Below are 55220 nucleotides of genomic sequence, written 5' to 3'. Positions count from 1 at the left end.
CTCGACAAGGTCTCCAAATCGCTCGGCGGCGACGGCAAAGGCAACGGGCCGATCGCCGATGTGATCAACGCCGGCGCCGACATCGCCGACGGCAACGGCGAGAAGATCAAATCGGCGCTCGGCGAGTTGTCCCGGGCCCTGCGACTCAGCTCCGACAACGGCGAGGCGACCGGTGATCAATTGACCACGATCATCACCAATCTCAGCTCACTGATGGACGCGGCGGCCCGCAACGACGCCAAGTTGCGTCAATTCGGCTCCACCACCCGGCAATTGGGTCAGATGCTCGCCGACGAGGACTTCGGCACCGGCAGCACCGGTCACAAGTTCAACGAGATCATCACGCAGGCGACCACGCTGCTGCAGGCCAACCGGGACAACCTCAAGCAAGCCGTCCTCAACGGCGACACGGCAGCGACGACGCTCGTCGAAAAGCAACGCGACCTGGCCGAGCTGCTCAACCTGCTGCCGTTGACGTTGGAGAACCTCTACAACGCCGTCGACACCAACAACGGGGCGGTCCGGCTGCACGCCCTGGTCGACAAGATCCTCGTCGACAGCCAAAGCACCAAGGAGCTGTGCAACATGATGCACCTTCGCCAGTTGGGTTGTGGCACCGGAACCTTGGCGGATTACGGCCCGGATTTCGGGCTGACGTATGTGCTGGACGGCCTTTCGATGATGGGGCAGTAGACGTGACGCGACGACTGGGGTCCCCGAGGGCGGCACTGGCCCTGCTGTGCAGTGCAATGGTGGTCTCGTCGGCGGCGGGCTGCGGCACCAATGGCCTGGGCAGCCTGCCGCTGCCGGCGCCCGGCATCGGCAGTGGGGGATATCGGATCACCGCGGTGTTCGCCAACGCGCTGAACCTGCCCGGGCACGCCAAGGTGAAGCTCGCCGGCGCCGACGTCGGTCAGCTAGAGTCGATGGTCGCCCGCAACTACACCGCGGTCACCGAACTGCGGATCATGGACGGTGTCCGGATCCCGGTGGGCAGCACCGCTGAATTGCGGTCGGCGACCCCGCTCGGCGACGTGTTCGTCGCGATCAAACCGCCGGCCCGGGTCGACCCGTCGGCCCCGCTGCTCAAGGGCGGCGACGTCATCGGGTTGGACGCCACCGCGTCGGCCGCCACCGTGGAGTCGGTTCTGAGCTCGGCAGCGCTGCTGGTGAACGGCGGTGCGGTGCAGAACTTCACCAACCTCGTCAACGGCGCCGGTAAGGCCACCGGCGACCAGGGCGAAGCGTTCGGGAAACTGATCAACCAGTCCAACGAACTGCTGGCGAAACTCAACGCCCGCTCCGGCGAGATCGAGACGGCGCTGCGTGAGACCAGCCGGCTCGCCGACCGGCTCGACGCCCGCAGCGAGGCGCTGACCGAGATGCTCAACGCGGCGGGCCCGGCCACCGACACACTGGTGGACAACACCAGTCAGCTCGCCGACCTCGTCGAGGAGCTCGGCGCAACCAGCCGACAGCTGGCCCGGTTTCCGTCGATCGCCGGGACCGACGACTCCGGGCACAGTTTCATCAAGGACGCCAACATAATCGCCGGCGCTTGGAACGATGTGGCGACCGACCCGAACACCAGCCTGCGCGCGCTGAACCGGCTGATGGCACCGTTGATCAAATCGACGGCCGGCACCGGTGTCGCGGTACACGCCAGCATCGACCGACTGGTGTGGGGCTCGATGCCCGACGCCGGGTTCAAGGGCGACCCGGCGTTCCACGGCCCGAAACGCTACGACTGGGCCAAACTGGCCGGCTCGATCAAGTACGCGCTCTGGCGGCTGCAAGAACGCGTGGTGGGTCGCGGCCCGGACTCCGACATGGGTCAGGCGCCGTGGACGGCCGTCGGGCCACCGATCCCCCCGACACCGGCCGAGGCTGAGGCCGCTGCCAACGACCCGGGCCTGATGGGGCAGGGGCCGACACCATGATCGATGCCGTCAGCCGTCGCATCGTCGCGCTGGTTCGCGCCGGTTACCGGCGAAAGAACCTGCTGTCGGGGCTCGCGCTGGCGATGACCCTGGTGGTGGCGACCGCCTACCTGTTGGTGGGGGCGCTGCGGGTCAATCCGACCCGCTCGACCTACCAGATCACGATCGCGCTGCCCGATTCCGGTGGGCTGCTCGCCAACCAGGACGTCTCGGTCCGCGGGGTTCCGGTGGGCCGGATCGAGTCGCTGCGGGTCAGCGGCACCGGTGTCGACGCGGTCGCCAACATCTCCTCGACGGTGAAGATTCCGGCCGCCAGCAAGGTGCGGGTGTCGGGTCTGTCGGCCGCCGGTGAGCAGTACATCGACTTCGAGCCCCCGTCCAGCGCCGGGCCCTTCCTCTCGGGCGGCAGCGTCGTCTCCCAGGACCGTGTGACGACCCCGATCCCGATGTCGCAGTTGCTCGCCGACGCCGATGGCATGCTGGCACAGACCGACCCGCGCAAACTCGACCTGATCAAGAAGGAACTCAGCCTGTCCGACGAGGGCCCCCAGAAGCTCACCGACATCGTCGACGGCGGCACCTTCTTGTTGTCCACCCTGGATTCGGTGCTGCCGGAGACGGTGAGCTTGCTGAAGTCGAGCCGGGTGGTGCTCACCATGCTCAGCGACGTCAACAACGGTATGGCCGTGACCTCGGCGAACCTCGACAAGGTGTTCAAGGGAATCAGCCCGATGATGGGCGGCTACCGCCGATTCGTCGACCAGGCGCCCGGCATGCTGTCGGCGGTCGACGGGCTCTTCGACGACAACTCCGACACCATGGTCGGCCTACTGGCCAATCTGGCCACCACGGCGCAACTGCTCTACGTCCGGGTTCCGGCGCTCAACGCGCTGTTCCCCGATTACCGCCGGTCGACGGTGGAGGCGCTCGACTCGGCGATCCACGAGGACGGGATGTGGGCGACGGTGGACATCTACCCGCGCTACACCTGCGATTACGGCACGCCGCGGCGCCCGCCGTCGGCGGCGGACTACCCCGAGCCGTTCTTGTACGGCTATTGCCGTGACACCGACCAGTCGGTCTTGGTGCGTGGTGCCCACAACGCGCCGCGCCCGCCGGGGGACGACACCGCCGGCCCGCCGCCGGGCGCCGACTTGGCCGCGACCACCGACCCGACCCCCAAGGGGCGCTACACCGTTCCCACCGAGTACGGCGGGCCGCCGATGTTGATCGAGCCGCCAGAATGACACCCGAGGAGACGCCGCGGTGAGCACCGCTGACGAACCGGCCGCCGAAGATACCCCCAAGCAGACGGAAACCGCCGAGGGCGAACCGGAATCGACGGTCACCGAGAAACCGGCCGCCGCGCCGCAGACGGCCGGCCCGCCACCGCCGAACCGGTGGGCGATCGCCGGCATCGCCGCCGTCTACCTGACGGTGTTCGGCCTGGCAGCGGGGCTGGGCTGGCAACTGTGGCAACAACACCGGGTCGCCGCCGCCGCCGCGGCCGGGCAGCGTGCCGCCGTGGACTACGCCCAGGTGTTGACCAGCATCGACTCCGGCAAGGTCGACGACGACTTCGCCACGGTACTCAACGGCGCGACCGGTGATTTCAAGGACACCTACACCAAGGCCAGCGTTGAGCTGCGCCAGCTGCTCATCGACAACAAGGCCTCGGCGCGCGGCACGGTGGTGGACTCGGCGGTCCAGTCGGAGTCCACCGACAAGGTGGTGGTGCTGGTGATGGTCGATCAGACGGTCAGCAACACCGCGCGCCCCGACCCGCGGGTCGATCGCAGCCGGATGAAGATGACGATGCAGAAGGTCGACGGCCGATGGCTGGCCGGCAAAGTCGAACTGCCCTAGGAGGGAAGCTATGTGGGCGACCCGGCTACTGACGGGCGTAGCGGCCGCGGCGTTGTTGGTGTCCGCGGCACCGCCGGCGAGCGCCTCGGCGCCGTCGTTCTGCAGCGGGCTGGGCGGCGCCTGGGACGGCCACTACTGCAGCACCGATGTGCGCTCCGAGCGACAGGCGACCCGCTACATCCGGATGGCGGTGCCCGGTGACCTGATCGACCACCCGGTCGCCGGGCCGCCGATCCGTGACTACCTGTCGAAGTTGTTCGGCAACTGGCGCGCCAAGGGCGCCTCGATGGTCGCCGACAGCTGGGGCAACGAGAATTTCGAGATCTTCCAGCACGGTGACGCGCTGAGCGTGGTCTTCCACGAGGACTACCACTCCGACGGGCCGTACATCAACAACGCCTACCGCACCTTCACCTTCGACATGGCTCGTGGACAACAACTGCAGTTGGCCGACATCACCAAACCGGGGGTGGATCCGTTCGCGACGATCCCGCAGCTCGGCGAGCCCTACATCGTGGCGGCATTGGACCGGGCGTTCTGGGAGCACCGCCCCGGTGACTATCCGTTCGTGCCCGAACGATTCACCCCCGACAAGGTGTTCTCCGGGGGTTACCGGTCATGGGCGTTGACCCCCGACGAGTTGATCCTGTACATGCCCGATTACCCGGTCAGCCACGACTCGCCGATCCAGTACAACCAGATGCAGTGGTACATGGACGGCGGCAACGTCCAAGCGCACATCCCGCTGTCGGCGCTCAGTTCGATCCTCCGCCCTGAATTCGGCGGTTCAGCGAGCCTCGACGGAGGAGAGGCGACACTGGGACCGCCGCATGAACCCGGCGGCGCCTGACGGGCTATCCTTCGCCGAGATTGAACTGATGCAGGCGAATCCGCGGAAAATGCTGCATGGTTGCAATCTCGCGGAGAGCGGGCCGGTGTCTCAGGCGTAGCGGAACAGCAGCATGCTCGCCGTGACCACCGCCGCGGCCAGCGCGATCACCGGCGCCACGACGGCGCGGGCCAGCGTGGCGCCGACGACGGCACCGCCGATCATCGTCAGCACCACTCCCAGCCGCAGCTTCTGGCGCTCGCCGGTGCCGTCGGCCAGCCGGCTGTCCACCCCGAGGCCCACGATCGTCGAGGTGAGGACGGTGGTGTAGAGCTCCTGGATGCCGAACTGGCGTGCGGTCGAGTTCTGTACGCCGAACGCCACCGCGAGGCCGCCGATCAAGAGCAGTCTGGTGGCGTCGGCGTATTGCAACACGCCGGCACCGGTCAGCGCGGCCAGCACGAGCAGTAACACCACCTCGATGCTCAACGCCGCGGTCACCCACACCCGGGGCCGGTGACCCAGGCTCCGCACCAGTCGGCCGCCGAAGATCGCCCCGAGCAAGAAGCCGCCGAACGCCAGCAACACCGCGGTCAGGTCGAATCCCGCACCCGGGACGAACACGAAGCCCAGAAAGATCGCGTTGCCGGTCATGTTCGCGACGAAGACACGCCCGAGCACCAGGACGCTGATCGCGTCGACCAGGCCGGTGGCGAAGGTCAGCAGCAGCAGGGCGGTCACGGTGCGCCGCGGTGAGATCGGCGACGTGACGAGCATGGGTCAGCTCTGGAATCGCGGCGTGAGGTCCAGCGAGGTGATGGTGGGCATTCTGGTGACCACCCATCGGTTCTGCTCGCGTTTCATGTAAAGCCGGTAGGCCAGGTATTTGATCGACGGAACGGCCCTGTTCAGTTCGCTGGTGGCCGAGGTGTTGGTGTACACGAGGACAGTGGCTTCCGGCCCGTCCAGGGATTCCACCGCGGCACCGACGATCTCGGTGGTGTCGGTGACCTTGGCCTGCTTGTTGCTCTCGGCGATCGCGGCGATGAACTTGCGGTACTGGGCTTCCAGGTCACCACTGAGATAGACCGCCGCCCGATCCGGCAGGGTGTCCATGTTCTCGGGCGTGTAGTTCCACAGTGTGTGGATCGCCCGGGCCGCGGTGCGGGCGATGTCGAGTTTGGTGGCCACCTCGGCGCGGTCGACGAGGTAGGGCTGGGCGGCGCCGGCCGCGAACGCCGCCGACGCGATGAAGAGCGCACTGGCCAGCGCGCCGGCCACCCGCAGGCTGATCCGCCTGCGGACACGGGGTTTCGTTGCGGCGGTTTCGCTTTCGTCGCCGTCCCGGGTTTCGTCGGTCTCGTCTCCGGGTTCGCCGTCACCGTCACCGTCGTCGTCGGTGGTGGTGGCCTCGATGTCCTCGGTCAGACCGTCGTCACCGTCGGAGGACGTCTCGGTCACAGCACCTGGTTCAGATTGCTGATCTTCCACTGGTCCCCTTCCTTCTGCGCCGTCAGCAGCCAGCGGGATGCGGCGCTGATGTCCTGCTTGCCGTCGGGTGATTTACCGCTGTTCTCGACGGCCACCAACACGTTGACGCTGCCATCGTCGTTCCACCGCTCGACCCCGGTCCCGACCACCGTTCCGGTGGTCGGCTCGCTACGCGCGACCGCGAGCAGGATCTGATTGGCCTTGTCCTGGCACTCCTGCTCGAATTCGCCGGTGGCGTGGGCCATCACGTCTGCGACGTAGTCGTTGGCGTTGAACGGATCCGGCGAGGAGAACATCGTCATGAAGGCCTCCACTTCGCCGAGGACCTCGACATCGCGCATCGCCGCCCGATGGTTGGAGGCATGCGAGACCAACACCAGGGTGCACACCGTGATCGCCGCGGCCGCCAGCAGCAGTGCGGCCGTCAGCACGGCGGTCAGCGCCCGGCCCGGCGGCACGTCCCGCTCGACGAACAGCGGCCGGTGATCGGCGCCGAGCTGCCGCCGCGGACTCATCTCTCCCCCTCGGCCGGCAGCGGCTTGCTGACGACGGTGAGGTCATCGACCCGCCAGTCCCCTGCGGCCTTGGCGAAGGTGACCCGCACGGTGGCGCTGATCAGGCGCTCCTTTCCGGCGGTGCCGCGCTGCCCCTGCAGGAACAGCAGCATCGCCCCCCGGCGCGGGGTCGCGTTGAGGACGGCGGCGTCGGCGACCCGGTAGTAGTTCGGAACCGGTGCGCCGTTGCGGATCGCATCTTGTTGCGGCACCAACTGTTCGCGATATTTCTCGGTCGCCAACGACTGGGCCCGGGCGAAGTCGTCCTGCAGGGTCTTCGGGTCGTACGACAACATGTCCGCGACGATCTTGGGTCCCTGCCGGGAGAGCTCGCCCCGCGCCACCTCCGCGGAGTGCTCACGCTGGAAGACCAGCAGGTAGCTGACCACTGCGGCGATGACGCTGAGCGCGGCGGCCGCCACGAACGCCGCGCCCGTCTTGGCCCGGATTCCCTCCGGCCGCGGGCGTGTCCCGGCCTGGCGGACCTCGGTGCCGGTCAGGATGTCGGCGAAGGTCCGCCCACGCTTGTCGCGCAGCGACCAGATCCAGCCCGCCAAGAACGGCACGGTATCGAGCAGGTGCGCCACCTCGCGCAGCAACAACCGCGCAACACCGACCGGTTCGGTCGTGCCGCCACCGCGCACCACCTCGATTCCGGAGTATGCGCGGCCCAGGCTCCACCCGGTGAGCACCGGCAGCAGCGTCCGGTTGACCGCGGTCGCCAGGATCGCCAGCCCGGCGATCGACATCGTGACCCACCACCACGGCCCGCCGGCCGGAAAGCCCAGTGCCACCAGCGCCATCGCCGCCGCCACCACCGCGCCCGGCAGCAGGTCGATCGCCAGCGCGGCCGCCCGTGCCCGCCACCGCGCCGGCTCGGGCGCCTGCGTTACCGCGTCGGTCACCGGGCCACCTGATCGAGTCTGCCGATCCGGTACTGGCCGTCTTCGCGGACCATCTGGGCCCGCAGCCGGTAGCCCACCTCTTTGCCCTGGGTCTCGACGTTGTCGACCTTGACCCGGAAAGCGACCAGGACGTCGACCGAGCCGTCCTCGTTGTTCCGCTCGACCGCGGCACCCATTTCGGTGAGCTCGGTGCGCACCTTGGCCGCCCGATATGCCTGAACGAAGATCTCCCCGTACAGGCCCGCCTGGGTCCGGAACTCGCCGGCGGCGCAGTCGAGGATCTGCTGCTGGGCCAAGGCCACGTCGGATCCGTCGGGCGCCTGGGTGGCCAGGACGCAGTGCTTCGCCGCCTCCACCGCTTCCGCGTTGTCGCGGGCCATGACCTGACTCGCGGCATGGTCGCGCAGACCCTGGTAGCCGGCGGCCACCAACCCCGCGGCCAGTACGACCAACAACGCACAGCTACCGAGCAGGTGTCGGCGCCCGAGGCGGGACGGCGCCGACCCGGCGTCCGCTGCGTCGGCCTGGATCGATTCCGTCGTCGCGTCGTCTGCTGCGCTGGGCTCGTCCGCAACAATTGCGGAATCTGTGGTAGCGGCGGTGTCTGCGGTCTGCTGCTCCCCGTCCGTGGTCACTGGAACGGTGCCAGCATCCCCTTCCATGCGTCGTCTCCTATGTTGGTCGAGTTCTCGACGGAGTATTCGACGCCGTCCGGCCCCACCGCCTGGCCACTCTGTGGATTGTAGATCGCAGCGGGCCCCCCGCCCGGCGTGTAGACGCAGGGGTTCGGTTGCTGCCCGTTGCACTGCACGCTACCGGTACCCGGCCGGGTCAGCGGGTCGTTCAGCGGCGGCGGCGTCGGGGGCACCATATCCGCCGGTAGCGGGTTGAGGCCGGTGTTGATCGACGGCGCCGGGATCACGTGGCCGGGTTCGACGGGCTGGTCACAGCGCGCCCCCAGTGCCGGGCAGTTGCGGATCTGGTTCGGGTCGCCGTACCAGGGGTTGGTGCCCAGCGGGATGTAGGGCTTGTCGCTGCGGCATTCCTTCGGCGTCGGGGCCCGCTTGCCCGGCACGTCGACACACGGGATGTTGCGGACGCCGCGCACGTTGTTCGACGGCGTGTCCTGCGGAATCCGGCAGGAGACGTCGGGGAGGTCGGCGGGACTGGTGTCGGCGAACGCCCGCCACTCCGATGCCGGCAGGTAGCCGGTCAGACACGGCGGCGGGTAGCCCAGGCTCAGGCCCGGAATCGGGATCGGGAAAACCGGGCCCGGGAAGGCCCCGAGTGCCACGTCTATTGATGCGCGCCCCGGGAACGTCGAGCTGACCGTCTGGACGATGGAACCGGCCTGCGGCAGGAACACCAACACCTGTTCGGTGTTGCGGTTGTAGCGCTTGGCCATCTCGGTCAGGATCGACATGTTCGCCATCATCTGCGGCAGGCTGTCCTTGGACTGGGTGAACACGCTGTGCACCTGCTCGACCAGCGGCGGCAGGTCGGTCAGGATGTGCTTCACCGTTTCGTCGCGGCTGGCGGCCTGAGCGCTCAGGACGTTGAGGTTGCGCGCCCATTGGTGGATCGCGTCGCCCGACTGGACCTGGCTCTCGATGATCGGCGCCGATTTCTCGATGATGTCGTCGACGTCGCCGAGGTTCTCCTTGAGGTCGGCGACGATCGCCTGCGTCGCGTCGACCAGTCGCTGCAGCGAGGGCCCCAAACCGCCGACAGCGGTCGCGGTCTCGTCGAGCACCTCGGTGATCTTGCCCGTCGGCAACGCGGCCAGGCCGCGGTTGGCGGCGTCCAGCGCCGGCCCGATCGCCGACGGCACGGTGCCCTTGGTGATCGTCTGGCCCCGTTTGAGGTACTGGTCCGGGTTATCCGTGGACACCAGATCCAGGTACTGCTCACCGATCGCCGACACCGAATGCACATTCGCGGTCGCGTCGACCGGGATCTTGTACTTGTCGGAGATCTGCATCGTGGCCTGCGCGCCCGTCTCGGTCGGCTCGACTCCGGTGACCCGGCCGATGATGGTTCCGCGGTAGGTGACGTTGGCGGTCTTGTACAGACCACCGGCCTCGGGCAGGTTCGCCTTGAGGGTGTACTGACCCAGGCCGGCAAGGCTCGGCAGGCGCAAGTAGTACACGCCCAGCACCGCCAGGGCGGCGACGGTCAGCACGCTGAAGATGATCAGCTGCCGTTTGATCTGCGCTGTCAGCAATTCCGGTCAGCCCTTTCCACATACGGACCGCCGGGCGCGCTGGCGGGGTTCGGCGTGTACCGGACGTCCGGGATCATCTTCTCGGGGTCGTGGCCGAAGGACTGCTCGAGCGCGCGCAGCATCCCCGAGAACCCGGTGCCGGTCAGGATCGCGTTGTCGATCGAGGCGAACGTCAGATCCACGACCAGCGAGGAGTTGATGAAGTCGCCGCGCACCGCCTTGAAGGCACCGTCGACGTGGTACGGCGCGGTGATCATGACCTGCAACAGGTCCGGTATGAACGGTGACGCCTTGCGGAGTTCCCGCGCGGGACACTGCATCGACGTCAGCACCTTGTTGAGGTCGCCCCGGGCCGGCGCGATCTGTTCGTTGGTCGCCCGGCCCATCTGGCCGAGCCCGTCGATGGCGTTGATGAAGATCGCCTGCTGGGCGTTGAAGTACTTGAACAGCGGCGGGAAGTCGGTCAGCACCCGGTCGATGGCGTCGTTGTGCTCGCTGAAGTAGCCGAGCAGCCGGTTGGTGGAGTCGATGGCGTGCGTGATGTCGTCACGCTGGTCGTTGAGGGAACCGATGAACGTGTCCAGTTTGTCCAGGAACGCCCGGATCTGTTCGGCCCGGCCACCCATGATCGCGTCGAACTCGGTGGTGATGGTCTCCAGGTCCGACAACCCGCCGCGGTGCAACAGCAGCGAGATACCGGCGAGGGTCCGCTCGATGGTCGGGAACGACGTCGAGTTGTTCAGCCCGATGGTGTCGCCGTCCTTGAGCTCGCCCACCGGGTCCGGCGGCGCCGCCAGCTCGATGTGCTGAGATCCCAGCAGGCTGGTCTGGCCGATCTTCGCGGTGGCGTTGCGCGGCAGGTGAACGTCCTTGTTGAGCTTGAGCTTCAGCGTGGCGACCCAGTTCTTCAACTCGATCTGGTCGACCGCGCCGACGAACACGTCGGCGACGAGCACCCGGCTGTTGCCGTTGAGCGCCAAGGTGTCCGGCACCTGCACATAGACGGTGTAGGAGCCGGGGCCGCTGCCGGGCCCGCCCGGCAGCGGAACGTTGGCGATACCCCGCCAATCCCGACACGAGGTCAGCGTCAACGCCACCATCAGCAGCACCAGGGCCTGCCAGGAGCGCCGGCTGACGGTCTTCATCGCTCTACTTCGTCTCATCAGCCTTCACCTCGCGGGGGAAGCGGTGCCACCGGGCCCGGGATCACATTCGGTCCGGGCGGGGGCGGTGCTATCGGAGCCACCCCGGGCGGCTGACCGATGAACGGCAGCGGACCGGGCGCCTCGTCGTAGGCGTTCGGCGGGCCGGGCGGGGTCTGATACTGGGACTCGATCGGCGCCGGGTCCGGGCCGCCCATCAACTGCGCCAGCGATTCGGGTGTCAACAGCCGGGCGGTGTCGTGACCGGGCTCCACACCCTGCATTCCGGGTGCGGTGATCCAGCCCGGCTGCGAGTTCTTGTGCGACAGCGGGGTGTCCGGTACCCAGATGCCGGGCACGGTGGTGTCCTTGTATCCCGGTGGCGGCTGCAGCCGCGGCTCGGAGTACGCGATCTGCTTGGGCGTGGTGTAGGCGCTGGTCCAGATGTTGATACCGAACGGCAGGTAGTTGAACTTGATGGCGTCGGCCACCGGCGCGAGGTACTCCGCGCACAGTTCGGCCGAGTCCTGGTAACCCAGCCGGCTGCCGGCCTGGATCGCGCTACAGATGAACTGCATCGGGTTGGCGAAGTTCGGCAGCACCGGGAAGCCGGTGACGGCGCCCTGCGCGGGGTGGTAGATCTCACCCGCGCCGGCCAACACGTTCGGCAGCACGTGCAGTGCGGTCTCCAGGCCTTCGAGCGGGTCCGGCTGGGTGAGGGCCGTCGACACCTCGGCCATGTTGTCGATGGTCTTGACCAGCGGTTCCTGGTTCTGGTTCAGGAACGCCCGGACGATCGTCATGGTGGCGTAGAACTGGTCGGAGGCCTTCGCGAGCTCCTGATCGGTGGTGGTCAGGTTGTTGCTGAACGTGGCCAGGTCCCGGTTGAGCTGAACGAACTGCTGGTCGTTGTGGTCGAGCGCCCGCACGAACAGCGCGAGGCTGCGCGTCACGGCGTAGAAGTCGCCGCGGCCCTTGTTCAGCGCGGTCAGCGCATCCGAGAGGCTGCTGAACGTCGTGTTGATCTGCTCGCCCTTGCCGGCCAGGCTGTCGGCGAAGGTCTCGATCGCCTCGCCGATCGGCCCCTTGGGCTGCTCCTTGGTCGGGCCCAGCTTGGTGATGATGTTGGTGACGTCGTTGCGCAGCGTGTCCCACTCGACCGGCACCTCGGTGCGTTCTTCGGGGATGACTGCCTTGTTGGCCAGCACCGGGCCGCCGCGGTAGGGCGGCTCCAGCTGAATGGTGCGTGATGCCACCAGGGTCGGGTTCAAGATGATCGCCTTGGCGTCGGCCGGCACCTTGTACTTGTTGTTGAAGTGCAGCGTGACCTTCATCTTGTCGCCGGCCGGTTCGATCTTGTCGATCGCGCCCACCCGCACACCCATGATCTGGACGGCGTCGCCGGCGTACAGCGCGTCGGTCGACGGGAAGTAGGCGACGACCGTGGTGCTGTTGAGCTTGCGGAACAGCTGCAGACCGCCGAAGCCGGCCACCAACGCCAGCACCAGCAGCGCCGAACCCACGATGATCGTGGCACGCGACATCTGGGGCAGACGCACGTTGCGAATGTCGAAAGCGGTACTCACGTCCGGCTACCTCCCTTCCAGCGAGCCGCCGCCGCCACCTGGCTGACTGTTTCCGCCTTCACCGGGAGCGATGAACGGCGCCGGCAGTTGGTCGCCCGGTCCCGGCGGTGCGGCCGGACCGGGTGCCCTGGGCGCCGGCGGGGGCGCCGCACCCGGGTTGGCCGGAGCCGGTCCGGGCATCGGGCCCAGCGGCTCGGAGCGCGCTCCCGGATTGGCGTCGGGCATCGGTACCGGGGTGCCCGGCACCACCGGCGGGGTCTCGCCGGGCCGGCCGGCGATCGGAATGCCCGGCGTCGACGGCAACCCGTCCGGGTTCGGCGGCGAGACCAGCACATCGGTCGGGCCCGGGTACGGTCCGCTCGGACCGAACGGTCCCGCGTTCGGGTCCAGGTTCGCGCAGGGCAACGGGTTGCCCGGGGTCGGGAACAGGCCGGCTGCCGGCGCGTAGGAGCACGGCGATCCCGGTGCCACGGCCGGTCCGGGGTGCTCCGGCGTGCCCTCGATCACCTGCGGTGCGGGCGGCGGTGCGCCGTTGGCGAACCGGGTCCCGTTGGGGTCGGGGTAGCGGAACTCCGGCAGGCCCGCGTTGCGCCAGAACTCCTCCGGCGAGATGCCGCGCTTCTTGAACGCGGCGTCGACCCACGGCTGCAGAATCCAGAACGGGATCACGTTGAGCGCCGAGACCTTGAAGTACGGTCCCGAGGCGATCGCGTCGTTGACGATCGTCAGGTAGCGGCCCAGGATCGTGAATATCTCGCGCAGGTTGTCCTGGCGGCGCACCAGCATGTCGGTGATGTTCTGGGCCTCGACGAACACGTGGCGCAGATCCAGGTTCGGGTTGTCCCTGACCAGGCCCTGCACCTGTTCGCCGAAGTAGGCGATGTTGCCCAGCAACGCCGAGATGGCCTGACTGCGCTGGTTGAACGCGCCCAGCAGGGTCTGGGTGTTGCGCAGCACCGCGTCGATCTGGCCGCTGCGGTCGCCCATCACCGCGGCGATCTTGTTGGCCTGGGCCAGCAGATGGGTGATCTCGTCGTCGCGCTTGCCGATGGTGTCGGAGAACTTGGCAACGCCGTCCAACGCCGCACTCAGATCGGGGGCGGTCTCGCTGACCGTCTCCGAGAGCACCTTCAGGGACCGCTTGACGGTGTCGATGTCCCAGCCGGCCGCGGCCTTGGTGACGTCGAAGACCGCGTCGTAGAGCTGATAGGGCGTGGTGCTCTGCCCCAGCGGCAGCACTCCCTGCGGCGACAACTTCTTTTCGCCCTTGGGGTCGATGGCCAATACCTTGCGGCCCAGGATGGTGTCGGTCTTCACCCCGATGAGGCTGTCCGTCCCGATCGGGTTGGCGCCGACGGAGAACCGGACCAGGACGTGATCGCCGTCGATGGACAGGTCCTGGACCTTGCCGACATCCACGCCCGAGATGCGGACCTTGTCCCCGGCGGTGAGCCCACCGGTGTCGGAGAGCTCGCCGAAGTAGCTCGGCTCGGCGAACAGCATCGGCACCGTGGTGAAGGTCTGCCCCACCAAGGTCACCAATGCGACCGTGATGATGCCGATCACGCCGATCCGTGCCCGGTTGGGCGGTTCCAGAGTCCTCACTGCGGTGTGCACCTCCCGGTCGGCTGCTGCCAGAGCCGGACGTTGCGAACCGGTCCGCCGGGCTGCAGGCCCGGAAGCTTGATAGTGGCGTCACAGATGTAGAAGTTGAAGAAGTCGCCGTAGACGCCAGTCCGCCCGATGAGCTTGAGCGCCTGCGGGATCCGCTCCAACAGTCCCTCGACGTCGGCCATGCGGTCCGGTGGCTCGGGGCCCGCGACCGGGAAGATGCTGTGCAGCTGCGGACGGTTGTCGGCCAGCAGGTCGGCCAGGTTGCCGGCGGCGTTGCCGAATTCGGCGGTGCCGAAGGCCAGACCGGTGCGGTGGTCGTTGAGGCCCTTGACCAGCTTGTCGAAGTTGTCGACGGTCTCGTCGAACGTCTGGCGGTGCCGAACCGCGGTGTCCAGCACGGTGTTGAGGTTCTTGACCACCTCGCCGATCGCGGCGTCCCGGTCGGCGATGTGCGCGGTCAGCTGCGCGGTCTGCTGCAGGATGTCGTTGATGGTGCCGCCCTGGCCCTGGAACACCGTGACGATCGACGAGGCGATGGTGTTGATCTTGTCCGGGTCGAGCGCCCGGAACACCGGTTTGAATCCACCGATCAGCGCATCGAGGTCAAGGGCCGGCTCGGTGCGGGAGGCCGGGATGAACCCGCCGGCGGGCAGGCGCTGGTCGGCGCCCTCGCCGTCGCCCCGCTTGAGCTCCAGGTACCGGTTGCCGATGAGGTCGTCGTAACGGATCTGCGCGGTGGTCGACTGGTACAGCGGCAGCGAGCGGTCGACGTCGAAGTCGACCACCACGCGGCGGCCGCCGTCGACCAGGTGCACGTTTTTGACCTTGCCGATCTCCACCCCGGAGGCACGGACGAACTGGCCCTGGCGCAGGCCGCTGGCGTTGGTGAACTCCGCGGAGTAGCGCGACGTCCGGTCGAACCGGATCTGCCCGAATACCACGACCAGCCCGATCGTGAAGAGCAGCAGCACCGATCCGACGACGCCGAGTTTGACTGCAGTCCTGGTGATGTTCATGGGTTGATCGTGTTATCCCCGACTTGGCGGCCCCAGACGTAATCGATTGCCCAGGGCGATCCGACCTCGAAATGGTTGTAGGGTGCTTGGCTGACTCCGGTGTCGGCCACCAGGTACGGCGCCGGCCAGAAATCGTGGGTGATCTCCTGCCAACAGCCGGGCGCCCCACCGGGTCCGCCGCGGGCGTTGTAGCGCGGCAGGTTGTCCGGGTAGATGTAGGGGTTGGCCGGGCTGACCAGCTCACTGACGGTGTCCAGCGCGTAACCGTCGCCACCGCCGAGGAAGTTGTACACCTTGGGCGCGCCCTCGGCGAGGTTGCGGATGGCGCAGAACAGTTCCGGGCTGTACTCGTCGAGCAGCGCCGACACCGGAACCAGGTCGGAGAACTGCGCCCGCAGGTACGGACCGAACCGGTCGGTGATGTCCGCGCCGAGGTTGCCCACGCCGGCCGCGGCCAGCAGCGCGGCGTCCAGTTGTTTCTGCTGGGTGGTGATCGTCTTCACCGTGGTGGGCGAGTGCTCCAGGAAGCCGACCAGGTCCGGCGCACCGGCGGCGTAGACGTCCCCGAGCGTCGCGAAGCCCTTGAGGTCGCGCCGGAAGTAGGGCATCCGCGCGTTGACGTCGTCGAGGATCGCGTTCCCGTTGACCAGGGATTCGCCGAACTTGTCCCCGAGGCCGGTCAATGCCTCCGCGGCGGCGTGCAGCGTGAGGTTCAGTTTGACCGGGTCGACGCTCTCGGAGAGCTTGGTCACCGTCTCGAACAGCGTGTTGAGTTCGGTGGTCACCGACGTCGCGATGATGTGCTTGGTGCTGATGCGCTCCGTCGTCGGGTTGTCCGGCGCGGTCAGCGACACGTACTTGTTGCCGAACAACGTGGTCGCCATGATGTTGGCCTCGACGTTGGACGGGATCAGCTTGATGTATTTCGGGTCCACGTCGAGGGTGAACTTGGCCGCCGGCTTCTCTTCGAACTCCGTCGGCGCGATGGCCGACACCCGTCCGATCTGCACGCCGTTGTAGGTCACCGGACCGCCCGGGTCCATCACCAGGCCGGCACGCGGCGCCACCATGGTCAGCGACGTCGTCTTGATGAACGCCCCGCGGAACTGGCCGTAGACCAATCCGGTGATGAGCAGCAGGACCGCCAGGGTCACCACACCCGCGACCCGGTAGGGCGGGGTCTGCGACTTGTTCTCTCTCCCGGTTGCCATCGTCATCACATCGTCAGGTTGAAGTTGGGGTCGACGCCGTAGAGCGCCAACGCGGCGAACAACACGACCGTCGGGACCGAGATCAGCGACAGTCGCATCGATCGGCCGACCGCCTCGCCGACACCGACCGGGCCACCACTGGCATTGAAGCCGTAGTAACAGTGGGTGATCATGACGATCACCGCGATCAGGATGGTCTCCATGAACGACCAGAACACGTCGTCGGCCCGTAGGAAGGTCCGGAAGTAGTGGTCGTAGGTTCCCGATGACTGTCCGAAGAACAGCGTGGTGACGATCTGCGGCGAGGCGAACGCCATGATCAGCGCCAGCGCGTACAGCGGGATGATCACCGTGAAGCCGGCCACCACGCGGGTGGACACCAGGTAGGAGATGGAGTTGATCCCCATCACCTCCAGCGCGTCGATCTCTTCGCTGATCCGCATCGCGCCGAGTTCGGCGGTGGCTCCGGCGCCCACGGTCGCGGCCAGGGCGATGCCGGCGTTGACCGGGCCGACCACGCGGACGTTGACCAGCGCCGCGGCGAAACCGGTGTAGGTCTCCACCCCGATATTGCCGAGCGAGGTGAACCCCTGGATCGCGATCAGCGAGCCACCGGCCAGCATCACGAAGCCGATGATCGCCACGGTGCCGCCGATGACGGCCATGGCGCCGGTGCCCATCCCCAGCTCGGCGATCAGCCGCAGCGACTCCCGGCGGTATCGACGCAGCGCCCACGGGATCTGCCGAATGGCGGTCAGGAAGAACCAGCCCATCTGGCCGCTCTTGTCGAGCGAACGCCCCGCCGCTCCGACGTAACGGTGATAGTTCGCGATCAGCCCGGGAAACCGGGCGCGCACCACTGCTGATGTCGACATCTCAGGTCCCCGTTCCGAACTTCACGCCGATGGTGGTCAGCACGACGTTCACCGCGAACAACGCGATCACGCACAGCACCACCGTCTCGTTCACGGCCGTCCCCAACCCTTTGGAACCACCGCGAACAGTAAGACCCCGATAACAACCAACCAAGCCTGCGATAAGTCCGAAGACGCTGGCCTTGACCGTGGAGATGATCACCTCGGGTAGCCCGGTCAGCAATGTCAGCGTCGACAGGTAGGCACCGCCGGAGACATTCTGCAGGTACACGCCGAACAGGAAACCGCCCGCCAGGCCGATGACGATGACCAGGGCGTTGAGCAGCAGGGCGACGACGGTCGCGGCGATCACCCGCGGCACCACCAGGCGATGGATCGGGTCGATACCGAGCACCTCCATCGCGTCGATCTCCTCGCGGATGGTGCGCGCGCCCAGGTCGGCGCAGATCGCGGTCGAACCCGCGCCGGCGACCACCAGCACGGTGACCAGCGGGCCCAGCTGGGTGACCGCTGCGATGCCGGCGCCGGCACCCGAGACGTCGGCGGCTCCGAACTGGGCCAACAGGATATTGAGGGTGAAGACCAGCAGCACCGTCAGCGGGATCGCGACGGCAACGGTCGGCACGAGGGCGACGCTGGTGATGAACCAGCCCTGCTGGAGGGTCTCGCGCCACTGGAACGGCGGCATGAACAGTGCCCGCGCGGTCAGCGCGCACATCCGGAAAAACCCGCCGACCATCACCAGCGGCGGCATCACCCGATCACGGGCGAAATCGACCAGGCGGGGACGCGCCGGAGCCGTCACAACACCCCCCTCACCGGAGCCTCCGCGTCACGACGCAGCAGGGGATCGCGTCGCACAGGCTCTCTCCATCCGTCCAAGTTCTCTCCGAGACCCGCGTCACCATAGCGCCCCAACGTGCCGTTGGCGACCATCGGACCATACCTGATGACTGCGTGAGAAGGAGATCGATTCGTTCCAACGTCGGCAGTTTCCTACCGGACAGTAATGTGCCGCCACCTCAAGCGTCGGCGTTCTGTGCGGTATCGGTTGCGGCGGTGACCGACTCGGATTCCCGGGCCGCGCCGTAGCGGCTCCGCAGTTCGGTCTTGAGCACCTTGCCTGCCGGGTTACGCGGCAGCGCGTCGACGATCTCCAACCCTTTGGGGTGCTTATAGCGCGCCAGTCGCTCGGTGAGGTAGCCGTCGAGGTCGGCCAGCAGCAGATCGGCCCGGTTGACGGCGGCGACCGCGATCGGCACCTCGCCCCACTGCTCGTGCGCGCGGCCGATCACGGCGACCTCGGCGATGTCGGGGTGACCGGCCAGGACGTTCTCCACTTCGGCGCAGTACACGTTCTCGCCGCCGGAGATGATCATGTCCTTCTTGCGGTCGACCACCCAGACGTAGCCCTCGGCGTCCATCCGGACCAGATCCCCGGAGTGGAACCATCCGCCCGCGAAGGCCTCGGCGGTGGCTTCGGGATTGTTCCAGTAACCGCTCATCAGGGTCGGTGCCCGGTAGACGATCTCACCGACCTCACCGACGGGGACGTCGTTCATGTCCTCGTCGACGACGCGGGCGGTGACGGTCGGGATCACGGTGCCGACCGACCCGAGCTTCCGCACGGCGTCCTCGCCGAGCAAGATGCACGTCACCGGCGACATCTCGGTCTGCCCGAATGCCGCCAGGATCTTGGTGCCGGGGAAGGTCTCGGCCATCTGTCGCAGCAGCGCATCCGAGGCCGGCGCCGCCCCCCATGACATGGTCCGCAACCGGATATCGCGCGGGTTGGCCTGCTGCTCGGCGCAGACGGCCTGCCATTGCGCGGGCACCAGGAAGATGCCGGTGACCTGCTCGGCGGCCAGCACGTCGAGCAGTTGGCCGGCGTCGAAGGCGCCGAGCGGGTTGATCACGGTCGGGATGCCCAGCCACATGCCGGGCAGCAGGTTGCCGACACCGGCGATGTGGAAGAACGGCACCCCGATGAAGGCCACGTCGTTCGTGCCGGTGCCCGCGGTGTGCAGTGCGGTCATGGTCTGGCCGACCAGGTTGGTGTGGGTGAGCACCGCGCCCTTGGGGTGGCCGGTGGTTCCCGAGGTGTACATGATCAGGGCCGGCGAGTCGTTTTCGACATCCACCGGTTGATGCGGTGTGCCGGTCTCGGCGATCAGGTCGTCGTAGGCGATCAGACCGGGTGCGCTCCGGCCGTCCTCGCCGGGCCCCTGCGGCGGTCCGGCCACGACTATGGCGTCCGGGGCGTCCAGCAGATCGGTCAACCCGCGCACACCGACCGCCACCGGCACCAGCGCCGTCTCGGTGATCAGCACCCGCGCCTCGCAGTCGGTGACCAGGAAGGCGAGCTCCGGCGGGGTTAGCCGGAAGTTCACCGGGACGGCGATCGCGCCCAGCATGTTGGCGGCCAGCACCGCCTCGACGAACTCGGTCCGGTTGAGCATCAGGATCATGACCCGGTCGCCGAAGCCGACGCCGCGGCGGCTCAGCGCGTCGGCCAGTGCGGTGACCCTTTTCCGCAACTGCGCCCACGTGGTGGTCTGGCCCAGGAACCGCAGCGCCGGGGCGTCCGGTTGCATCAGCGCATGCCGTTCCAGCTGGTTGACCCAGTTCGCCCGTCGGGCGCGGTAGGGCTGTTCGGCGGGATCGGTTGTTGGATGGGTCAATCGGCTCTCCCGCTTCGTGACGACGACGCTGCGTCGACCCGCTGCGTCCGACACCGGACCAGCGGCGCCGACCCGCTGCGATTGACGCTGAGACTAACCCGCAGCCAGTTGCTCGGCGCGGCGTTTGAGATTGTCGGCCAAGTAATCCAGGGCGTTGTTGAAGGCCTTCTTGAGCATCGGCTTGGGCACCGACATCTCCGTCTCGATGTCCATGTCGACGGTGAGCAACGTGGTGGGCCCGATCTCGACCACCGAGAACAACTGCTCCTGCTTGCTGAACAGGTCGCCCTGCTGGAGCACGGTCTGGATCTGCGTGCCACTCGGGTAGTACACGGCCTGGATGAAGGTGCCGTCGAAACCGGAGTACGACGCGTCCAGCCGTAGCTGGCTGGGCCGGCCGTCGTCGTAGCGGGCCAGCACCCAGATCCCTTTGACCTCGTCGTTCCACTGCGGGTACGCCTCGAAGTCGGCGACGATCCCCATGATCGTGGCGGCGTCGGCGGCGACTTCGACGGTCTTGCTCACGAGCGGCATCCGCCGAGCATAACCAGCCCCGAATAGCGTGCCGCTACACCTGCGCGGTGGCCAGCAGTGCGCGGATGCCATCGGGGATCGGCACCGGCCGTCGGCTGACGCGGTCGACGTAGACATGCACCCAGTGCCCCAGCGCGGCGAGCGGCCCGGGGCCTGCGTCATCGTCGACGCGGAACACCGCGAGCCGGTAGGTGACGCTGCTGCGCCCCAGCCGGGTGACCGCCAGCCCGACCGCGAGCCGGTCCGGGAAGCCCAGCTCGCTTAGGAAGCGGCAGCCCGACTCGGCCACCACACCGAGTTCCGGCATGGCGACCGGGTCGAGATCTGCCACGTTGGCCGCGATCCAGCCGTTGATCGCGGTGTCGAAGAATTGGTAGTACACCGCGTTGTTGAGGTGGCCGAACATGTCGTTGTCGGCCCAGCGGGTCAGCACCGGCCAATGCACCGGAAAGTCCCGGCTGGTCAACCCTTCCGGGGCGGGCGGTACCGCGGAACTCATGGTTGTATTTCAACATGGTTGCCATCCGCGGCGCGGTGCTGGAGCGGATCGGGGCGCCACGGCCCTACGCCCGGTCACGGCCGCTCGCGGTGTCCGGGCTGGACCTGGCTCCGCCCGGCCCCGGCGAACTGCTGGTCCGGGTGGAGGCCGCCGGGGTCTGTCACTCCGACCTGTCGGTGGTCGACGGCAACCGGGTGCGCCCGGTGCCGATGCTGCTCGGCCACGAAGCGGCCGGAATCGTCGAGGCGGTCGGCGCGGGCCCCGCCATCGGCGGCATCGCGGTCGGGCAGCGGGTGGTGCTGACGTTTCTGCCGCGCTGCGGGCAGTGCCCGGCGTGCGCCACCGGCGGGCTGACCCCGTGTGAGCCCGGCAGCGCGGCCAACGGCGCCGGCACCCTGCTCGGCGGCGACATCCGATTGCGCCGCGCCGGTCAGCCGGTCCACCACCACCTCGGGGTCTCCGGTTTCGCCACCCACGCGGTGGTCAGCGCGACCAGTGCCGTGCCGGTGCCTGACGATGTGCCGCCATCGGTGGCGGCGCTGCTGGGGTGCGCGGTGCTGACCGGCGGCGGCGCGGTGATCAACGTGGCCCGTCCGGCGGCCGGCCAGACCGTGGTGGTGGTCGGGCTCGGCGGCGTCGGCATGGCGGCGGTGCTGACCGTGCTGGCGCACGACGGTGTCGATGTGATCGCCATCGACCAGCTCCCGGAAAAGCTCGCCGCGGCCAGCGGGCTGGGGGTGCAGCGCACCTACACACCACAGCAGGCGCTCGACGCCGGCGTGCGGGCGCCGATGGTGATCGAGGCGGTCGGCCATCCTGCCGCCCTGCAGACCGCGATCGAACTGACCGCCCCGGGCGGACGCACCATCACCGTCGGCCTGCCCCCGCCGGATGCCCGGATCAGCGTGTCCCCGTTGGGCCTGGTCGCCGAGGGCCGGTCGCTGATCGGCAGCTATCTCGGCTCGACGGTGCCGGCCCGTGACATCCCGAGGTTCGTCGCACTGTGGCGCGCCGGCAAGCTCCCGGTGCAACAACTGGTGTCGTCTACCATCGCCCTCGACGACATCAACGAGGCGATGGACCGGTTGGCCGACGGCGGCGCGGTGCGCCAGGTCATCACGTTCGACTGACCCTGGGTCCAAAAGTGAAGTCGCGGGCCCGGAAGCGGCGGGTCATCGCCCAGAAGGCGCCGGCGCTACGCGGCCACTGGGTGACCACCCGGCCGTTGGCGGCCCGGAAATAGTTGCTGCATCGCGTCGTCCACACCGTGCCCTGCATCCATCGGTCGATCTTGGCGATGAAGGCGGCCAGCGCGGCGGGCCGCACCGCGACGTAGGTCTTGCCGGTGCGCCGCAGGTGCTTGAGCACCCGGACGACGTAGCGCGCCTGGGCTTCCAGCACGAAGATGACGCTGTTGGAGCCGACGTTGGTATTGGGTCCATACAGCATGAAGAAGTTGGGGAAACCGGGCATCGCCATGCCCAGGTAGGCGCGCGGCCCGTCGCGCCACGCCTGCTGCAGCGTCACGCCGTCCTCGCCGGTCACCTCGATCTGACCGAGATAGTCCGCGGCGGCATATCCGGTGGCGCAGACCACCACGTCCACCTCGCACTCGGTGCCGTCCTCGGTGACCAAAGAGTGCGACCGCAGCGCCTTGGCCGGGCTGGTCACCACCTCGACGTTGGGCCGGCCCAACGCGGGCAGGTAGTCCGAGGAGAAGACCAGCCGTTTGCAGCCCAGCGGGTGATCGGGGGTCAGCGCGGCTCGCAACCGCTGATCGGTGACGTTGGTCTCCAATAGTCGCCGCGCGGTGGCGGTGAACTCAGCCGTCTTGTCGCTGCCGTTCTCGATCACCGAGATGTTCGCCTCGCTGCGCAGCCACAGGCGCATTCGATACAGCCGCTTGGCCAACGGGATGCGGGTGAACACCCAGTGCTCCCGCGGGGTGTAGCTGCGATCGGGTTTGGGCAGGATCCAGGTCGGCGACCGCTGCACCGAATAGACCTTCGCGGCGACGTCGGCCAATTCCGGCACCAACTGTGCCGCGGTGGAACCGGTTCCGAGCACGGCGATCCGAGAGCCGGCGAGTCGCACCGAGTGATCCCAGCGCGCCGAGTGCATCACGGTGCCGGTGAACGGCTGCTCTTCGGTGAGATCGGGCAGCACCGGCTGGGTGAACAGGCCGACCGCCGAGACCACGATGTCGTAGCGGTGCTCGGTGCCGTCGGCGGTGGTCAGGCGCCACTGCCGACGGTCGGCCTCCCAGGCCGCGGAGCGGATCTCGGTCCGCAGCTTCAGGTGCGGCCCGAGACCGTGGTCGGCGGCGCAGCGTTCGAAGTAGGCCAGGATCTCCGGTTGCTTGGACCACTGCCGCGACCAGTGCGGGTTCAGCTCGAAGGAGTAGGAGTACAGGTGGGATTTGACGTCGCAGGCCAGGCCCGGATAGGTGTTGATCCGCCAGGTGCCGCCGACGCCGTCCTCACGGTCGAAGATGGTGAAATCGGTGAAACCCGCCCGCCGCAGCAGGATTCCCAGCGCCAGCCCGCCGGGTCCGGCGCCGATGATGCCGACCGACAGCGGCCGCGGTCTGCTCATCGGATCTGTAGGCATTGGCCGCCGTCCACCACGAGTTCGGCGCCGGTGATGAACGACGCCGCGTCGGAGACCAGGAACGCCACCGCGTCGGCCACCTCACCCGGCTCACCGAGTCGGCCGGTCGCCGAGACCGCGGCCAGCCGCTGCTGGGTGGTGTCGTCGAGCATCGGGGTGGCGATCGGTCCGGGGAAGACCGCGTTGACCCGGATTCCGGCCGTTGCGAGTTCGGCGGCCGCGGTCTGGGTGAGCCCACGCAGCGCCCACTTCGACGCTCCGTAGGCGCTGTGTTGTGGGAAGGGCCGGATCGCGCCGGTGCTGCAGGTGTTCACCACGGCGGCGCCGTCGGCCCGGCGCAGCTGCTCCAGCGCCGCCTGGATTCCGAGAAAGGGACCGAGACAGTTCACCCGCCAGGCGTTTTCGAAGCCGTCCTGCGTTTCGTCGGCGATCGCCGCCCGGTGCAGTACGCCCGCGTTGTTGATCAGTGCGGTCAGCGACCCGAACCGCTGCACGGTGGTCGCCACCGCGACGTCCCACTGCGACCGGGAGGTCACGTCCAGCGGAATGCCGATCACCGCGTCGTTACCCAGCGCGGTGACCACCGCGTCCAGCCCGGCTCCGTCGATGTCACAGGCGGCGACGGCGAACCCGTCGGCGCGCAGTCGTTCCACGATCGCCCGGCCCTGCCCGCGGGCGGCGCCGGTGACCAGGGCAACGGGTGCTCGTTTCATCAGTGGCTGCCCCTGGCCTCGTTGAGGTGCTCGAGCGCTCCGCACCGTAACGCCTGGGATTCGGCTGCCAGGGTGATCATCTGATAGCCCAGCGCGGCCAGCCGACGTCCCGCCACACCGGATCCGCCGTGAACGGCGGCGATCACACCGGCGGCCGACGCCGCGTGCTGAATCTGTGTCATCGCTTCCCGCATGCCGGGGTCGGTGGTGGCCCGGGCCACGTCCACGCCCAGCGAGATCGCCAGGTCGGCGGGCCCGACGTAGATGCCGGCCAGCCCGGGTACCGCGCAGATCCGCTCCACGTCGGCCAGCGCGGCGGCGGTTTCGATCATCGCGAATACGTCCGCCCGAGACACCAGGGCAGTCAGGTCACGTCCCAGTCCCGACCGCAGCGGACCGAAGCTGCGGACGCCGGTCGGTGGATACTGCGCGGCAGCCACCGCGGCCGCCGCCTGCTCGGCGGTCTCGATCATCGCGATGATGACCGCGTCGGCGCCGGCATCGAGCACCCGGCCGATCGGCGCGGCGTCCGCGTTCGGCAACCGCACCGCGGTGGCGATCGGCAAGTGCTCGGTGTGCCGCAGCATGCCTGCGATCTCCGCATCATCGAGGTAGCTGTGCTGGGCGTCGAACCCCACATAGTCGTAGCCCGCCCGGGCGAATTCCTCCGGGCCCAGCACCGTCGGCCCGGTGATCCAGCCGCCCCACAGCGGTGCCCGGTGGTCCAGCGCGGTGCGCAGCGCCGAGGTCATGCGACGATCGCGATCTTGACCCGGTCCGGCACCGGCCGGATCGCCAACTCGAAGGCGGCCTGCGCGTCATCGCAGCCGAACACATGGGTGAGGTAGTTCTTCAGCAGCTCGGGATGCTCGGCAGCGAACTTGCCTGCAGCCTCCAGCATCCGCCCGCGGTCGCGCGTCACGCCGGAGATCAACGTCAGGTTGTTGCGCAGCATGGTGCGCATGTTGATCGGGTAACTGTCGTCGTCAGGCACACCAAAGTAGAAAACGGTGCCGCCGGGCGCGACGGCCTCGATGGCGTGGCTCAAGGTGGCGACCTGGTGGCCGACCGCCTCGATCACGATCTCCGGCCGGTCCGCGGGGTCCAGATGGTGCACCCAGCGGTCACTGGTGGCCTGCACGGCGGTGTCGACGCCGAAGCCGGCGGCGACCGCTCGCCGGTCGACCGGGTCCACACCGGTGACCCGCCGGGCGCCGGCCGCCTTGGCGACCGCGCTGAACAGCAGGCCGATCGACCCCTGGCCGAGCACCGCCACATGGCGGCCGGCCAGCTCGGTGCGCTGCGCAACGGCTTCAATGGCGTAGAGCACGCACGCCAACGGCTGCAGGCCCACCGCTTCGGCCGGCGTCAGCGTCGGGTCGAAACCGGCGAGTCCGTCGCCGTCACTGATCACCCGCTGCATCAGGCCGTCGAAGCCGGAGGCCCACCCGACGACACGGTCGCCGGGGCGGTGCCGCGGGTGCCGGCTGGCGAGGACGTCCCCGACGATCTCGTGGATCGGGAAGCCGTTCTTCTCCGCCGCGCTGGCGCCGCTGTCACCGGGCAGCCTGCCCTGCGCGCCGCGGAAGGCGGGCAGGTCGCTGCCGCACACCCCGGCGGCGACGAAGGACAGCAGCACCTGTCCGTCGCCGAGCTGTTGCTCGGTGAGGTCGGGGACCTCGATACGCTCGAATTCGTACGGCGCGACCAGCCGGTGGACCCACATGCGTCAGACCTCCACCGGAATGGTGTTCCAGCCCCACTGGAAACTCGACGGCAGCCTGGTCGCACCGTCCTCGACGATGCGGAACTCCGGCACCCGGCGCAGCCACTCCTGCACCAGGACGGTCACCTCGAGGCGGGCCAGGTGGTAGCCGATGCAGAAGTGCTGTCCGCGGCCGAACGCCAGCGAGCGTTTGATGGGCCGGTCCCACCGGAATTCGTCGGGATCGGGGTATTGTCGCTCGTCGCGGCTGGCCGAGGCCAGCAGCGTGATGATGCGCTGCCCCGGCGCGATGGTGGTGTCGTGCACGGTGAACGGCTTCCGGGCGGTCCTCGCGAACCATTGCGCCGGCGCGCAATAGCGGATCATCTCCTCGCGGGCGAGCTCCACCGCCGCCGGGTCGGCGCGCACGGCGGCGAGCTGGTCGGGCCGGCGGACCAGCTCCCACAGCCCGTGCGCGACGATCTTGGGCACCGTCTCGGTACCGCCGATGAAGATGCACAGCAGTTGGGTCGCCGCTTCGACGTCGTCAAGTGCGCGCCCGTCCGGCAGCCGGTAGGCCAGCATGCCGTCGACGATCGGCAGCCCGCCCGCACCCTGCTCGGCACGCCGGCGCTGCACGGCCGGGATCAGGTACTCCAGGTAGTTGGGTCGGGCCGCAGCCGTATCCACCCCGGCGCCGGCCTGCGCGAGGCTGCCGGCGTTCACCGCCGCGAGCACCTCGCCGGCCAGCTCGAGCGGGACGCCCAGCAGCTCGCAGACCACTTGGGCCACCACGATTCCGCCGTAGTCACAGGTCAGGTCGAACCGGCCCTGCGGCAGCAGCTCGTCGAGCCGCTGATTGGCCAGCACGCGGATCCGCTCGGTCCAGTCGGCTACCGACCTGGGCCGAAACGCCGGTGACTGCAGCCGGCGGATGTCGTCGTAGATCGGCTTGTCGAAGACGGCGTGAAACGGCAGCGGGTGCAGCGGCGGATCGGGGACGGGTCCGCTGTTGTGCTGTGCCAGCACGCTGGCTGCCGGCAGCGTTCCCTCGGAGGCGACGAAGGTACCGTCACTGACCGCCAGCACATCCCAGATGTCGTCGAATCGCGAGAGCGCGAACAGATCCCACTTGGGCACGTAGTACACCGGGTGGTGATCGCGCAGCACGCGATAGTACGGCAGTGGGTCGGCCATCACGGCCGGGTCGAACGGGTCGTACGAGAAGGCCCGGTCCGCAACCGCTGTCACTCGGCACCTCGCTGGAGCGGGGCGGGCGGCAGCGCCTGCAGGATGGAGTCCTCCCAGCCGTCCCGCAGCGCCGGCGCCACACTCATCCAGGTCACGATCTCGGCCGGTGGCTGACCCTTCCAGGACGGGTAGTGCTGCGCGAAGCAGTCCCAGTCGCCGTCGAGCGCCCAGTAGTGGATGACCTCGTTGAAGCGGAAGGTGGTGGTGAACGAACCGAGCCAGCGTTTTCCGGTACGTTCCGACCACGGCACGTACAGGCGCTCCAACTCCCGGATGTAGTCGTCCTGGCGGCCGGGTTTGGTCTGCATGATCTCCTGGATCACCAACGTCGCGTCGAAGCCGGCGTCGCCGAGTTGCGCCAAGGTCTTGTTCTGCGGGGCGGGATACATGATGCGGCCCTCCCCGGCGGCCCCGATGCCGGCGAGATAGGCCGACCACTCGGCAGCGGGCTTCGCGTGGCTGCCGCCGCGGGCCTGCGCCCGTCCGATGCGGGCGTAGTCGGCGAACGCGTCGATCTCCCAGATGATGGTGACCTGCGGCCAGTGGCCGTTGTAGCGGCTGGTCTCCCACAGCGCGAACAACCGGGCGCCCAGTTCGGTCATCATCGGCTGGTAGATGCCGGTGAACTTCCCGGTGAACTCGCCGGTCGTGCCCCGGCCGAGGTCGATCGTCTCATGCAGATACAGCAGCGTGTGGTCGTAGTACTTACGCATCAGTCGACCGACACCAGATCGGAATCGACCGGCAGGCAACGCTTCTGATCGCTGCGGAACATCTCGGTGGAGTCCACTCGGAGGTCGGCCCGAGTGTCGGCGGCCAACAGGGCTTGCCTCTTGAAGGCCCGTCCCGCCACGGTGAGCACATGGCGCACCGCGTCGAGTCGCTGGTTGACGGCCACCGGCCAGCTTTCGCCCCACAGCACGACCTCGGTCACGCTGCGCCGCAGCGCGGACTGCACCCGCTGACGGATCCGGGGATCCCTGGCGAACGCATCGGTGACGACGGCGAGGCCCTGCCTGGCCGTCTCGCCGCTGGTTGCCGACAGCTCGGTCTCCAGGTCGGCTGTCCGCACCCCGAGAATCTGCAGCGGGCGCAGGTCCTGCTGCGCCGGCACCATCACGTTGACGTCCCATCCGGTCGCCACCCGGTGATACAGCCAGCCGCCGGCGGCCTGCACCAGCGCGGTGACGTCGAGCGCAATGACATCCAGGTGGTAGCGCAGTTGCGGATCCTCGAACGGCAAGTCCAGCCTCGCAGCGGTGCTTGTCATCGCATCATCCCAGCTCGTCGTGAGGATCTCAGGCGACGCCACCGGCCGGGCAGGGCTTGTCCGAGGAGGTGGCGCAACTCTGGAAGATATTACAGTTGAGGCATAAATTGTAAAGTCACGATCTGAACATGGGGAGGGGTGACACGACGTGAGCCTGGTCGCCGGACACGGCCCGCTCAGCACCGAGCGCGCCGGTTGGTTCTCGCCCGAGATCGCCACCAGCCTGGTCTATGTCGAGCCGCACCCGCGCCGGGTACAGGCGGTCAGTGCCGATCACCCGGTGCTCGACACCGAACGCGCCCTGCTGGTGCATCGCCAGGGCCAGCCGCTGTCCTACGCCTTCCCGGTTGACGTCGTCGGCGATCTGCCGCATCGGCCGGTGCCGGAAGCCCCGGGGTTCGTGCAGGTCCCGTGGGATGCCGTGGACACCTGGTTCGAGGAGGGCCGCGAACTGGTGCACTACCCGCCCAACCCCTATCACCGGATCGATTGCCGACCGACGCGGCGGACGCTGCGCGTCGGGGTCGCCGGCGCGGCCCTGGTGGACACCGACGACACGGTGATCGTGTTCGAGACCGCCCTGCAGCCGCGGCTCTACGTCGCCCCCGGCCGCGTGCGCACCGACCTGCTGCAGCCGTCGGAGACCTCGACCTACTGCAACTACAAGGGTTACGCGACGTATTGGTCGGCGGTGGTCGGCGACACGGTCATCGCGGACGTGGCCTGGAGCTACCCGGACCCGCCGCCCGAAAGCCTGCCCATCGCAGGGTTTTTCAGCTTCGACATGGAACGTGTCGGCGGGTTCGCCGACCTGCCGGAACCCGCGGCCGCGCCGGAGCGCTAGATCCGGGCCTGCTCGGCGATCTTGTTGTCGCTGGTGCGCAGCGGTCGGATCAGCCCGTCCTGGGCGAAGGAGGCGATGAGATCCCCCTCCTCGGTGTGCACGGTGCCGCGGACGTAAGACATACCCGCACCCACCTGGGTGCTCTCATGGCCATAGAGCAGCCAGCCGTCCCACCGCACCGGTTCGTGGAAGCTCACCGTGACCGTCATCGGCGCGGTGGACACGGTCAGATGCGACTGGCTGGTGCCGATCCCGGCGTGGGCGCGCATCGTCGTCGAAATGCCCAGATGGCCGGTGAAATAGGCGATCAGCGCCTTGGCGAGGTCGTCGCGGGCGGGGATGGGGTCATAGTGCAGCCAGGCGTGGATCTCCGGCGGTCCCACCTCGTCCGGACTGTTGACGTCGACGACATCGACGAGGCGCACTTGCCGGCCGGTCATCGGCATTGCGCAGGGATTGGCCTGCGCGGGCGACGCGACGTCCGGGCGGGGCAGGTGGTGGCGGATGACGTCGGCCGACGGGACGTCGGCGAGCACCGTCATGGTCGCGCAGCGCTTGCCGTTCTGCAGCACCGAGACGACCGCGGTGGCCGTGGAACGGCCCTCGTTGACCACATCGATAGCGTATTCGACCGGCGGGCCCACCAGCACAGCCCGGGCGAACACCGCGTGCGCCGAACGGATCGACTTGTCGCCGAAGCGTTTTGCCACCCCGACGATGGCCTGGGCCAGCAACTGGGTGCCTTCGACCACCTGCCGCTCATCGTCGGCGGCCAAGCCGGTCGCGCCGGTGAACCGGTCCGGGCCGTCGGCGTTCACCTCGAACAGCTCGAGCAGCCCGGTGACCGACCAGGGCGTGGCCGGCGAGGAGATCTCGGTGGACTCAGTAGACTGCGCCATTCCGCGAGCGTGACATTTCAGTCACGTTTTGTAAAGTGGGCGGGGTTGCGCCCATGAACGCAGGCCAGGAGGACGACCCTGTTGAGCATCGCCGAAACGAGCCTCGACCCCGACACCCCGGCAGCCGGTCTGACGCCCACCCGGCTGGCCGGCGGCTTCTGCTTCGGCGAGGGCCCCCGCTGGTTCGAGGGCCTGCTGTGGTTCTCCGACATGCTCGGCGAAGCGCTGCACACCGTCGACCTGCACGGCTCGATGACCACGGTGGCCCTGCCCGGCCACACCCCGAGCGGCCTGGGTTTCCGGCCGGACGGCTCCCTGCTGATCGCATCCGCCCACGACCGTCAGGTGCTGTGCTACGACGGCGACGCGATCACCACCATCGCCGACCTGAGCGAACACGCGCCGGCCGACCTCGGCGACATGGTGATCGACACCGCCGGGCGCTGCTACATCGGCTCGCAGGCCTACTCCGGCGGAGTCATCGTGCGGGTTGATCCCGACGCCGGGGTGCACACCGTCGCCACCGACCTCGACTTTCCCAACGGGATGGTGATCACCCCCGACGGCGGCACGCTGATCGTCGCCGAGTCCATCGGCCGGCGCCTCACCGCGTTCAGCGTCGGCGCCGACGGCGGACTCGGTGACCGCCGGGTCTTTGCCGACGGCCTCGACGGTCCGCCCGACGGCATCACCCTCGACGCGGCCGGTGGGGTGTGGACGTCGATGACGCTGGCCCACCAGTTCGAGCGCATCACGCGGGGCGGCACCGTCACCCAGCGCATCGACATCGGCGAGCGGGCCGCGATCGCCTGCACGCTGGGCGGGCCGAAGCGCCGCACCCTGTTCCTGCTGTCCAGCACCGACGCCTACCCCAAGCGACTGATCGGGACCCGCGAGTCCCGTCTGGACACGGTGACCGTGGAGATCCCCGGCGCCGGGCTGCCCTGAAAGGGAACCCCAGTGGACGACCCCGATTCGTACTACGAACTGCTCGACGCGGACGACCCCCGGGGCGAGAAATTCGCCGCCACCGACCTGGTGCGCGGCACCTGGTCGGCTCAGATTCAGCACGCCGCACCGGTTTCGGCGCTGCTGGTGCGGGCGCTGGAGCGCCAGGCGGCCCGCGACGACACCCGCCTGAGCCGGGTCGCCGTCGACCTGCTCGGTCCGGTGCCCGCCGAGGGTGCGCTGTGGGTCCGCGCCCGGGTCGAGCGGGCCGGCAAGCAGATCGAACTCGTCAGCGCCGAGATGCTGGCCCCGGGCCCCGACCAGCATCCGCGTGCGGTCGCCCGCGCCACCGGATGGCGGTTGCAGACGCTGGACACCACCGAGGTGGCGAACGCGTCGGCTCCCCCGCTGCGACCGGTCGATGCGGCGCGCTGCACGGATATGCAGGCGAACTGGGACCGCAACTACGTGCACAGCCTGGACTGGCGGTGGCTGACCAAGCCGCTGGCTCCCGGCGCCGGCGAGTCCTGGATCCGCCCGATCGTGGACCTGGTGGCCGGCGAGCCGATGACGCCGCTGCAGCGGCTGTTCGCGGTGGCCGACGACGCCAACGGGGTCGGCACGAAACTCGACATCAGGAAGTGGACTTTCCTGAACACCGACCTGGTGGTGCACCTGCATCGGATCCCCGACGGCGAGTGGATCGGGATCCGCGCCGAGACCAACTACGGCCCGGACGGCATCGGAACCACCGTCGGGACGCTCTTCGACGAGCAGGGTGCGGTGGCGGGCATCCAGCAATCGGTGCTGGTGCGGCGGCGTTGATCAGGCCGGTAGCGCCGGCGTGAGCAGCTCGACAAGGCGCAACCGCGGCCCGGTGATCATCGACGCGACCAGCCGCCCGGCGTCCTCAGCGCACGTGACGCCGCCCGCAGGTGCCGATCGGACGGTCGAGGCCCGCACCTGGGTGCCGACGAACTCCGCATCCAAGGCCGCCGCCCAGGCGTCGAACTCCCTCCGGCGAGCGGCATCGGCCCGCCCCACCAACTCCGGGCTGACCAACACCACATCGCCGGGCCCGTTGGCGATCATCGCCGGAATCACCTGCGTGGCAAGGATTTGCGCCCCCACCCAGGTTCGCTCGGCCGACAACCCGAAATCGGTGATGAGCACGTCCGGTGTGCCGATGAGGTACTCCGCGGTGGCCAGAAAGCGGTCGATCGTCCGCGGGTCGGCGAAATCCAGCCGGGCGGCGAACGCGCTCCTTCCGCTCTGCCGTAGCTGCGCCGCGAACCGTTCGGCGCAGTCGGGTTGTCGGCTTCCGATCAGCACCAGGTGACCGTGCGCCGCCAGCTGCGCCGCGGCGGCCTGCGCGATCCCGGAGGCCTCGGTGGTGATCATGACGGCTCGCGGCGGGTGCGCGCGGTCCTCGGACGTGACTTGTGGTGCTTCGATCACGATAATTGCCCTACCGACCCGTCCAGTGGTCCCGCGACCGTGAGGAACGATGGCCAAGCACCGAACCAGCGTGACACTGGCGCTATTTTTTGTAAAGTCTCCGATATGACCCGGAGCACGGTGGACGGCCCCGATAGCTCGACACGGCAGCGGATTCTCGCCGCGACCGCCGAGGTGCTCGGCCGCAACGGGCTGACCAAGCTCAGTCTGTCCGAGGTCGCCTCGCAGGCCGGGGTGTCACGCCCGACGCTGTACCGGTGGTTCGCCTCGAAGGAGGAGTTGGTCTCGGCGTTCTCCCGCTACGAGCGGCATATCTTCGACAGCGGACTCCATGCCGCCACCGAGGGCCTCAAGGGGGCGGAAAAGCTCGACGCCGCACTGCGTTTCATCGTCGACTACCAGCACTCGTCGACCGGCGTGCGGATGATCGACATCGAACCCAAGCACGTACTCGGCGACTTCTCCCGGATCATCGTCCCGATGCGCGAAGGGCTGCAACGGATGCTGTCCGGCCCGGACGCGGCGGTGAAGGCCGCGGCAGCGATCCGGATCGCCATCTCGCACTACATCATCCGCAGCGATGACTCCGACCAGTTTCTCGCCCAACTTCGCCAGGCGGTGGGCATCCGCCACCGCGATTAGCCGAACCGCCCGGATCAGTCGAACAGCACCGCGGCGTTGAGGTAACCGGTCGGATCGAAGGCGGCCTTGACCGTCCGCATCGCGGCGATATCGTCCGGCCCGCGAGACATCGGCAGGTAAGCGCGCTTGCGACTACCCACCCCGTGCTCGGAACTGACATTGCCGCCGCAGTCGGCGATGAGCGCCATCATCGCCGCGTACAGCCCGGGTTCGGCCGCTGCCGAGCAGCGCAGCACGTTCAAGTGCAGGTTGCCCTCGCCGATATGGCCGAACAGCACCGGCAGCGCGTCCGGTGCCTGCGTGCGGATCGCCGCGCCGGCCGCGGCAGCGAAACCGGCGACGGCGGCCAACGGCAGCGAGACGTCGAACTTCAACGGCGGGCCGAAGACGCCCAGCACGTCGGCGACCGCCTCGCGCACCCGCCAGAGCCGCTGCCGGGTGGCGGTGTCGACACCGACCGCCGGCTCGTCGCTGCACGACACCTGCTGCAGCAGTCCGAACAGCCGATCGGTTTGGTCGGTGTCACCGGCCAGCTCCACCAGCAGCAGCCAGTCGCCGCGCACCGGTGCGGCGACCCCGAGCCGCTCCCCGGTAAGCGCGGCGACACGGGCGTCGATCAACTCCAGCGTGGCGATGCCGTCGAGATCGCGGAACACCCGGGCGGCGCCGATCAGGGCGTCGAGGTCGGCGAAGCCACAGATCGCGGTGACCCGATGCGCCGGCGCCGGCCGCAGCCGCAGCTCCAGGCCGGTGATGACGCCGAGGGTGCCCTCAGCGCCGACGAACAGCGCCGGCAGGTTGTAGCCGGTGTTGTCGGCGCGCACCGCACTGTGCCGGCTCAGCAGCGATCCGTCGGGCAGCGCGACCGCCATGCCGAGCACCTGCTCGCCCATGTTGCCGTAGTGCACGGTGCACAGTCCGCCGGCGTTGGTTGAGGCCATCCCGCCGACGGTCGCGGTGTCCCGGGCGGTCAGGTCGACACCGAACACCAGGCCGGCCGTTGCGGCGGCGCGTTGCACCGCCGCGAGGGTGACGCCGGCGCCCACCCTGATCCGGCGTTCGACGGTGTCGATCTCGCCGACGGTGTTCAGCCGCTCAGTGGACAGCAACACATCGTCATGTTCGGGGACGGTGCCGGCCACCAGCGAGGTGCGCCCGCCCTGGACGGTGACGTATGCACCGCCGTCCCGGCAGGCCCGCAGCACCGCAGCGACCTCCTTGGCGGAACCCGGCCGCACCAGCGCGCCGGCCCGGCCCCGGTAGCGGCCGGTGTAGTCGACACTGTGACCGGCCAGCACGTCCGGATCGTCGGTGACGTGGGCACTACCCACCACGTCGGCCAGGCTCCGCAGCAGGCTCGCAGACACCGCCCCGGTCTACCACACGCCGCGCTACCTTTTCCCACATGGCTACCCGCGAAGACATCTCCTTCCGATCCGGCACCGACCGGATCAGCGCCTGGCTCTACCGGCCCGACGACACCGGTCCGGACGGCGCACCGTTGCTGGTCATGGCACACGGGCTGGGCGCGGTGCGCACGATGCGCCTGGACGCCTACGCCGAGCGGTTCGCCGCGGCCGGCTACGCCTGCCTGGTGTTCGACTACCGCAACTTCGGGGAGAGCGGCGGCGCGCCGCGCCAGCTGCTCGATGTGAAGATGCAGTTGGCGGACTGGGCCGCCGCGGTCGACTTCGCCCACACCCTGGCCGGAGTCGACCCGGCCCGGATCGGGTTGTGGGGCACCTCGTTCGCCGGCGGCCACGTGATCGCAACCGCGGCACGACTTCCGGTCGCGGCGGTGGTGGCGCAGTGCCCGTTCACCGACGGGATCGCCTCGGCGCGCACCATCCCCCCGGTGACGGTCGCCCGGGTCAGCCTGTTGGCGATGCGTGATCTGGCCGCGGCCCGGCTCGGCAACCCGCCGGTGATGGTGGCCACGGCCGGCCGGCCCGGCGAGGTCGCGCTGATGAGCACGCCCGATGCCTACCCGGGCTACCTGAAGCTCGTCCCGGAGGGCCAGAACATCCGCAACGAGGTCGCGGCGCGGATCGGGATGAAGATCCTCGGCTACCGCCCGGGCCGGGCGGCGGCCAAGGTGCGCTGCCCGATTCTGTTCTGCGTCTGCGACACCGACTCGGTCGCCCCGGCGGGACCGACGCTGCGCTACGCGGCGAAGGCGCCCCGCGGCACCGTCAAGAGATATCCCGAGGGACATTTCGACATCTACGTCGGCGAGGCCTTCGAGCGGGTGGTCGCCGACCAGCTGGAGTTTCTGGACCGCAACCTCAAGACCGCGGGAGCCTGAGCCGCCCGCCCCGAACGGGCGCGGCGCGCGCCTGTGGACTCGTGTATTATCGAACATATGTTCGATGTATCGTTGGCGCAGCTGGAAGAGCTGGGTGCTGCCGATGACGGCGCCCTGATCGCGACGATCGCCGGCTGGGCGCGGGTGGAAGCAGCCGCCGCCGCCCACCGGCTGGCCGCCATCAGCGAGTTGGTGGCCCGGCGCATCAGGGGCGATGGGTTCGACCGGTCCCGATGGACCTGCGACAACTGGGACGCCGCCGCCGCCGAGGTGGCCGCCGCCGAACACATCAGCCACCGCATGGCCTCCTCGCAGATGTACCTGGCCGGCGCCCTGCGGCACCGCATCCCGCAGGTGGCCGCCCTGCTACGCTCCGGCCGGATCAGCGCCCGGCTGGCCTCGGCGATCGCCTGGCACACCACCTTGATCACCGACCCCGGCGTACTGACACTCGTCGACGGTGAGCTGGCTGACATAGCCACCACCCTGGGACCGCTGTCGGTCACCAAGGCCGCCGAAGCCATCGACGCCCTGATCGAACGTCACGATCCCGCCGCGGTACGCCGCCTGCGCGACCAGGCCCGCGGCCGCGAACTGGTCATCGACACGACTCACACCGAAGCCGGAACTACCGGGCTGTGGGGCCGGCTGTTCGCCGTGGATGCCGCCGCCCTGGATCAACGACTGATGCAACTGGCACACAGCGTCTGCGACGACGACCCTCGCACCCTGGCCCAGCGCCGGGCCGACGCGCTCGGCGCCCTGGCCGCCGGCGCCGAAACCCTGGCGTGTGCCTGCGGCCACCCCGACTGTCCCGCCGCCACCGGCACCGACGCCCGCGCCGCCAACGTCGTCGTCCACGTGCTCGCCGAACCCGCCACCGCCGACGCCGCCCCCGACCCGCAACTGTCCGGCGAACCCGAGCCCGCACCATCCCGGCCGAGCCCGGCGCCGGCTCAATCCCGCCCGCCCTCGGCACGCATCGTCGGCGGTGGCAGCGTGCCCTCGGGCCTGCTGGCGCAACTCATCGCCAGCGGCGCCACCGTGACGAAGCTACGGCCCCCGGCCGAGCTGACCACCGAAACCGGCTACCGGCCTTCATCCGCCCTGGCCGCATTCGTCCGCGCCCGCGACATGACTTGCCGATTCCCTGGCTGCGACCGGCCCGCGACCGCCTGCGACATCGACCACGCCGTCCCCCACCCCTGGGGGCCGACCCACCCGGGCAACCTGCGCTGTCTATGCCGAAAGCACCACTTGCTCAAGACTTTCTGGATTGGGCCCGGCGGCTGGAGCGACCGTCAGCACCCCGACGGCAGCATCGACTGGACCTCCCCGACGGGCCACACCTACACCACCCGGCCGGCCAGCCGCCTGCTGTTCCCCGGCCTCAGCCTGCCCACCGCCACACCACCGGCCACCACACCACCGGTCGGCCACCAGCGCGACCTCATGATGCCCACCAGAAGAACCACCCGCGCCCAAGACCGCCTCCGATGCATCAACACCGAGCGCGCCCTCAACCTGGCCCAACGCGAGAGGCCTCCCCCGTAGCGGGGGCCTGCTACACGCCCAGCGGTGACTCGACGCGGACCGTCTCATCGCGGATCAGCCCGCGCAGCAGGGCGGTGCTGAACTCCGCGGCGATCTCCTTGGCGCTGCGCCTACCGCTGGGCCGCAACCAGCGGTAGGCCCCCAGCGTCATGCCGATGTAGCCGAGCGCCAGCACGTGCGAATCGCACTGGTAGAACTCGCCGCTGGCGATACCCCGGTCAATCAGGCCGTGCACGTGCTCGTAGACCTGGGCTTCCTTCTCCCGGACCTCGGCGACCTGTTCGTCGGTGAACCACTCGGTGATGTAGGGCTGCTCCTGGAAGTAGACCGCCGCCCCCTCCGGGTTGACGGCGATCTGGTCGAGTAGCCGCACCGTGTACTGGTATAGCGCCTCGCGCGCGGTCCAGGTCGGGTCGTCGTGCACGGCGGCCAGCGTCCGTTCGGCGGCCTGCTGGTAGATGTCGTAGAGGATCAGCGACTTGCTTGCGTAATAGTGGTAGACGGTCGCCTTGTTCAGGCCGACCACATCGGCGACGTCGTCCATGCGGGTGCCGTGGTAGCCGCGGGCGGCGAACAACTTGGTGGCGACCGCGAGCAGCTCTTCGCGGCGGGAGGGCCCCTGGGCGGAGCTCCCCTTGTCGTTGGGCATGTGCACTCGCTATCCGGCCGCCGGCATCATCCGGTCAATCAACTGGTTGGAAGGATTCTATGCAGTCCGGCATCGCACCGTTGACGGGCCGACTAAACTGGGGCAATCCAAGCTGAGGGGTTGATGACATGGGTCCTGGTTACGGTTACGATCCGAATCCGGATTACGACATGAGCGATGAGGCCGAGTTCTTCTTCAAGTACCTGACCTGGGGCCTGCGCGGCGTCGACGACGGCGGCGGCTACCCGCCACAGAACTACCCGCCGATCTAGTCCCGGCGAGCAAGCGTCACGGCCCCCGATCCATCACCGGATCGGGGGCTTTTTGCGGGGTGTCGCCCCCGCTTGCGGGGGACTGCCGCGACGGAGTCGTCCGCCCGGTGTCCTATCGTGGCGAGGTGACCTCCCAGCCGGACCTGCCCGGGGCGTGGAATTTTCGCGACGTATCAGAGACGACCGGCGCGCTGCGCCCGGGCCGGCTGTTCCGGTCCAGCGAACTGAGTCGCCTCGACGACCGTGGCCGCGAGCAGCTGCTGCGTATCGGGGTGGCCGACGTCGCCGACCTGCGGTCCCCGCGGGAGGTGACGCGGCGCGGGCCGGGTCTGGTGCCCGACGGTGTCGACATCCATCTGCTGCCCTTCCCCGATCTGGCCGCCGACCAGGCGCCCGAGAGCTCATCGCCGCACGAGGACGCGTTCCGCAAGATGATGGCCGAGAAGCCCGATGCGGACACCGCCGCCGACGTCGCGGCCCGCTACATGCTTGAGGAGTACCAGCGCTTCCCCACCCTGGGCGGCTCCCGCCGGGCGGTGCAGCGGGTGGTGTCGCTGCTGGCGGCGGGCCGGCCGGTGCTGGCGCACTGCTTCGCCGGCAAGGACCGCACCGGGTTCGTCGTTGCGGTGGTGCTGCAGGCGGCCGGCGTCGACCGGGATGCGGTGGTGGCGGACTACCTGCGCAGTAACACCGCGGTGCCGGTATTGCGGGACCGGATCATGGACATGATCCGGTCCCGGCCCGAGGATGAGATCACCCCCGAGGTGCTGACCTTCACCGAGGCCCGGCTCTCCGACGAGGTGCTCGGCGTGCGCGCGGACTACCTCGAGGCCGCCCACCGTTCGATCGAGCAGAACTTCGGCTCGCTGGACGCGTTCCTGCACGCCTCCGGGGTCACCGATGCCGACCGGGACGGGCTGCGCGCCGCACTGGTCGACTGACACCGTCCGGCCGCGACGCCCCCGGCCGAGGCCACCGCGCTACTGCAGCGAGAAGCTGGCCGCCTTGGCCGCCGACATGTCGGCGATCGTCGACCACTGCGCCGCGACGTCATCGACCGACGGCGGGTTTTCGAAGTTGGCGCCGGCGTTCTCGAACAGCGCCGCCCGCTGCACCTTGCCGCCACCGGCGATGAACACCGAGCCCGTCTCGGCGAGCTCTTCGGTGCACAGGTAGGCGACCACCGGTGCGACGTACTCGGGCTTGAGTTTCTCCAGCACCTCCGGCGGCAGGATGTCCTCGGTCATGCGGGTGGCGGCGATCGGGGCGATCGCGTTGGCCTTGATGTTGTACTTGGCGCCCTCGATGGCCAGCGTGTTGATCATGCCGACCAGGCCGAGCTTGGCGGCCCCGTAGTTGGCCTGCCCGAAGTTGCCGAACAGTCCGCTGGTGGAGGTGGCCACCACCACCCGGCCGTAGCCCTGCTCGCGGAAGTGCGTCCAGGCGGCGCGCACCACGTTGTACCCGCCGTAGAGGTGCACCTGCAGCACGGCGTTCCAGTTGTCGAAGGTCATCTTGTGGAAGGTGCCGTCCCGCAGGATGCCGGCATTGCTGACCACGCCGTCGACCTTGCCGAACTCGTCGATCGCGGTCTTGATGATGTTGGCCGCGCCATCGCTGTCGGCGACGCTGTCGTAGTTGGCGACGGCCCGGCCACCGGCCTCTTTGATCTCGGTGACCACCTGATCGGCCATGTTGTGGCCGGCTCCGGTGCCGTCGCGGGCACCGCCGAGATCGTTGACCACCACCGCGGCACCCTCGCGGGCCAGGGTCAGGGCGTATTCACGGCCAAGTCCGCCACCGGCTCCGGTGACGACGACAACACGATCCTGCACTCCGGGCATGAGCTTCCTTCCTCGATTCGATCGTCACGATAAAACAGCCCTAGAAAAGCCTTCGCGCCAACTTCCAGGCCTTCTCTGTATACGGCGGGTAGATCATCGCGCTGACATCGGGTCGGGTTGGCTTGGTCAGCACCGTCTTGCGGTGGCTGAACTCCTCGAAACCCCACCGGCCGTGGTAGGCCCCCATTCCGGACGGGCCGACGCCGCCGAAGGGCAGCTTGGCGGTGGACACCTGGAACACCAGGTGGTTGACCAGCATGCCGCCCGCGGGCACCCGGCTGATCACCTTCTCGCGCACCGCGCGGGTCTTGGTGAACAGGTAGGCGGCCAGCGGCTTGGGCCGGGCGTTGACGAACGCGATGGCATCCTCGATGGAGGCGACGGTGATCACCGGCAGGATGGGGCCGAAGATCTCGTTGGTCATCAACGCCTCGGCGGGATCGGGGTCGACGACGACGGTCGGTTCGATCCGCAGTGTGGCGGCATCCGTGCCGCCGCCGAGCGCCACGGTGCCGCGAGTGTCGGCCAAATACTTTGTGAGACGGTTGTATTGGCGTTCGTTGACGATCTTCATGCCGTGCGGTTCTTGCGCGCGGAAGTCGGTGATGGCCTCGCCGATCCTGGCGACGAGTTCGTCGCGGATCGTGGCGTCGGCCAGCACGTAGTCGGGGGCGACGCAGGTCTGGCCGGAGTTCAGCAGTTTGGTCCAGGCGATCCGCTTGGCCGCGACGTCGATGTCGGCGTCGGCGGCCACGATGCACGGGCTCTTGCCGCCCAGTTCCAGCGTCACTGGTGTCAGGTGTTCGGCCGCCCCGGCCATGATCTTGCGGCCGATCTCGGTCCCGCCGGTGAACATCACCCGGTCGAAGCCCTGCGCGATCAACGCCTGACTGACCGCGCCGTCGCCCTCGACCACCACGATCGCGTCGTTGTCCAGGTAACGCGGCACTAACTCGGCCATCAGCCGCGACGATGCGGCGGAGATCTCGGATGGCTTGAGCACCACGGTGTTTCCCGCCGCGATCGCGCCCACCAGCGGTCCCAGCGTCAGATAGAACGGGAAGTTCCAGGCGCCGATGATCAGCACCGTGCCGTAGGGTTCGTACTCCACCCAGCCGCGGCCGGGCAGCTGGGCCAGCTCGAGCAGCCGATGCCTGCGCCGCATCCACTTCTTGACGTGCTTGGTCGCATACCGGGCCTCGGCAGCGGTCCCGGCGATATCGGCCAACCACGCCTCGAACGGCTTGCGGTCGAGGTCGGCCGCCAGCGCCTCGGCGATCTGCGCCTCGTTCTCGTTCATCATCTGCTCGAGGCGGCGCAGCTGGGTGCGCCGCCAGCGCACATCGCGCGTCCGTCCGGTCGCGAAGGTGCCGCGCAGCAGGGCGACGACATCGCCGACATCGGTAGTGGTGGTCATGGTCCCTTCCTACCGCTGCGCGGCCCGTCATGCCGCGCGATCGGCGCAAGAGGGGCAGCCGGTCAACGGGTCAGTCGCGCACCGCGGTGACGAACTCCGAGAACGCGTCGGTGTCGTCGCCCATCGGCACGTTCACCCAGCGTCCCAGCCGGCGCATCTCGGCGGTGGAGTGCTGCGCGGTGGCCCGCCAACCATGCCCGTTGAGCCATTCCGGCACCGCCGCGCGGTCCTCGTCGTGGTAGATCAGATCCTGGATGTCCACCGTCTGCTCCAGGCCGATCTGTTCGGCGACCTTCTTGAAGCGTTCCGACATCTCCTGGCGCCGCTGGTCGGCGTGGTTGGCCGCGGTCTCGACCGCGATCCGGCTCCCGGGGGCGCTGAGCGCCGTGATCTGCTCGAACAACCGGTCCTGGGCGTCGGCAGGCAGATACATCAACAGGCCCTCGGCCAGCCACGCCGTCGGGGCCGCCGGGTCGAAACCGGCGGCGGTCAATGCGGCCGGCCAGTCCTGCCGGAGATCGATGGCCACCGCACGGTGCTGCACCGGCGCCCTCACGTCGTGGGCCGCCAGCGTCGTCTCCTTGTAGCCCAGCACCTTCGGCTGGTCGATCTCGTAGACCGTGGTCGCGGCCGGCCAGTCGAGCCGGTAGGCGCGCGAGTCCAGCCCGGAGGCCAGGATCACCACCTGGCGGATCCCGGCGCCGACCGCCTCGGCGAAGTAGGCGTCGAAGAAGTGGGTCCGGACGGCCTGGTAGCTGCGCATGTGGTGATACACCGCGGCGATCTCGGGATCGACGGACTCCAGCTTGTCGGTCAGCGACTCGTTGAGCAGCGTCTCCCACACCCCGGTGCCGGCGTTGGCGACCAGGAGTTTGGCGTAGGGATCGGAGATCAGCGGATCGGAACTGTCGGTCTCGACCGCGCGGGCAGCGGCCACCATCACCGCCGTGGAGCCGACGCTGGTGGCGATGTCCCAGGTGTCGTCATGGGTGCGCAGTGTGCTCATCGGTTACCTCGCTAGCTTGCCGTCGGTATCGCAAGCCATGCTACCGAAAAAAGTTAGGCGAGCTATTCACTGCCGTCATCGGCCGGTGGGGCGGGCTGATGCAGCTGCCAGAGCCGGTTCGCCAACAGCGCCTGCACGCTGGCGATCACCGCGGCCGACTCGTCGTGGTCGCCGAGCGCGGCGATGTAGAACCCGATCCCCCACAGCACGGCCAACAACGTCTCGGTCAGATCGCCGACCGAGGTCGCGGTGACCAGCTCGCCCCGATCGATGGCATCGGTGAGCGCGTCGGTGAGGAACCGCCGGGTCGGCCCCTGCAGATCCCCGACCAGTGCCCGCAGTTCCGGGTCCCGCTGGGCGTCCAGCACCGCGGTGACCGCGAACGCCGCGGCCGTGCGGTCCGCCTCCCCGAGCTGGGCGAACGCGTAGATGACCGACGACAGCCGTGCGATCAGGCCGTTCTCGGCGCGCGCCCGTTCGACGGCGTTGTCGAGAATCGATTCGTTGCGGTTGAGCACCGCCTGGTAGAGCAGTTGCTTGTTCGAGAAGTAGTGGTTGATCGCCGGCCGCGTCAGATGCGCGCGGGCGGCGATGGCCTGAAACGTCGTCGCGTGGTAGCCGAACTCGCCGAACACGCCGCTGGCAGCGACAACGATGCGTTCCCGGGTCAGGCTGGACCGTGCGCCGCGGGGACGCCCGAGCCGGTGGAACGCAACTTCCTGCATGAGATGAATTCTGGCACCGCCACCGTGACCCGTCGGTAAATTCCGCATTACGATCATTCACTTCTGCATCCCCGGATGCGTCCCGCCAGCGCCTCCGGCGAACTAAAGTCAACTTATGGCCGCGGTGCTCTCCCGACAGGCGTACTTCGAGACGGGTCTCGAAGTACTGTCGGAATTGGGCTACGGCGGCCTCAAGCTGGCCGAAGTCTGCAACCGCCTCGGGGTGACGACGGGCTCGTTCTACCACTACTTCACCAGCTGGCCGGTCTACACCCGCGACCTGGTTCAGCACTGGCTGGACGACCGCACCGTCCAGCACGTGGAGTTCGCGCGGGCCCTGCCCGACCCACGCGAGCGTCTCGACAGCCTGATCCAGATCGGCTTGTCGCTGCCGCACGGCGCGGAGGCCGCGATCCGCTCCTGGAGTTCGGCGGATCCGCAGGTGCGTGCCGTGCAGACCCAGGTGGATCGGCAGCGCTTCGACATCATGTATGAGTCGGCGCTGGAGGTCCTGCACGACGAACGTCAGGCGCACTTGTTCGCCAGCTGGGGGATGTACATGCTGATCGGTTACGAGCAGGCGCTACTGCCCCGCGACAGTGCCGCGATCGCCTGGATCGCCGCCCAGTTGCTCGACGCACTGGACTCGGGACGATTCGCCAGCGCCGCGGCCGCCGAAACCCCCGGGCAGCCCTTCACAGCGAACTGATGCGCTGCACCGGCAGCCGTGGCCCGCGCCGCGGTTCGACGGCCAGCCCGCTCTCGATCAGCAATCGCACCACCCGGTGGCGGTGCGGTCGCATCGGCGCCAGCAGGTCGATCATGGTGTCGTCGTCGATCGGACGGCCGAGTAGCGTCCAGCCGATCATCTTCGCGATGTGATAGTCGCCGACCGACAGCGCATCGGCGTCGCCGAAGGCACGCTGGGCGGTCTCGGCCGCGGTCCACACCCCGACACCGGGCAGCGACATCAGGGCCACCTGAGCCGCCGCGGCGGGCCTGCCCACCAGCCGCTCCAGCGATGCCGCCCGCTGCGCGCAGCCGACCACGGTGCGGGCTCGGCCGCCGTCGACATTGGCGCGGTGAAACTTCCACGACGGGATGCTCCGCCACACCTCGGCCGGCGGGGGCACCCGCATCCGCGGCGGCGCCGGTCCGGGTGCCGGGCCGCCGAACTCGGTGACCAGCACCCGCCAGGCCCGAAACGCATCGGCGCCGGGCACCCGCTGTTCGAGTATCGCCGGGATGAGCGCTTCAAGCACCCGTCCGGTGCGGCCCAGCCGAAGGTGCGGCAGCCGACGGTGTGCGGCGGCCACCGTCGGCTCGGTCGGCGCGAAGTCCGATGCGTCGTCGTCGGCGCCCAGCAGTCCCGGCAGTCCGTCGAGGAACTCCGCGGCGCCGTCGCCCCACGCTGTGCAGTCCACCGACTCGGGTGCCGCCCGGGTGATCCGCGCCGACACCGGGCCACTGGCGAGCAGGCTCGTCCGCCAGATGGCGCCGTCGATGATCTGCAAGCAGGGGTCGCCGGGGCCCCGGCGCAGCGGGGACAGCGTCAGCGCGGGACTCGCGGGCCCGGGAAAGGTGACGGTACGGCGAAGCGAACTGTAGATGACGTCATCATAGGGACGCCGTTTCCACGTTGACCGCTTCGCGTCGCCACGCCACGATGAAGACGTGGCCACCCCGTTCGACGATCCGCAGGCGGAATTGGCGTGGATGTTCCTGCAGGGCATCTGTGGCGATGACGACCTGGACGAGATCTTCACCCTGGTCAGCGACGACTTCAGCTACTGGAGCATCCTGACCCGCCAGGCGATCGACGCGAGCGCCCTGCGCCAGCAGGTGGAGGAGCGCCGCCACGGCCTGCAGATCACGCTGCATCTGACCCGCTGCATCAACGAGGGCGAGACCGTGGTGATCGAGGCGCACGGCGACTGTGTCACCGCCGACGGCGGCCACTACGACAGCCCGCTGGTGTTCATCGTCGACTGCCACGACGGCCAGATCGTGTCGGTGCGCGAGTACACCGAGACCCGGTTCGCCGGGGAGGTGCTGGGAATCTAGGCCGATCTAGTCCTGGCCGACGCTGATGTCGGCCTTGTCCGGATAGAAGGCGACATGCCCGGCGATCGCGGCGACCGCCGGAAACGGTTGTTCGTAGGTCCAGATCGCATCGGCGACGGTCTGGCCGGCCGCGGTGGTCACGGTGTAGTAGGCCGCGTCGCCCTTGAACGGGCAGTAGCTGGACGTCGTGGTGCGGCTCAACAGCTCACCATTGACGTCGGCCAGCGGAATGTACTGCACCGCAGGGCGGGTCGATTCCTGCAGCGTCAACGCGTCGTCGGTGTCGGCGACGACTTCGCCGCCGATACGCACCGTGACGTGCCGGCCGGTCGGGGTCACGGTGATCGGGTACTCGGCGGTCGGGATGTGGACAGGTCGGCTGCCCGAGTCGTGCTGGGTCATGCGGCGGTCCCTCGCTTCTTGGCATCACGCAGTTTCATCCAGAAACGCGCAGCCTCGCGGATCGATTCCTCCACCGGCCGGGGCTGCCAGCCCAGCTCGCGCACCGCCTTGGAGTGGTCGACCTCGGACTCCGCGCGCATCATCCGGACCGATTTCAGTGACAACTCGGCGTCCTTGCCGCCCAGCCGGGCCTTCAGCGCGCCCAGCGCCCCCAGGGCATAGAGCATCGGCACCGAGATCGACCGCGCCGGCGGCGGCACCCCGGCCTCGTCGGCCGCGATCGCGATGATCTCGGCGTTGGTGATCATGCGCTCGGAGATCAGGTACCGCTCCCCGTTGCGGCCGTGCTCGGCGGCCAGGATCAGCGCCCGCGCGGCGTCGTCGACCCCGACGGCCTCCAGCCGGATGCCGTCCATCACGAACGGCAGCTTGCCGTAGACGGCGCCGGCGATGAACGCGCCGTGCGGGGTGCGGCCCCAGTCGCCGTCGCCGTAGGTGCTCGACACGCACATCGCCACCGCCGGCAGCCCGGCGTCGGCCGCGTAACGCAGCACCAGGTCTTCGGCCTGCACCCGGGACTGCACGTAGGGGGTCAGCCGGCGGCGGTCGATCTGGTCGGTCTCGGTGGCGAGGTGCCCGCGCCGGCGGCCGACGGTGACATAGCTGCTGGTGAACACGAACCGGCGCAGGCCGGCCGCGATCGGCTCCTCGACCGCCACGTCGAGGACGTTGCGCAGTCCTTCGACGTTGGTGCGGAACAGCGGGGCCGGATCGCGCAGCCAGGCGCGGGTGTCGACGACGCAGTAGTAGATGTCGTCGCAGCCGGTCATCGCCTCGCGCAGCGTGGCGGTGTCGAACACATCGCCGTGGTACCGGGTGACGTCGAGGTCGTCGATTCCGATGGTGTTGGCGCTCGGGCGCACCATGACCCGGACGTCTTCCCCGGCATCGACGAGTTGGCGGGTGACGTGCGAGCCGAGGAAGCCGTTGGCGCCGATGACCAGCTTGGGGTGGGCCTTCACGCATTCCCTCCGAATTGCTTCATCCAGGCCGCCGCCTCGTCGTCCAGGGTGCCGAGCTCTTGGGCCTTGCGGCACCACTTCATGGTCGCGGCGACGAAGCGCAGCGGGTTGTAGATGTCCTCCTGACGGCGCCACAGGCCGTCGCCGGCGTAGGTGATGATCGAGATGTTGGTGGCGCTGATGATGGTGCCGTCGCCGGGATCACGCATCGGGTTATCCAGTTCGCAGATGATCCGCCCGCCGGCCTCGTCGATGACCGACCACAGCGCCGGGAACTCGGTCATGTAGCTGCCCGGGAACGTCGACATCGTCTGGCGGATCCAGGGCCGCACCTCGTCGCGGCCGTGCATGGTGCCCATCGCGTGCTCGACGTACTCGACGTCGGGGGTGTAGTGGCTCACCCAGGCGTCCCAGTCCTTGGTCTCGGCGGCGCGGGCGACGGTCTGCTCGAAGATCTCGAACGCGGCCGCGAGCTCGGCGCGGCTGAACTGCGGATTCGTCATGCGAAGAACTAGAACACGTTCTATCGGAGTTGTCGAGAGCGGGCGGATTCGAATCTGGGTTTATATTCGGATCGGTGTTACGGTGACGTCGTCGACCCACCGGTCAGAAGGAGATCGCCGTGACGTCCAGCAAACCGGCCGTCGGGCTGCATCACGCGGCCTACGCCTGCGCCGACTTGGAGGCGACGCACCGCTTCTACCAAGACCTGCTGGGGTTTCCGCTGGTCCACACCGAGGTCGAGCAACTGCAGGACGGCTTCTTCCGGCACGTGTTCTACGACCTCGGCGACGGCTCGTGCATCGCGTTCTTCGACCTGCATGGCGTCGGTGAGAAACCCGACTGGTCGAGTTCGTTGTCGCGCCCGAACGGCTTGCCGGTGTGGGTGAATCACGTGGCGTTCCGGGCCACCGAGGAGAAGCAGAACGAAGTCCGCGCCCGGATGGACGCCGCCGGCATCAAAGCGCTGATGGACGTCGACCACGGCTGGTGCCACTCGTTGTACTACCTGGACCCCAACGGCATCATGGTCGAGTTATGCCGGGACACACCGGGTTTCGAGCGCGACCCGGAGCAGGCGCATGCGCTGCTGACCAGCACCGAACGGGCGGCCGACCCCAAGGTGGTCACGTCCCGCTCGAACACCACCCGGCTCGGTTGAACCGGCTCGCATGGGTCTCGACTCGCTGACGACGCTCGCCGTCGCCCACGATGGGCCGGTGGCCCGGGTACTCATCGACCACGGCGAGCTCAATCTGATGGACGCCGCGATGATGGGCGACCTGTGGCGGCTGGTGAACTGGTTGCGCAGCGCGGCCGGCAGCGACGTGCGGGTGGTGGTGCTGCAAAGCGCCAACCCCGATTTCTTCATCGCTCACGTCGACCTGGCGCTGCTGCAGGCCTCGGCCGACGATCCCGAGGCCGCGGTCGGCTCGTTCCAGGACCTGGTCGGCGCGTTTCGGGCGCTCGACCAGGTCACCGTCGGGGTGGTCGCCGGGCGGGTGGCCGGCGGCGGAATGGAACTGCTGGTCAACCTGGATCTGCGGTTCGCGGTCACCGGCCGGGCGGTGTTCAACCAGATCGAGACCGGGATCGGGGTCATCCCCGCCGGCTCGGGCCCGCAACACCTGCACCGGCTGCTGGGGCGGGGCCGGGCGTTGGAGGTGATGCTGGCCCATGACGACCTCGACGCCGAACTCGCCGAACGCTACGGGCTGGTCAACCGGGCGCTGGATGCGGGCGGCGCCGCGGCGTTCGTCGACCGGCTGGTGGGGCGCATCGCCACGGTGCCGCTGGCCGACATCGCCGCCATCAAGGCCACCCTGGCCGCTCCGGACATCCACACCGGTCTGGCGGTGGAGCGTTCGGCGTTCGCCGAGGTGCTCGGCCGGGGCGAGGCACTGCCCAAGATGCAGCGCTTCCTGGCCGCCGGCGGCCAGACCCCGGCCGGTGAACACCGGCTGGCCGAGCTGGTGGCCGGCCTCGACGCGACGGAACCGGCGTGACGGCCCGGGGCGCGGCGCCCGCCGACAGCCGTCCCACCGTCCGGGGCCGCGACACCCAAGCGCGGCTGGAACAGGCCGCCCGCGAGGTGATCGCCCGCAAGGGTTTCTTCAAGACGACCATCACCGACATCACCTCGGCCGCCAAGCGCTCGCCGGCGTCGTTCTACCACTACTTCGAATCCAAGGAAGACCTGCTGGCATCGCTGGCCGAGGACTTCCGGGCCTCGGCCAAAAGCCGTGCGGTGCAGGCGTTGCACCCCGGCCAGGATCTGCGGGAGATCATCGCGGAATCGGTGCGCGCCCACTGGGAGACCTACCGCGAACACCTCGGCGTCATGGTCGGGGTGTTCCAGCTGGCGATGATCAACGACGAGTTCGCCCAGCGCTGGCGCGACATGTGCGCCGACGCGATCGACTGGGTGGCGCAGACGGTGCGGATGGCCCAGCGCAAGGGCTACGGGACCGACGCGGACCCGGAGCTGGTCGGCTCGGCCATCGTCGCCATGCTCAACCACTTCACCTATGTCTGGCTGGTGGCCGGCGGTGACGTGGCGGGCCGCGAACTCGACGACGAAGCGGCGATCAAAACGCTCACCGACACCTGGTATCGCTCGGTGAGCTGGCGCGAACAGGGTTCATGACAAAAGGAGTGGTGCAGTGGCGGTAACGCGCGAATTCGTTTCGCTGACATCGGCAACCGGGGCGGTGAACCCGGCCGGGTATCACCCCGCGCAGGGGCTGTACTGGACTCCGGCCGGGGCCAAGCCGAAGGTGGCCGTGATCGCCAGCCACTACAACGTGGACTTCGCCGAGCACTACCTGGCGCCGCTGATCGCCGAACGCGGTTACGGCTTCCTGGGCTGGAATACCCGGTTCCGCAGCGGTGAATCGATCTTCCTGCTCGAACACGCGCTGCTGGACATCGCGGCCGGGGTGCAGTGGCTGCGCGAGCAGGCCGGCGTCGAGGTGGTGGTGTTGCTCGGCAACTCCGGAGGCGGATCGTTGATGGCCGCCTACCAGTCGCAAGCCGTCGACCCGCACATCACGGCGGTCGGCGGCGGTCCGGTACCCGATGCGGTCAACACTCTGCCGCCCGGCGACCTGTACGTCTCCACCCAGGCCCACGCCGGCCGTCCGGAGGTGCTGACGGCCTGGATGGACCCGTCGGTGACCGACGAATCCGATCCGCTGTCGTGCGACCCGGACCTGGACATGTACGCCGAGCAGAACGCGCCGCCGTACACACCGGAGTTCATCACCCGCTACCGCCAGGCGCAGCGGGACCGCAACGACCGGATCACCGCGTGGGCGCAGGCGGAGTTGCAGCGCCTCAACGCCGCCGGAACCTATGATCGCTCGTTCTCGGTGCATCGGGTGTGGGCCGACCCGCGCTACCTGGATGCCTCGCTCGACCCGTCGGATCGTCCGCTGAACCGGTGCTACCTGGGTGATCCGCGGCGCGCCAACCGGGCGCCGTACAACATCGCCGCGCACTGCACGCTGCGGACCTGGCTGTCGATGTGGAGCCTGCAGACCTCGTTCTGTCAGGGCGCCCCGCACCTGGGCCGAATCACCTTGCCCGCCTTGGTGATTCAGGGCACCGCGGACACCGGCGTCTTCCCCAGCGACGCCCACCACATCCACGACTCGTTGGCCAGCACCGACAAGCAACTGCACCTCATCGCCGGCGACCACTACTTCGAGCAGCCCACCGACAGCCGAACGGTCTGCGCCGATCTGGTGGCGTCCTGGATCGCCGAACGAACCTGATGGCCGCGCTCGACTTCGATTTCCGCGACCCGGACCTGCATGCCGATCCGTTGACGTATCAGCGGCGGTTCGCCGAAGCCGACCCGGTACACCGCAACAGCCAGGGACTGTGGGTGCTGACCCGTCACGCCGACGTGCTGGCGATGCTGCGCGATGAACGCGCCGGGACCGACCGGCGAAACCTGTACCGCAGCAAGCTCGATCCCGGCCGGCCCTATCTGACCCACGTCGAGCACAACCTGTTCTACCGGTCCGGCGATGACCACCGCCGGCTGCGGGCACCGCTGTCGCGGGCGTTCACCCCGCGCGCACTGGCCTCCTTCGAATCCGAAGTCGCCGCCCGCGCCCGGTCGTTGGCGGCCGCGCTCGACCCGGCCGGCTTCGACCTGGTGGCCGAGTTCGCCAAGCCGTTACCGCTGGGGGCCATCGCCACCCTGCTGGGGGTGCCCGACAGCGAACTGGACAACCTGCAGGACTGGTCGATGGCGTTGATCGCGGCGCTGGAACCGGCGGCACCCCGGTCGGTGTTCACCGCCGCCGACGACGCCGCGGCCGGGATGAAGGACCTGCTCGCCGATCTGCTGGCGCTGCGCCGCGCCGACCCGGGCCACGACCTGCTGTCGGTGGTGGCCGCCAGCGGGCTGCCACTGTCCGACGACGAACTGCTGCACAACGCCATCTTCTTGTTGTCGGCCGGGCACGACACCACCACGGCGGTACTCACCGGGGCGACCGCGTTGCTGATCGAGAATCCCGGGCAACAGCGGCTGCTGGCCGACGCCGGGGCCGCCCCGCACGCCGTCGACGAACTGGTCCGGCTCATCAGCCCGGCCATGATGATCTCCCGGGTTGCCGAGGCGCCCATCGAGCTCGGCAGCGGGAAGGGCGGGGCCGTCATCGACCCCGGCGCCCCGATCCTGCTCGGGCTGGCCGCCGCCAACCGGGATCCGGCCGTGTTTCCCGACCCCGACCGCCTCGACCTGGCCCGGTCGCAGACCGGCCACCTGGGCTTCGGGTTCGGCCCGCACGTCTGCCTGGGCGCCCCGCTGGCCCGGATGCAGATCCGCCTGGGACTGCTCGCGCTGTTCGACCGATTCGCCGAACTGACGGCGCAGGCGCCGCCGCATCGGGAGCCGAGCGCGGTGTTGACCAGCTATCGTTCCTATCCCCTGGCGGGCGCTGCCTGAGCCGGGATAATCGGAGACATGACTGATTACCAGAGAGCGATCCTGGCCGGCGGCTGCTTCTGGGGCATGCAGGACCTGATCCGCAAGCAACCCGGCGTGGTGGCCACCCGAGTCGGCTACACCGGCGGCGACGTACCGAACGCCACCTACCGCAACCACGGCACCCATGCCGAGGCCATCGAGATCAGCTACGACCCTTCGGCGACCGACTACCGCAGCCTGCTGGAGTTCTTCTTCGCCATCCACGACCCGACCACTCGCAACCGGCAGGGCAACGACGTCGGGACCAGCTACCGTTCGGCGATCTTCTACCTCGACGACGAGCAGCGACAGACCGCGCTGGACACCATCGCCGAGGTGGACGCGTCCGGGCGCTGGCCGGGCAAGGTGGTGACCGAGGTCAGCCCGGCCGGTGATTTCTGGGAGGCCGAACCCGAGCACCAGGACTACCTGGAACGGTTCCCCGGCGGCTACACCTGTCACTACATCCGGCCGGACTGGCAGCTGCAGCGCCAGCCCTAGCCCCGGCGTGCGCCGCACAGTTACTGGCGGTGCGTCCGTAGCTGATACAGCCCGCGGGTGGTGGCGACGGTGTTGCCGTCGGCGTCGGTGACCACCGCCTCCAGCGTGTAGTCGGCCTTGCCGCGTTCGGCGGCCTCGGCGCCGATCCGGGCGATCTCGGCGGCGTCGAGGCGGGCCTCGGCGCGCAGCTGCGAACGGGCCATCCCGACGAACGAGATGTCGATGTTCTTCACCAGCGGGAAGTATTTGGCGGTGTCGAAACTGCTCAACGCGATGATGCCGCCGAGCACCTCGGCCACGGTGAACTGCACGCCGGCATAGACCACGCCGAAGTGGTTGCCGTTGCCCTCGAACGGGACGGTGGCCGCAGCGTAGCCATCACCGACCTCGACGACCTGCACCCCCATCCGATGCGCGGCGGGGATGGTGTGCTCGATCGCGGCGTTGAACATCTCGACGCGTTGCGCGGCCTGGTCGCTCATCAGCGCATCTTAGCCGCGGCGTCGTACGGTGATTCGCCCGCCGTTCTTCGGTGTGAACGCCACTCCCCGGGAGTGGTACTTCTCCCCCGGTGCCGCGGTCGGCTCGATAGTGAAGTGCCGCAACACGGTTCGCAGCACCAGATCCATCTCCAGGTTGGCGAACGCCGAGCCCGGGCAACGCCGGCTGCCGCCGCCGTAGGGCAGCCATTCGAATGCCGACGGGCTGCCGTCGAGGTAGCGCCGCGGATCGAAGCGGTCCGGCTCGGCGAACACGGCGGGATTCTGGTGGATCTGGTTGATCCCCACAATCACCCCGTACCCGCGGGGAATGACCCAGTCGCCGATCTGGACGCTGGGCGCGTAGACGTGCCGGCCGGCGAAGTCGATCACGGTGCGCACCCGCTGGACCTCGCGGATCGTGGCGCGGCGCAACTTGTTCTCGTCGGTGTCGGCCTCGGCGGTGAGCTCGTCGAGCAGCCGCGGATGGCGGCTCAGCCGCTCGAACACCCAGGCCATCGTCGACGCCGTGGTCTCATGGCCGGCCGCCAGGAAGGTCAGCAGTTCGTCGCCGATCTCCTGGCGGGTCATTGCCGTACCGTCGTCGTAGCTGCTGCTCAGGAGCAGTGTCAGCACGTCGGTGCGGTTCTCGAAGTTCGGGTCGGCGCGCACGTCGTCGATCAGCTTGTCCAGAATCGCTTCGTACTGCTCACGCCACGCCGCCAATCGGCCCCACGGGGTGAACCGCCCGTAGTTGCGGATCGGCATGGGCAGTGCCACCAGCCGGGAGCCGAGCGTCACCCACTTGGGCAGGCCTACCCGCAACTGGTCCAGTTCAGCGCCTTCGGCCCCGAAGATCGCCCGCAGAATCACGTTCAGGGTGATCCGGTTCATCGGCGACAGCGTTTCGAAGGGTTTGCCGATCGGCCAGTCGGCGATCTCCCGCAGCGTCTCCTCGACGACGATCTGCTCGTAGGCCCGAATGCTCTTGCCGTGGAACGGCGGGCTCAACAGATTGCGACGGCGGCGGTGCTCGGCACCGTCGAGCGCGAACACCGAGCCGGGCCCGAGGATCCGGGACAGGTTGGGCTGGATGTTGCCGAGGTCCTCGGGGTTGGCCAGGAACACCTGCTTGGCCAGATCCGGTTCGGTCACGAAGACCGTCGGCCCGAACACCGGGCTGTCGATGGTGAAGGCGGCTCCATAGCGACGCGTCAGGGCGCCCATCAGCCGGCGCCGGTCCAGGGTGAACAGCAAGCCGCTCACCACCTTGGGAATCCGCGGCTTCGGCGGAAGCTTGATCGCCGGTGAATCCGCGGCGTCGAGTCGCTGCGTGGTCTGGCTGGTAACCGTCTGGGTCATGCGATGCCTCCCGAGGCGATCCGTGGTACCGACGCGTACCAAACGCTTGTCGAACACGGTACTCTCTAGTACCAAGGACTGGCAAGGCTTGACGGGAAAGGTGCGGCGATGATGACGCTGGCAACCGAGGGCGAAGTGACGGAAACCGCCGACCCGTTTCGCCGCCGGCTGCTCGAGGGACTTGCCGACGCGATCGCCGAACGCGGCTACCGGGCCAGCACCGTCGCCGATATCGTGCGCGCCGCTCGCACCTCCAAACGGACCTTCTATGACCGCTTCGCCAGCAAGGAGGAGTGCTTCCTGGAGTTGTTGCGCGCCGACAATGAGGCACTGGCCCAGCGGATCCGCGCCGCGGTCGATCCGCAGGCCGACTGGCAGGAGCAGATCCGGCAGGCGGTGGGCGCCTACGTCGCCCAGATCCAAGCCCGACCCGCCATCACGTTGAGCTGGATCCGGGAACTGCCGTCGCTGGGTGAGGTGGCGCGACCGGCCCAGCGGCGCGGCCTGGACCTGATGTCGAATCTGCTCGTCGAGCTCAGTGGCAGCCCGGGGTTTCGCCGTGCGGACCTGCCGCCGTTGAGCCCGGCGCTGGCGGTGATCCTGCTGGGCGGGCTGCGAGAGCTGACCGCGCTGGCAGTCGAGGACGGCTCCGACATCGGCGCGATCATCGAGCCGGCGGTCGATGCGTCGATTGCCCTGCTCGGCCCTCGGCGCTGATCTACCGTTGACCCGTCAGGCGCATCGCAGAATCCGGAGGACCGCCATGCGACTCTCAACGCGTAACCAGCTCACCGGAACCATCGCCGACTTGGATGTCGGGTCGGTCATGGCGGTGGTCAAGATCCGCCTCGACGGCGGCGAGCAGGTGATCACCTCGTCGGTCACCCGCGATGCCGCCCTGGAACTCGACCTCAAGGTCGGTCAGCCGGCGACGGTGTTCATCAAGTCGACCGAGGTCACCGTCGGCGTCGAGTAGCCGGTCACGTCCAGGGCAGCGCCAGTTTGCAGATCTTGCGGACCACACTGCCGAACTGCTTGAGCAGCGGCCCGGTGTTGTACGGGACGCCGTAACGCTCGCAGATCTCGCGCACCTGCGGTGCGATCTCGGCGTAGCGGTGCGCCGGCAGGTCGGGGAACAGGTGGTGCTCCACCTGGAACGACAGGTTGCCGGTCAGGATGTGGAACCACTTGCCGCCGGTCAGGTTCGCCGAACCCAGGATCTGACGGTAGTACCACATGCCGCGTGACTCGTTCTCGGCCTCCTCGACGGTGAATTCCTGTGTGCCGTCGGGGAAGTGACCGCAGAAGATGATGGTGTAGGCCCACA

At 68.7% G+C, this 55220-nt stretch carries 62 protein-coding genes (2 of these 62 cut by a window edge); 24 read left to right on the top strand and 38 right to left on the bottom strand.

Going from position 1 to position 55220, the window contains the following annotated elements:
- The 5 genes in view from BST10_RS06415 to BST10_RS06395 are tightly spaced (at most 56 nt apart) and all read left to right on the top strand, a layout consistent with a single transcriptional unit that may run on beyond the window.
- Nucleotides 1-693, top strand: partial view of an MCE family protein gene (locus BST10_RS06415; RefSeq protein ID WP_109559423.1) — the 3' portion only. 513 nt of this gene lie to the left of the window's left edge; only the last 693 of its 1206 coding nucleotides appear in the window; its start codon lies beyond the left edge, outside the window; it ends in the stop codon at nucleotides 691-693.
- A 56-nt stretch (nucleotides 694-749) separates the two neighbouring features.
- Nucleotides 750-1940: an MCE family protein gene (locus BST10_RS06410; protein WP_083037122.1), complete on the top strand. Its 1191-nt coding sequence runs from the start codon at nucleotides 750-752 to the stop codon at nucleotides 1938-1940.
- The gene (locus tag BST10_RS06405; RefSeq protein WP_083037121.1) at nucleotides 1937-3187 is read left to right on the top strand and encodes an MlaD family protein; all 1251 of its coding nucleotides are present in this window, start codon (nucleotides 1937-1939) and stop codon (nucleotides 3185-3187) included. The genes BST10_RS06410 and BST10_RS06405 overlap by 4 nt, the downstream gene beginning before the upstream one ends.
- 19 nt (nucleotides 3188-3206) lie before the next feature.
- Nucleotides 3207-3806, top strand: a complete 600-nt coding sequence (locus BST10_RS06400) for an Mce protein (RefSeq protein WP_083037120.1) — start codon at nucleotides 3207-3209, stop codon at nucleotides 3804-3806.
- Between the two features lie 10 nt (nucleotides 3807-3816).
- The gene (locus tag BST10_RS06395) at nucleotides 3817-4656 is read left to right on the top strand and encodes a mannan-binding protein (protein ID WP_013827077.1); all 840 of its coding nucleotides are present in this window, start codon (nucleotides 3817-3819) and stop codon (nucleotides 4654-4656) included.
- Nucleotides 4657-4746: 90 nt separating this feature from the next.
- Here BST10_RS06395 and BST10_RS06390 read toward each other — a convergent pair whose 3' ends face one another.
- The 16 genes from BST10_RS06390 to BST10_RS06315 form a co-directional block, all read right to left on the bottom strand.
- On the bottom strand, nucleotides 4747-5412 hold the full coding sequence (locus BST10_RS06390) for a YoaK family protein (protein WP_083037119.1): 666 nt from the start codon (nucleotides 5410-5412) through the stop codon (nucleotides 4747-4749).
- 3 nt (nucleotides 5413-5415) lie between these two features.
- Nucleotides 5416-6096 carry a mammalian cell entry protein gene (locus BST10_RS06385; RefSeq protein WP_083037118.1) on the bottom strand — a complete coding sequence of 227 codons (681 nt, stop codon included), beginning with the start codon at nucleotides 6094-6096 and terminating at the stop codon, nucleotides 5416-5418.
- The gene (locus tag BST10_RS06380; RefSeq protein ID WP_083037117.1) at nucleotides 6093-6641 is read right to left on the bottom strand and encodes a mammalian cell entry protein; all 549 of its coding nucleotides are present in this window, start codon (nucleotides 6639-6641) and stop codon (nucleotides 6093-6095) included. Before BST10_RS06380 ends, BST10_RS06385 begins: the two co-directional genes overlap by 4 nt.
- On the bottom strand, nucleotides 6638-7585 hold the full coding sequence (locus tag BST10_RS06375) for an RDD family protein (RefSeq protein ID WP_083037116.1): 948 nt from the start codon (nucleotides 7583-7585) through the stop codon (nucleotides 6638-6640). The genes BST10_RS06380 and BST10_RS06375 overlap by 4 nt, the downstream gene beginning before the upstream one ends.
- Nucleotides 7582-8247 carry an Mce protein gene (locus tag BST10_RS06370; RefSeq protein ID WP_235673671.1) on the bottom strand — a complete coding sequence of 222 codons (666 nt, stop codon included), beginning with the start codon at nucleotides 8245-8247 and terminating at the stop codon, nucleotides 7582-7584. Before BST10_RS06370 ends, BST10_RS06375 begins: the two co-directional genes overlap by 4 nt.
- Nucleotides 8217-9809, bottom strand: a complete 1593-nt coding sequence (locus tag BST10_RS06365; RefSeq protein ID WP_083037115.1) for an MCE family protein — start codon at nucleotides 9807-9809, stop codon at nucleotides 8217-8219. The genes BST10_RS06370 and BST10_RS06365 overlap by 31 nt, the downstream gene beginning before the upstream one ends.
- A complete protein-coding gene (locus BST10_RS06360; RefSeq protein WP_083037114.1) occupies nucleotides 9803-10954 on the bottom strand; it encodes an MCE family protein in 1152 nt (383 codons plus the stop codon). Before BST10_RS06360 ends, BST10_RS06365 begins: the two co-directional genes overlap by 7 nt.
- Nucleotides 10955-10971: 17 nt before the next feature.
- On the bottom strand, nucleotides 10972-12537 hold the full coding sequence (locus BST10_RS06355) for a virulence factor Mce family protein (protein WP_083037113.1): 1566 nt from the start codon (nucleotides 12535-12537) through the stop codon (nucleotides 10972-10974).
- Between the two features lie 6 nt (nucleotides 12538-12543).
- Nucleotides 12544-14142, bottom strand: a complete 1599-nt coding sequence (locus tag BST10_RS06350; RefSeq protein ID WP_083037112.1) for an MCE family protein — start codon at nucleotides 14140-14142, stop codon at nucleotides 12544-12546.
- Nucleotides 14139-15167 carry an MCE family protein gene (locus BST10_RS06345; protein WP_013827067.1) on the bottom strand — a complete coding sequence of 343 codons (1029 nt, stop codon included), beginning with the start codon at nucleotides 15165-15167 and terminating at the stop codon, nucleotides 14139-14141. Before BST10_RS06345 ends, BST10_RS06350 begins: the two co-directional genes overlap by 4 nt.
- A complete protein-coding gene (locus tag BST10_RS06340) occupies nucleotides 15164-16378 on the bottom strand; it encodes an MCE family protein (RefSeq protein ID WP_013827066.1) in 1215 nt (404 codons plus the stop codon). The genes BST10_RS06345 and BST10_RS06340 overlap by 4 nt, the downstream gene beginning before the upstream one ends.
- Before the next feature lie 5 nt (nucleotides 16379-16383).
- Nucleotides 16384-17253, bottom strand: a complete 870-nt coding sequence (locus tag BST10_RS06335; RefSeq protein ID WP_041316666.1) for an ABC transporter permease — start codon at nucleotides 17251-17253, stop codon at nucleotides 16384-16386.
- Nucleotide 17254: 1 nt separating this feature from the next.
- On the bottom strand, nucleotides 17255-18007 hold the full coding sequence (locus BST10_RS06330; protein WP_085975688.1) for an MlaE family ABC transporter permease: 753 nt from the start codon (nucleotides 18005-18007) through the stop codon (nucleotides 17255-17257).
- 268 nt (nucleotides 18008-18275) lie between these two features.
- Nucleotides 18276-19934, bottom strand: a complete 1659-nt coding sequence (fadD5, locus tag BST10_RS06325; RefSeq protein WP_083037111.1) for a fatty-acid--CoA ligase FadD5 — start codon at nucleotides 19932-19934, stop codon at nucleotides 18276-18278.
- A 93-nt stretch (nucleotides 19935-20027) separates the two neighbouring features.
- Nucleotides 20028-20468, bottom strand: coding sequence for an SRPBCC family protein (locus BST10_RS06320; RefSeq protein WP_041316664.1), 441 nt, complete (start codon nucleotides 20466-20468; stop codon nucleotides 20028-20030).
- Between the two features lie 34 nt (nucleotides 20469-20502).
- Nucleotides 20503-20967, bottom strand: a complete 465-nt coding sequence (locus BST10_RS06315) for an acyl-CoA thioesterase (protein ID WP_013827061.1) — start codon at nucleotides 20965-20967, stop codon at nucleotides 20503-20505.
- 14 nt (nucleotides 20968-20981) lie between these two features.
- On the opposite strand from BST10_RS06315, the gene BST10_RS06310 reads away from it, so the two are divergent.
- A complete protein-coding gene (locus BST10_RS06310; protein ID WP_083037163.1) occupies nucleotides 20982-22097 on the top strand; it encodes an alcohol dehydrogenase catalytic domain-containing protein in 1116 nt (371 codons plus the stop codon).
- Here BST10_RS06310 and BST10_RS06305 read toward each other — a convergent pair.
- The 7 genes from BST10_RS06305 to BST10_RS06275 are packed head-to-tail and all read right to left on the bottom strand — an operon-like array spanning nucleotide 22084 to nucleotide 28516.
- A complete protein-coding gene (locus BST10_RS06305) occupies nucleotides 22084-23577 on the bottom strand; it encodes a flavin-containing monooxygenase (RefSeq protein WP_013827059.1) in 1494 nt (497 codons plus the stop codon). The two genes, BST10_RS06310 and BST10_RS06305, sit on opposite strands and share 14 nt — an antisense overlap.
- Nucleotides 23559-24290, bottom strand: coding sequence for an SDR family NAD(P)-dependent oxidoreductase (locus tag BST10_RS06300; protein ID WP_013827058.1), 732 nt, complete (start codon nucleotides 24288-24290; stop codon nucleotides 23559-23561). The genes BST10_RS06305 and BST10_RS06300 overlap by 19 nt, the downstream gene beginning before the upstream one ends.
- Complete coding sequence (locus BST10_RS06295; RefSeq protein ID WP_013827057.1) at nucleotides 24290-25042, bottom strand: HpcH/HpaI aldolase family protein; 753 nt, start codon at nucleotides 25040-25042, stop codon at nucleotides 24290-24292. The genes BST10_RS06300 and BST10_RS06295 overlap by 1 nt, the downstream gene beginning before the upstream one ends.
- Nucleotides 25039-26016 carry a zinc-binding dehydrogenase gene (locus BST10_RS06290; protein ID WP_013827056.1) on the bottom strand — a complete coding sequence of 326 codons (978 nt, stop codon included), beginning with the start codon at nucleotides 26014-26016 and terminating at the stop codon, nucleotides 25039-25041. The genes BST10_RS06295 and BST10_RS06290 overlap by 4 nt, the downstream gene beginning before the upstream one ends.
- A 3-nt stretch (nucleotides 26017-26019) precedes the next feature.
- A complete protein-coding gene (locus tag BST10_RS06285; RefSeq protein WP_049792980.1) occupies nucleotides 26020-27192 on the bottom strand; it encodes a cytochrome P450 in 1173 nt (390 codons plus the stop codon).
- 50 nt (nucleotides 27193-27242) lie between these two features.
- Nucleotides 27243-27959, bottom strand: a complete 717-nt coding sequence (locus BST10_RS06280) for an NIPSNAP family protein (RefSeq protein WP_083037110.1) — start codon at nucleotides 27957-27959, stop codon at nucleotides 27243-27245.
- Nucleotides 27959-28516, bottom strand: coding sequence for a hypothetical protein (locus tag BST10_RS06275; protein WP_049792807.1), 558 nt, complete (start codon nucleotides 28514-28516; stop codon nucleotides 27959-27961). Before BST10_RS06275 ends, BST10_RS06280 begins: the two co-directional genes overlap by 1 nt.
- A gap of 148 nt (nucleotides 28517-28664) precedes the next feature.
- On the opposite strand from BST10_RS06275, the gene BST10_RS06270 reads away from it, so the two are divergent.
- On the top strand, nucleotides 28665-29360 hold the full coding sequence (locus BST10_RS06270; RefSeq protein WP_083037109.1) for a DUF427 domain-containing protein: 696 nt from the start codon (nucleotides 28665-28667) through the stop codon (nucleotides 29358-29360).
- Here BST10_RS06270 and BST10_RS06265 read toward each other — a convergent pair.
- Nucleotides 29357-30259, bottom strand: a complete 903-nt coding sequence (locus BST10_RS06265; RefSeq protein WP_013827051.1) for an acyl-CoA thioesterase — start codon at nucleotides 30257-30259, stop codon at nucleotides 29357-29359. The genes BST10_RS06270 and BST10_RS06265 overlap by 4 nt on opposite strands.
- 129 nt (nucleotides 30260-30388) lie before the next feature.
- On the opposite strand from BST10_RS06265, the gene BST10_RS06260 reads away from it, so the two are divergent.
- Entirely contained in the window at nucleotides 30389-31207 is an 819-nt protein-coding gene (locus BST10_RS06260) for an SMP-30/gluconolactonase/LRE family protein (protein WP_041319337.1), read from the top strand.
- A gap of 12 nt (nucleotides 31208-31219) precedes the next feature.
- Nucleotides 31220-32032, top strand: coding sequence for a thioesterase family protein (locus BST10_RS06255; RefSeq protein ID WP_083037108.1), 813 nt, complete (start codon nucleotides 31220-31222; stop codon nucleotides 32030-32032).
- On the opposite strand, the gene BST10_RS06250 is transcribed toward BST10_RS06255, so the two are convergent.
- Entirely contained in the window at nucleotides 32033-32665 is a 633-nt protein-coding gene (locus BST10_RS06250) for an SDR family NAD(P)-dependent oxidoreductase (protein WP_013827048.1), read from the bottom strand.
- A 105-nt stretch (nucleotides 32666-32770) separates the two neighbouring features.
- Between BST10_RS06250 and BST10_RS06245 the strand changes: the two genes are divergently transcribed.
- Nucleotides 32771-33307, top strand: coding sequence for a TetR/AcrR family transcriptional regulator (locus BST10_RS06245; RefSeq protein ID WP_041316659.1), 537 nt, complete (start codon nucleotides 32771-32773; stop codon nucleotides 33305-33307).
- A gap of 14 nt (nucleotides 33308-33321) precedes the next feature.
- On the opposite strand, the gene BST10_RS06240 is transcribed toward BST10_RS06245, so the two are convergent.
- A complete protein-coding gene (locus BST10_RS06240; protein ID WP_085975744.1) occupies nucleotides 33322-34662 on the bottom strand; it encodes an FAD-binding oxidoreductase in 1341 nt (446 codons plus the stop codon).
- 50 nt (nucleotides 34663-34712) lie between these two features.
- On the opposite strand from BST10_RS06240, the gene BST10_RS06235 reads away from it, so the two are divergent.
- Both BST10_RS06235 and BST10_RS06230 read left to right on the top strand, forming a co-directional pair.
- The gene (locus BST10_RS06235; RefSeq protein ID WP_013827045.1) at nucleotides 34713-35612 is read left to right on the top strand and encodes an alpha/beta hydrolase; all 900 of its coding nucleotides are present in this window, start codon (nucleotides 34713-34715) and stop codon (nucleotides 35610-35612) included.
- Between the two features lie 57 nt (nucleotides 35613-35669).
- Nucleotides 35670-37166, top strand: coding sequence for an HNH endonuclease signature motif containing protein (locus BST10_RS06230; protein WP_083037107.1), 1497 nt, complete (start codon nucleotides 35670-35672; stop codon nucleotides 37164-37166).
- A 10-nt stretch (nucleotides 37167-37176) separates the two neighbouring features.
- Here BST10_RS06230 and BST10_RS06225 read toward each other — a convergent pair whose 3' ends face one another.
- Entirely contained in the window at nucleotides 37177-37815 is a 639-nt protein-coding gene (locus BST10_RS06225; RefSeq protein WP_013827043.1) for a TetR/AcrR family transcriptional regulator, read from the bottom strand.
- Nucleotides 37816-37943: 128 nt separating this feature from the next.
- Here BST10_RS06225 and BST10_RS22415 point away from each other — a divergent pair, with 128 nt between their 5' ends.
- Nucleotides 37944-38087: a hypothetical protein gene (locus tag BST10_RS22415; protein ID WP_109559421.1), complete on the top strand. Its 144-nt coding sequence runs from the start codon at nucleotides 37944-37946 to the stop codon at nucleotides 38085-38087.
- 125 nt (nucleotides 38088-38212) lie between these two features.
- On the top strand, nucleotides 38213-39028 hold the full coding sequence (locus BST10_RS06220) for a tyrosine-protein phosphatase (protein ID WP_041319333.1): 816 nt from the start codon (nucleotides 38213-38215) through the stop codon (nucleotides 39026-39028).
- Between the two features lie 39 nt (nucleotides 39029-39067).
- On the opposite strand, the gene BST10_RS06215 is transcribed toward BST10_RS06220, so the two are convergent.
- The 4 genes from BST10_RS06215 to BST10_RS06200 all read right to left on the bottom strand — a co-directional run bounded on the left by BST10_RS06215 (nucleotide 39068) and on the right by BST10_RS06200 (nucleotide 43079).
- Nucleotides 39068-39931, bottom strand: coding sequence for an SDR family NAD(P)-dependent oxidoreductase (locus tag BST10_RS06215; RefSeq protein WP_041316657.1), 864 nt, complete (start codon nucleotides 39929-39931; stop codon nucleotides 39068-39070).
- A 40-nt stretch (nucleotides 39932-39971) separates the two neighbouring features.
- Nucleotides 39972-41348: an aldehyde dehydrogenase family protein gene (locus BST10_RS06210; protein WP_083037106.1), complete on the bottom strand. Its 1377-nt coding sequence runs from the start codon at nucleotides 41346-41348 to the stop codon at nucleotides 39972-39974.
- 70 nt (nucleotides 41349-41418) lie between these two features.
- On the bottom strand, nucleotides 41419-42354 hold the full coding sequence (locus BST10_RS06205; RefSeq protein ID WP_083037105.1) for a class I SAM-dependent methyltransferase: 936 nt from the start codon (nucleotides 42352-42354) through the stop codon (nucleotides 41419-41421).
- A gap of 62 nt (nucleotides 42355-42416) precedes the next feature.
- On the bottom strand, nucleotides 42417-43079 hold the full coding sequence (locus BST10_RS06200) for a TetR/AcrR family transcriptional regulator (protein ID WP_083037104.1): 663 nt from the start codon (nucleotides 43077-43079) through the stop codon (nucleotides 42417-42419).
- 115 nt (nucleotides 43080-43194) lie between these two features.
- Between BST10_RS06200 and BST10_RS06195 the strand changes: the two genes are divergently transcribed.
- Nucleotides 43195-43788 carry a TetR/AcrR family transcriptional regulator gene (locus tag BST10_RS06195; RefSeq protein ID WP_083037103.1) on the top strand — a complete coding sequence of 198 codons (594 nt, stop codon included), beginning with the start codon at nucleotides 43195-43197 and terminating at the stop codon, nucleotides 43786-43788.
- Here the strand turns inward: BST10_RS06195 and BST10_RS06190 are convergent.
- Nucleotides 43775-44689 (bottom strand): DNA-3-methyladenine glycosylase family protein, encoded by a 915-nt coding sequence (locus tag BST10_RS06190; protein ID WP_083037162.1) that lies wholly within the window; start codon nucleotides 44687-44689, stop codon nucleotides 43775-43777. The genes BST10_RS06195 and BST10_RS06190 overlap by 14 nt on opposite strands.
- Nucleotides 44690-44753: 64 nt before the next feature.
- Between BST10_RS06190 and BST10_RS06185 the strand changes: the two genes are divergently transcribed.
- Nucleotides 44754-45143, top strand: coding sequence for a nuclear transport factor 2 family protein (locus tag BST10_RS06185; protein WP_083037161.1), 390 nt, complete (start codon nucleotides 44754-44756; stop codon nucleotides 45141-45143).
- A 6-nt stretch (nucleotides 45144-45149) separates the two neighbouring features.
- On the opposite strand, the gene BST10_RS06180 is transcribed toward BST10_RS06185, so the two are convergent.
- Genes BST10_RS06180 through BST10_RS06170 form a run of 3 tightly spaced genes read right to left on the bottom strand, consistent with a single transcriptional unit; the run spans nucleotide 45150 to nucleotide 47070 of the window.
- Complete coding sequence (locus tag BST10_RS06180; protein ID WP_083037102.1) at nucleotides 45150-45545, bottom strand: DUF427 domain-containing protein; 396 nt, start codon at nucleotides 45543-45545, stop codon at nucleotides 45150-45152.
- Entirely contained in the window at nucleotides 45542-46567 is a 1026-nt protein-coding gene (locus BST10_RS06175; RefSeq protein ID WP_083037101.1) for an NAD-dependent epimerase/dehydratase family protein, read from the bottom strand. Before BST10_RS06175 ends, BST10_RS06180 begins: the two co-directional genes overlap by 4 nt.
- Entirely contained in the window at nucleotides 46564-47070 is a 507-nt protein-coding gene (locus tag BST10_RS06170) for a nuclear transport factor 2 family protein (protein ID WP_083037100.1), read from the bottom strand. Before BST10_RS06170 ends, BST10_RS06175 begins: the two co-directional genes overlap by 4 nt.
- Before the next feature lie 119 nt (nucleotides 47071-47189).
- Here BST10_RS06170 and BST10_RS06165 point away from each other — a divergent pair, with 119 nt between their 5' ends.
- From BST10_RS06165 to msrA, 6 genes are read left to right on the top strand one after another with little or no spacing between them, the layout of a single operon-like run.
- Nucleotides 47190-47729 (top strand): VOC family protein, encoded by a 540-nt coding sequence (locus BST10_RS06165; RefSeq protein ID WP_163762395.1) that lies wholly within the window; start codon nucleotides 47190-47192, stop codon nucleotides 47727-47729.
- A 10-nt stretch (nucleotides 47730-47739) separates the two neighbouring features.
- Nucleotides 47740-48573, top strand: coding sequence for an enoyl-CoA hydratase/isomerase family protein (locus BST10_RS06160; protein WP_083037098.1), 834 nt, complete (start codon nucleotides 47740-47742; stop codon nucleotides 48571-48573).
- Nucleotides 48570-49214 (top strand): TetR/AcrR family transcriptional regulator, encoded by a 645-nt coding sequence (locus tag BST10_RS06155; RefSeq protein WP_083037097.1) that lies wholly within the window; start codon nucleotides 48570-48572, stop codon nucleotides 49212-49214. Before BST10_RS06160 ends, BST10_RS06155 begins: the two co-directional genes overlap by 4 nt.
- 16 nt (nucleotides 49215-49230) lie before the next feature.
- Nucleotides 49231-50343 carry an alpha/beta hydrolase gene (locus BST10_RS06150; protein ID WP_083037096.1) on the top strand — a complete coding sequence of 371 codons (1113 nt, stop codon included), beginning with the start codon at nucleotides 49231-49233 and terminating at the stop codon, nucleotides 50341-50343.
- Nucleotides 50343-51530: a cytochrome P450 gene (locus BST10_RS06145; RefSeq protein WP_083037095.1), complete on the top strand. Its 1188-nt coding sequence runs from the start codon at nucleotides 50343-50345 to the stop codon at nucleotides 51528-51530. The genes BST10_RS06150 and BST10_RS06145 overlap by 1 nt, the downstream gene beginning before the upstream one ends.
- Before the next feature lie 18 nt (nucleotides 51531-51548).
- Nucleotides 51549-52052: a peptide-methionine (S)-S-oxide reductase MsrA gene (gene msrA, locus BST10_RS06140; protein ID WP_083037094.1), complete on the top strand. Its 504-nt coding sequence runs from the start codon at nucleotides 51549-51551 to the stop codon at nucleotides 52050-52052.
- A 20-nt stretch (nucleotides 52053-52072) separates the two neighbouring features.
- Here msrA and BST10_RS06135 read toward each other — a convergent pair whose 3' ends face one another.
- Both BST10_RS06135 and BST10_RS06130 read right to left on the bottom strand, forming a co-directional pair.
- On the bottom strand, nucleotides 52073-52534 hold the full coding sequence (locus BST10_RS06135) for a PaaI family thioesterase (RefSeq protein ID WP_083037093.1): 462 nt from the start codon (nucleotides 52532-52534) through the stop codon (nucleotides 52073-52075).
- A gap of 9 nt (nucleotides 52535-52543) precedes the next feature.
- Entirely contained in the window at nucleotides 52544-53893 is a 1350-nt protein-coding gene (locus BST10_RS06130; RefSeq protein WP_083037092.1) for a cytochrome P450, read from the bottom strand.
- Between the two features lie 111 nt (nucleotides 53894-54004).
- Between BST10_RS06130 and BST10_RS06125 the strand changes: the two genes are divergently transcribed.
- Together BST10_RS06125 and BST10_RS06120 are read left to right on the top strand one after the other, a co-directional pair.
- Nucleotides 54005-54610, top strand: a complete 606-nt coding sequence (locus BST10_RS06125; RefSeq protein WP_083037160.1) for a TetR/AcrR family transcriptional regulator — start codon at nucleotides 54005-54007, stop codon at nucleotides 54608-54610.
- 46 nt (nucleotides 54611-54656) lie between these two features.
- Entirely contained in the window at nucleotides 54657-54869 is a 213-nt protein-coding gene (locus tag BST10_RS06120; RefSeq protein WP_013827021.1) for a TOBE domain-containing protein, read from the top strand.
- 4 nt (nucleotides 54870-54873) lie between these two features.
- Here BST10_RS06120 and BST10_RS06115 read toward each other — a convergent pair whose 3' ends face one another.
- Nucleotides 54874-55220, bottom strand: the final stretch of a protein-coding gene (locus tag BST10_RS06115) for a fatty acid desaturase family protein (protein WP_083037090.1). The gene runs 754 nt beyond the window's last position; 347 of the gene's 1101 nt are visible here — the last part of the coding sequence; its start codon lies off the right edge, out of view — the gene reads right to left on this strand; its stop codon occupies nucleotides 54874-54876.

Source organism: Mycolicibacter algericus DSM 45454 (assembly GCF_002086455.1).
GTDB classification, from domain to species: Bacteria; Actinomycetota; Actinomycetes; order Mycobacteriales; family Mycobacteriaceae; genus Mycobacterium; species Mycobacterium algericum.
Note: the sequence above shows the minus strand (reverse complement) of the source record. Positions and strands in the feature narration are given on the sequence as shown.

Excerpts from the sequence above, each read along its gene's own strand:
- BST10_RS22415 (WP_109559421.1), top strand. The coding sequence starts at position 37,944 with ATGGGTCCTGGTTACGGTTACGATCCGAATCCGGATTACGACATGAGC.
- BST10_RS06395 (WP_013827077.1), top strand. The coding sequence starts at position 3,817 with ATGTGGGCGACCCGGCTACTGACGGGCGTAGCGGCCGCGGCGTTGTTG.
- BST10_RS06285 (WP_049792980.1), bottom strand. The coding sequence starts at position 27,192 with ATGGCCGACCCACTGCCGTACTATCGCGTGCTGCGCGATCACCACCCG.
- BST10_RS06130 (WP_083037092.1), bottom strand. The coding sequence starts at position 53,893 with ATGACCCAGACGGTTACCAGCCAGACCACGCAGCGACTCGACGCCGCG.
- BST10_RS06345 (WP_013827067.1), bottom strand. The coding sequence starts at position 15,167 with ATGAACATCACCAGGACTGCAGTCAAACTCGGCGTCGTCGGATCGGTG.
- BST10_RS06265 (WP_013827051.1), bottom strand. The coding sequence starts at position 30,259 with ATGGCGCAGTCTACTGAGTCCACCGAGATCTCCTCGCCGGCCACGCCC.
- BST10_RS06290 (WP_013827056.1), bottom strand. The coding sequence starts at position 26,016 with ATGTGGGTCCACCGGCTGGTCGCGCCGTACGAATTCGAGCGTATCGAG.
- BST10_RS06160 (WP_083037098.1), top strand. The coding sequence starts at position 47,740 with ATGGGTCTCGACTCGCTGACGACGCTCGCCGTCGCCCACGATGGGCCG.
- BST10_RS06295 (WP_013827057.1), bottom strand. The coding sequence starts at position 25,042 with ATGACCTCGGCGCTGCGCACCGCGCTGGACCACCGGGCACCGCTGTGG.
- BST10_RS06170 (WP_083037100.1), bottom strand. The coding sequence starts at position 47,070 with ATGACGAATCCGCAGTTCAGCCGCGCCGAGCTCGCGGCCGCGTTCGAG.
- BST10_RS06315 (WP_013827061.1), bottom strand. The coding sequence starts at position 20,967 with ATGAGTTCCGCGGTACCGCCCGCCCCGGAAGGGTTGACCAGCCGGGAC.
- BST10_RS06310 (WP_083037163.1), top strand. The coding sequence starts at position 20,982 with ATGGTTGCCATCCGCGGCGCGGTGCTGGAGCGGATCGGGGCGCCACGG.
- BST10_RS06120 (WP_013827021.1), top strand. The coding sequence starts at position 54,657 with ATGCGACTCTCAACGCGTAACCAGCTCACCGGAACCATCGCCGACTTG.
- BST10_RS06180 (WP_083037102.1), bottom strand. The coding sequence starts at position 45,545 with ATGACCCAGCACGACTCGGGCAGCCGACCTGTCCACATCCCGACCGCC.
- BST10_RS06210 (WP_083037106.1), bottom strand. The coding sequence starts at position 41,348 with ATGACCACCACTACCGATGTCGGCGATGTCGTCGCCCTGCTGCGCGGC.
- BST10_RS06305 (WP_013827059.1), bottom strand. The coding sequence starts at position 23,577 with ATGCCTACAGATCCGATGAGCAGACCGCGGCCGCTGTCGGTCGGCATC.
- BST10_RS06235 (WP_013827045.1), top strand. The coding sequence starts at position 34,713 with ATGGCTACCCGCGAAGACATCTCCTTCCGATCCGGCACCGACCGGATC.
- BST10_RS06360 (WP_083037114.1), bottom strand. The coding sequence starts at position 10,954 with ATGAAGACCGTCAGCCGGCGCTCCTGGCAGGCCCTGGTGCTGCTGATG.
- BST10_RS06405 (WP_083037121.1), top strand. The coding sequence starts at position 1,937 with ATGATCGATGCCGTCAGCCGTCGCATCGTCGCGCTGGTTCGCGCCGGT.
- BST10_RS06275 (WP_049792807.1), bottom strand. The coding sequence starts at position 28,516 with ATGACAAGCACCGCTGCGAGGCTGGACTTGCCGTTCGAGGATCCGCAA.
- BST10_RS06330 (WP_085975688.1), bottom strand. The coding sequence starts at position 18,007 with ATGCCGCCGCTGGTGATGGTCGGCGGGTTTTTCCGGATGTGCGCGCTG.
- BST10_RS06280 (WP_083037110.1), bottom strand. The coding sequence starts at position 27,959 with ATGCGTAAGTACTACGACCACACGCTGCTGTATCTGCATGAGACGATC.
- BST10_RS06135 (WP_083037093.1), bottom strand. The coding sequence starts at position 52,534 with ATGAGCGACCAGGCCGCGCAACGCGTCGAGATGTTCAACGCCGCGATC.
- BST10_RS06230 (WP_083037107.1), top strand. The coding sequence starts at position 35,670 with ATGTTCGATGTATCGTTGGCGCAGCTGGAAGAGCTGGGTGCTGCCGAT.
- BST10_RS06200 (WP_083037104.1), bottom strand. The coding sequence starts at position 43,079 with ATGCAGGAAGTTGCGTTCCACCGGCTCGGGCGTCCCCGCGGCGCACGG.
- BST10_RS06205 (WP_083037105.1), bottom strand. The coding sequence starts at position 42,354 with ATGAGCACACTGCGCACCCATGACGACACCTGGGACATCGCCACCAGC.
- BST10_RS06245 (WP_041316659.1), top strand. The coding sequence starts at position 32,771 with ATGACCCGGAGCACGGTGGACGGCCCCGATAGCTCGACACGGCAGCGG.
- BST10_RS06370 (WP_235673671.1), bottom strand. The coding sequence starts at position 8,247 with ATGGAAGGGGATGCTGGCACCGTTCCAGTGACCACGGACGGGGAGCAG.
- BST10_RS06215 (WP_041316657.1), bottom strand. The coding sequence starts at position 39,931 with ATGCCCGGAGTGCAGGATCGTGTTGTCGTCGTCACCGGAGCCGGTGGC.
- BST10_RS06380 (WP_083037117.1), bottom strand. The coding sequence starts at position 6,641 with ATGAGTCCGCGGCGGCAGCTCGGCGCCGATCACCGGCCGCTGTTCGTC.
- BST10_RS06320 (WP_041316664.1), bottom strand. The coding sequence starts at position 20,468 with ATGCCGCTCGTGAGCAAGACCGTCGAAGTCGCCGCCGACGCCGCCACG.
- BST10_RS06225 (WP_013827043.1), bottom strand. The coding sequence starts at position 37,815 with ATGCCCAACGACAAGGGGAGCTCCGCCCAGGGGCCCTCCCGCCGCGAA.
- BST10_RS06145 (WP_083037095.1), top strand. The coding sequence starts at position 50,343 with ATGGCCGCGCTCGACTTCGATTTCCGCGACCCGGACCTGCATGCCGAT.
- msrA (WP_083037094.1), top strand. The coding sequence starts at position 51,549 with ATGACTGATTACCAGAGAGCGATCCTGGCCGGCGGCTGCTTCTGGGGC.
- BST10_RS06195 (WP_083037103.1), top strand. The coding sequence starts at position 43,195 with ATGGCCGCGGTGCTCTCCCGACAGGCGTACTTCGAGACGGGTCTCGAA.
- BST10_RS06125 (WP_083037160.1), top strand. The coding sequence starts at position 54,005 with ATGACGCTGGCAACCGAGGGCGAAGTGACGGAAACCGCCGACCCGTTT.
- BST10_RS06300 (WP_013827058.1), bottom strand. The coding sequence starts at position 24,290 with ATGAAACGAGCACCCGTTGCCCTGGTCACCGGCGCCGCCCGCGGGCAG.
- BST10_RS06340 (WP_013827066.1), bottom strand. The coding sequence starts at position 16,378 with ATGGCAACCGGGAGAGAGAACAAGTCGCAGACCCCGCCCTACCGGGTC.
- BST10_RS06335 (WP_041316666.1), bottom strand. The coding sequence starts at position 17,253 with ATGTCGACATCAGCAGTGGTGCGCGCCCGGTTTCCCGGGCTGATCGCG.
- BST10_RS06390 (WP_083037119.1), bottom strand. The coding sequence starts at position 5,412 with ATGCTCGTCACGTCGCCGATCTCACCGCGGCGCACCGTGACCGCCCTG.
- BST10_RS06410 (WP_083037122.1), top strand. The coding sequence starts at position 750 with ATGGTGGTCTCGTCGGCGGCGGGCTGCGGCACCAATGGCCTGGGCAGC.